Annotated in this window: 45 protein-coding genes (1 of these 45 running past the window's edge); 20 read left to right on the top strand and 25 right to left on the bottom strand. The window is 71.6% G+C overall.

Annotated elements, in window-relative coordinates:
- Positions 1-588: 588 nt before the first annotated feature.
- The gene (locus tag ACHBTE_RS06555) at positions 589-1,038 is read left to right on the top strand and encodes a PTS glucose transporter subunit IIA (RefSeq protein ID WP_394722490.1); all 450 of its coding nucleotides are present in this window, start codon (positions 589-591) and stop codon (positions 1,036-1,038) included.
- 82 nt (positions 1,039-1,120) lie between these two features.
- A complete protein-coding gene (gene ptsP / locus ACHBTE_RS06560) occupies positions 1,121-2,791 on the top strand; it encodes a phosphoenolpyruvate--protein phosphotransferase (protein ID WP_394722491.1) in 1,671 nt (556 codons plus the stop codon).
- 70 nt (positions 2,792-2,861) lie between these two features.
- Here ptsP and ACHBTE_RS06565 read toward each other — a convergent pair whose 3' ends face one another.
- Positions 2,862-3,755, bottom strand: a complete 894-nt coding sequence (locus tag ACHBTE_RS06565; protein ID WP_394722492.1) for a hypothetical protein — start codon at positions 3,753-3,755, stop codon at positions 2,862-2,864.
- Positions 3,756-3,876: 121 nt separating this feature from the next.
- On the bottom strand, positions 3,877-5,844 hold the full coding sequence (locus tag ACHBTE_RS06570; RefSeq protein WP_394722493.1) for an acetoacetate--CoA ligase: 1,968 nt from the start codon (positions 5,842-5,844) through the stop codon (positions 3,877-3,879).
- A 211-nt stretch (positions 5,845-6,055) separates the two neighbouring features.
- Between ACHBTE_RS06570 and ACHBTE_RS06575 the strand changes: the two genes are divergently transcribed.
- On the top strand, positions 6,056-8,434 hold the full coding sequence (locus ACHBTE_RS06575) for a TIM-barrel domain-containing protein (protein WP_394722494.1): 2,379 nt from the start codon (positions 6,056-6,058) through the stop codon (positions 8,432-8,434).
- Here the strand turns inward: ACHBTE_RS06575 and ACHBTE_RS06580 are convergent.
- Positions 8,425-8,961 carry an NUDIX domain-containing protein gene (locus tag ACHBTE_RS06580; protein WP_394722495.1) on the bottom strand — a complete coding sequence of 179 codons (537 nt, stop codon included), beginning with the start codon at positions 8,959-8,961 and terminating at the stop codon, positions 8,425-8,427. The genes ACHBTE_RS06575 and ACHBTE_RS06580 overlap by 10 nt on opposite strands.
- Positions 8,962-9,152: 191 nt before the next feature.
- Here ACHBTE_RS06580 and ACHBTE_RS06585 point away from each other — a divergent pair, with 191 nt between their 5' ends.
- From ACHBTE_RS06585 to glpK, 3 genes are all read left to right on the top strand, one after another.
- Positions 9,153-10,805, top strand: coding sequence for an EAL domain-containing protein (locus ACHBTE_RS06585; protein WP_394722496.1), 1,653 nt, complete (start codon positions 9,153-9,155; stop codon positions 10,803-10,805).
- Positions 10,806-11,311: 506 nt separating this feature from the next.
- A complete protein-coding gene (locus ACHBTE_RS06590; RefSeq protein WP_394722497.1) occupies positions 11,312-12,109 on the top strand; it encodes an MIP/aquaporin family protein in 798 nt (265 codons plus the stop codon).
- A gap of 21 nt (positions 12,110-12,130) precedes the next feature.
- Positions 12,131-13,651, top strand: coding sequence for a glycerol kinase GlpK (gene glpK / locus ACHBTE_RS06595; RefSeq protein WP_394722498.1), 1,521 nt, complete (start codon positions 12,131-12,133; stop codon positions 13,649-13,651).
- Positions 13,652-13,793: 142 nt separating this feature from the next.
- Here the strand turns inward: glpK and ACHBTE_RS06600 are convergent, their stop codons facing one another.
- From ACHBTE_RS06600 to ACHBTE_RS06620, 5 genes are read right to left on the bottom strand one after another with little or no spacing between them, the layout of a single operon-like run.
- Complete coding sequence (locus ACHBTE_RS06600) at positions 13,794-14,399, bottom strand: ATP/GTP-binding protein (RefSeq protein ID WP_394722499.1); 606 nt, start codon at positions 14,397-14,399, stop codon at positions 13,794-13,796.
- Complete coding sequence (locus ACHBTE_RS06605) at positions 14,380-18,033, bottom strand: hydantoinase B/oxoprolinase family protein (protein ID WP_394722500.1); 3,654 nt, start codon at positions 18,031-18,033, stop codon at positions 14,380-14,382. Before ACHBTE_RS06605 ends, ACHBTE_RS06600 begins: the two co-directional genes overlap by 20 nt.
- Before the next feature lie 24 nt (positions 18,034-18,057).
- A complete protein-coding gene (locus ACHBTE_RS06610; RefSeq protein ID WP_394722501.1) occupies positions 18,058-18,453 on the bottom strand; it encodes a DUF742 domain-containing protein in 396 nt (131 codons plus the stop codon).
- 9 nt (positions 18,454-18,462) lie between these two features.
- Positions 18,463-18,900 carry a roadblock/LC7 domain-containing protein gene (locus tag ACHBTE_RS06615; protein WP_394722502.1) on the bottom strand — a complete coding sequence of 146 codons (438 nt, stop codon included), beginning with the start codon at positions 18,898-18,900 and terminating at the stop codon, positions 18,463-18,465.
- The gene (locus ACHBTE_RS06620) at positions 18,897-21,764 is read right to left on the bottom strand and encodes a nitrate- and nitrite sensing domain-containing protein (RefSeq protein ID WP_394722503.1); all 2,868 of its coding nucleotides are present in this window, start codon (positions 21,762-21,764) and stop codon (positions 18,897-18,899) included. The genes ACHBTE_RS06615 and ACHBTE_RS06620 overlap by 4 nt, the downstream gene beginning before the upstream one ends.
- 403 nt (positions 21,765-22,167) lie before the next feature.
- Between ACHBTE_RS06620 and ACHBTE_RS06625 the strand changes: the two genes are divergently transcribed.
- A complete protein-coding gene (locus ACHBTE_RS06625) occupies positions 22,168-22,854 on the top strand; it encodes a hypothetical protein (protein WP_394722504.1) in 687 nt (228 codons plus the stop codon).
- Between the two features lie 134 nt (positions 22,855-22,988).
- Here ACHBTE_RS06625 and ACHBTE_RS06630 read toward each other — a convergent pair whose 3' ends face one another.
- From ACHBTE_RS06630 to ACHBTE_RS06645, 4 genes are all read right to left on the bottom strand, one after another.
- Complete coding sequence (locus tag ACHBTE_RS06630; RefSeq protein WP_394722505.1) at positions 22,989-27,671, bottom strand: hypothetical protein; 4,683 nt, start codon at positions 27,669-27,671, stop codon at positions 22,989-22,991.
- A 248-nt stretch (positions 27,672-27,919) separates the two neighbouring features.
- Positions 27,920-28,801, bottom strand: a complete 882-nt coding sequence (locus ACHBTE_RS06635; RefSeq protein WP_394722506.1) for a hypothetical protein — start codon at positions 28,799-28,801, stop codon at positions 27,920-27,922.
- A 73-nt stretch (positions 28,802-28,874) separates the two neighbouring features.
- Positions 28,875-30,401, bottom strand: a complete 1,527-nt coding sequence (locus ACHBTE_RS06640) for a hypothetical protein (RefSeq protein ID WP_394722507.1) — start codon at positions 30,399-30,401, stop codon at positions 28,875-28,877.
- 322 nt (positions 30,402-30,723) lie between these two features.
- Complete coding sequence (locus ACHBTE_RS06645; RefSeq protein ID WP_394722508.1) at positions 30,724-31,419, bottom strand: GntR family transcriptional regulator; 696 nt, start codon at positions 31,417-31,419, stop codon at positions 30,724-30,726.
- A 134-nt stretch (positions 31,420-31,553) separates the two neighbouring features.
- On the opposite strand from ACHBTE_RS06645, the gene ACHBTE_RS06650 reads away from it, so the two are divergent.
- The 5 genes from ACHBTE_RS06650 (at position 31,554) to ACHBTE_RS06670 (ending at position 36,097) form a co-directional block, all read left to right on the top strand.
- Positions 31,554-32,855: an MFS transporter gene (locus ACHBTE_RS06650; protein WP_394722509.1), complete on the top strand. Its 1,302-nt coding sequence runs from the start codon at positions 31,554-31,556 to the stop codon at positions 32,853-32,855.
- Positions 32,856-33,004: 149 nt separating this feature from the next.
- Entirely contained in the window at positions 33,005-33,823 is an 819-nt protein-coding gene (locus ACHBTE_RS06655; RefSeq protein WP_394722871.1) for a putative hydro-lyase, read from the top strand.
- 35 nt (positions 33,824-33,858) lie between these two features.
- Positions 33,859-34,617 (top strand): LamB/YcsF family protein, encoded by a 759-nt coding sequence (locus ACHBTE_RS06660; protein WP_394722510.1) that lies wholly within the window; start codon positions 33,859-33,861, stop codon positions 34,615-34,617.
- Positions 34,614-35,231 carry an allophanate hydrolase subunit 1 gene (locus ACHBTE_RS06665; protein ID WP_394722512.1) on the top strand — a complete coding sequence of 206 codons (618 nt, stop codon included), beginning with the start codon at positions 34,614-34,616 and terminating at the stop codon, positions 35,229-35,231. Before ACHBTE_RS06660 ends, ACHBTE_RS06665 begins: the two co-directional genes overlap by 4 nt.
- On the top strand, positions 35,228-36,097 hold the full coding sequence (locus tag ACHBTE_RS06670) for a biotin-dependent carboxyltransferase family protein (protein ID WP_394722513.1): 870 nt from the start codon (positions 35,228-35,230) through the stop codon (positions 36,095-36,097). Before ACHBTE_RS06665 ends, ACHBTE_RS06670 begins: the two co-directional genes overlap by 4 nt.
- A 124-nt stretch (positions 36,098-36,221) precedes the next feature.
- Here ACHBTE_RS06670 and ACHBTE_RS06675 read toward each other — a convergent pair whose 3' ends face one another.
- From ACHBTE_RS06675 to ACHBTE_RS06695, 5 genes are all read right to left on the bottom strand, one after another.
- Positions 36,222-37,079 (bottom strand): SGNH/GDSL hydrolase family protein, encoded by an 858-nt coding sequence (locus tag ACHBTE_RS06675; RefSeq protein WP_394722514.1) that lies wholly within the window; start codon positions 37,077-37,079, stop codon positions 36,222-36,224.
- Complete coding sequence (locus tag ACHBTE_RS06680) at positions 37,076-38,239, bottom strand: glycosyltransferase (protein WP_394722515.1); 1,164 nt, start codon at positions 38,237-38,239, stop codon at positions 37,076-37,078. Before ACHBTE_RS06680 ends, ACHBTE_RS06675 begins: the two co-directional genes overlap by 4 nt.
- A complete protein-coding gene (locus ACHBTE_RS06685; protein WP_394722518.1) occupies positions 38,236-39,363 on the bottom strand; it encodes a glycosyltransferase family 4 protein in 1,128 nt (375 codons plus the stop codon). The genes ACHBTE_RS06680 and ACHBTE_RS06685 overlap by 4 nt, the downstream gene beginning before the upstream one ends.
- Before the next feature lie 198 nt (positions 39,364-39,561).
- Positions 39,562-40,980: a HEAT repeat domain-containing protein gene (locus ACHBTE_RS06690; protein ID WP_394722520.1), complete on the bottom strand. Its 1,419-nt coding sequence runs from the start codon at positions 40,978-40,980 to the stop codon at positions 39,562-39,564.
- A gap of 300 nt (positions 40,981-41,280) precedes the next feature.
- Positions 41,281-41,673: an ankyrin repeat domain-containing protein gene (locus ACHBTE_RS06695; RefSeq protein ID WP_394722521.1), complete on the bottom strand. Its 393-nt coding sequence runs from the start codon at positions 41,671-41,673 to the stop codon at positions 41,281-41,283.
- 412 nt (positions 41,674-42,085) lie between these two features.
- Between ACHBTE_RS06695 and ACHBTE_RS06700 the strand changes: the two genes are divergently transcribed.
- Positions 42,086-42,280: a hypothetical protein gene (locus ACHBTE_RS06700; RefSeq protein ID WP_004002760.1), complete on the top strand. Its 195-nt coding sequence runs from the start codon at positions 42,086-42,088 to the stop codon at positions 42,278-42,280.
- A gap of 40 nt (positions 42,281-42,320) precedes the next feature.
- Positions 42,321-43,973, top strand: a complete 1,653-nt coding sequence (locus tag ACHBTE_RS06705; RefSeq protein WP_394722522.1) for a hypothetical protein — start codon at positions 42,321-42,323, stop codon at positions 43,971-43,973.
- A 131-nt stretch (positions 43,974-44,104) separates the two neighbouring features.
- On the opposite strand, the gene ACHBTE_RS06710 is transcribed toward ACHBTE_RS06705, so the two are convergent.
- On the bottom strand, positions 44,105-45,604 hold the full coding sequence (locus tag ACHBTE_RS06710) for a PLP-dependent aminotransferase family protein (protein WP_394722523.1): 1,500 nt from the start codon (positions 45,602-45,604) through the stop codon (positions 44,105-44,107).
- Positions 45,605-45,703: 99 nt separating this feature from the next.
- Between ACHBTE_RS06710 and ACHBTE_RS06715 the strand changes: the two genes are divergently transcribed.
- The 4 genes from ACHBTE_RS06715 to ACHBTE_RS06730 all read left to right on the top strand — a co-directional run bounded on the left by ACHBTE_RS06715 (position 45,704) and on the right by ACHBTE_RS06730 (position 49,222).
- Entirely contained in the window at positions 45,704-46,360 is a 657-nt protein-coding gene (locus ACHBTE_RS06715) for a YitT family protein (RefSeq protein ID WP_394722524.1), read from the top strand.
- Entirely contained in the window at positions 46,357-47,127 is a 771-nt protein-coding gene (locus ACHBTE_RS06720) for a glycerophosphodiester phosphodiesterase (RefSeq protein ID WP_394722525.1), read from the top strand. The genes ACHBTE_RS06715 and ACHBTE_RS06720 overlap by 4 nt, the downstream gene beginning before the upstream one ends.
- Before the next feature lie 56 nt (positions 47,128-47,183).
- Entirely contained in the window at positions 47,184-48,569 is a 1,386-nt protein-coding gene (locus ACHBTE_RS06725; protein WP_394722527.1) for an MFS transporter, read from the top strand.
- Positions 48,570-48,847: 278 nt separating this feature from the next.
- Positions 48,848-49,222, top strand: coding sequence for an RNA polymerase-binding protein RbpA (locus ACHBTE_RS06730; RefSeq protein ID WP_003977404.1), 375 nt, complete (start codon positions 48,848-48,850; stop codon positions 49,220-49,222).
- A 336-nt stretch (positions 49,223-49,558) separates the two neighbouring features.
- Here the strand turns inward: ACHBTE_RS06730 and fxsA are convergent, their stop codons facing one another.
- The 4 genes from fxsA to ACHBTE_RS06750 form a co-directional block, all read right to left on the bottom strand.
- Positions 49,559-50,116, bottom strand: a complete 558-nt coding sequence (fxsA, locus tag ACHBTE_RS06735; protein ID WP_394722529.1) for an FxsA family membrane protein — start codon at positions 50,114-50,116, stop codon at positions 49,559-49,561.
- Between the two features lie 75 nt (positions 50,117-50,191).
- A complete protein-coding gene (locus ACHBTE_RS06740) occupies positions 50,192-51,016 on the bottom strand; it encodes a polyprenol monophosphomannose synthase (RefSeq protein ID WP_394722530.1) in 825 nt (274 codons plus the stop codon).
- A 591-nt stretch (positions 51,017-51,607) separates the two neighbouring features.
- Entirely contained in the window at positions 51,608-53,209 is a 1,602-nt protein-coding gene (locus tag ACHBTE_RS06745; protein ID WP_394722532.1) for an amidohydrolase, read from the bottom strand.
- Between the two features lie 165 nt (positions 53,210-53,374).
- A complete protein-coding gene (locus tag ACHBTE_RS06750) occupies positions 53,375-53,815 on the bottom strand; it encodes an Lrp/AsnC family transcriptional regulator (RefSeq protein WP_016434164.1) in 441 nt (146 codons plus the stop codon).
- 268 nt (positions 53,816-54,083) lie between these two features.
- Between ACHBTE_RS06750 and ACHBTE_RS06755 the strand changes: the two genes are divergently transcribed.
- Positions 54,084-54,518: a hypothetical protein gene (locus ACHBTE_RS06755; RefSeq protein ID WP_394722533.1), complete on the top strand. Its 435-nt coding sequence runs from the start codon at positions 54,084-54,086 to the stop codon at positions 54,516-54,518.
- A gap of 61 nt (positions 54,519-54,579) precedes the next feature.
- Here the strand turns inward: ACHBTE_RS06755 and ACHBTE_RS06760 are convergent, their stop codons facing one another.
- Together ACHBTE_RS06760 and ACHBTE_RS06765 are read right to left on the bottom strand one after the other, a co-directional pair.
- Positions 54,580-55,677 carry a phosphotransferase family protein gene (locus ACHBTE_RS06760; RefSeq protein WP_394722534.1) on the bottom strand — a complete coding sequence of 366 codons (1,098 nt, stop codon included), beginning with the start codon at positions 55,675-55,677 and terminating at the stop codon, positions 54,580-54,582.
- A gap of 12 nt (positions 55,678-55,689) precedes the next feature.
- Positions 55,690-56,736: a hypothetical protein gene (locus ACHBTE_RS06765; protein WP_394722872.1), complete on the bottom strand. Its 1,047-nt coding sequence runs from the start codon at positions 56,734-56,736 to the stop codon at positions 55,690-55,692.
- Between the two features lie 203 nt (positions 56,737-56,939).
- Here ACHBTE_RS06765 and ACHBTE_RS06770 point away from each other — a divergent pair, with 203 nt between their 5' ends.
- The gene (locus tag ACHBTE_RS06770; protein ID WP_394722535.1) at positions 56,940-57,188 is read left to right on the top strand and encodes a hypothetical protein; all 249 of its coding nucleotides are present in this window, start codon (positions 56,940-56,942) and stop codon (positions 57,186-57,188) included.
- Here ACHBTE_RS06770 and ACHBTE_RS06775 read toward each other — a convergent pair.
- Positions 57,151-57,671, bottom strand: the 3' end of a protein-coding gene (locus ACHBTE_RS06775; RefSeq protein WP_394722536.1) for an acyl-CoA dehydrogenase family protein. Its footprint extends 652 nt past the window's final position; only the last 521 of its 1,173 coding nucleotides appear in the window; the start codon falls outside the window, past its right edge — the gene reads right to left on this strand; its stop codon occupies positions 57,151-57,153. The genes ACHBTE_RS06770 and ACHBTE_RS06775 overlap by 38 nt on opposite strands.

Here is a 57,671-nt window from a genome sequence, read left to right on the forward strand (position 1 = left end):
AGCGTTCGTCCTGAGCCAGGATCAAACTCTCCGTGAATGTTTACCCGTGATCGGGTGCAACACCACGAGAGCGGAACGGTCGAGCGGAATAGGCCCGACCGTTCACAGCGTCCTCGCTGTGTTTGTTTCAAAGGAACCTCGCCCCAGCAGATGCTGGAGACGGGGTATCAACATATCTGGCGTTGACTTTTGGCACGCTGTTGAGTTCTCAAGGAACGGGCGCTTCCTTTGTACTCACCCTCTCGGGCTTTCCTCCGGGCGCTTCCCTTCGGTGTTTCAAACTCTATCAGTGTTTTTCCGGCCCTCTGACCACCGTTCTGCGGGCATGCAGAAAGTGACCCAAAGATTAGGATCTGACTAGTTTGACGCTGCCCGGCGGGGACGCGCGTTCGCGTCACTCAGCCCCAAGCAGGAGTACGACTGTACACGCGGTCGCGGTGCCGGTGCAAATCGATTTGGGGTATGGTCTAGACCACTCCGGTTCGCTCACACGGAATCGGCACTTCAAGTGACATACCCTGCTGAACAGTGTGCCGTCCGGCACCGGCAGCGACGGCCATATTGATCTCCACTCCTGGGAGGCTTCCCATGACCACCGTGACGTCCCCGCTGGCAGGACGCGCCGTCGGACTGGCATCCGTGCCGGATCCTGTCTTCTCCGGGGCCATGGTCGGCCCGGGCACCGCGATCGACCCCGTGCGCGAACCCTCTGAGGCCGTGTCGCCCGTGGACGGGGTCATCGTCTCTCTCCATCCGCACGCCTTCGTGGTCGTCGACGACCAGGGACACGGCGTGCTCACTCATCTCGGTATCGACACCGTTCAGCTCAACGGCGCAGGCTTCGAGCTGCTCGTGAACAAGGGCGACACCGTGACCCGCGGCCAGGGAATCGTGCGCTGGGACCCGGCGGCCGTCGAGGCGGCCGGTAAGTCGCCGATGTGCCCGATCGTGGCGCTCGAGGCCACGGCTGAGGCCCTCTCCGAACTGCGTGACAACGGCGATGTGAAGGCCGGGGACAGTCTCTTTCTCTGGAAGTGACGAGGGCGCCGTCGCCAGACGGCAAGTAGGGACGACAACCACCGCGGCGGCGGGGCCCGCCGCACTATCGGAGACGGGTGAGATGGAGACAACGCTGCAAGGCGTCGGCGTGAGCCACGGTGTGGCGATCGGCGAGGTTCGGCACATGGGAACGGCGGTCCTGGAGCCGCCGGCCAAGCAGATTCCGGCCGAGGACGCGGAACGTGAACAGGGGCGCGCTCGCAAGGCCGTGGAGGCTGTGGCGGCCGATCTGATGGCGCGCGGCAATCTGGCGGGGGGCGAAGCTCAGGCAGTGCTCGAGGCGCAGGCCCTGATGGCCCAGGACCCTGAGCTGATTTCGGATGTGGACCGGCGTATCGCCGTGGGAAGCACGGCCGAGCGGGCTGTGTACGACGCCTTCGCCGCCTACCGTGAGCTGCTGGCCGGTGCCGGCGAGTACCTGGCCGGTCGGGTGGCCGACCTCGACGACGTGCGGAATCGTATAGTCGCCCGTTTGCTCGGGGTCCCGATGCCGGGTGTCCCGGACAGCGACGAGCCCTATGTCCTTGTCGCCCGTGATCTTGCTCCGGCCGATACGGCGCTGCTGGACCCGACTCTGGTCCTCGGCTTCGTCACCGAGGAAGGCGGGCCCACCAGCCACAGCGCGATCCTGGCGAGGGCCCTCGGGGTGCCGGCCGTGGTCGCGCTTCCTGGTGCCGGTGAACTTTCAGAGGGCACTGTCATCGCTGTCGACGGCAGCACGGGGGACATCTTCGTGAACCCGAGCGAGGCGAAGAAGGCGGAGCTCGAAGCCTCCGCCGCCGCGCGCAAGGCCGCGCTCGCGGCGTCCACCGGTCCGGGTGCGACCGCTGACGGCCACAGGGTGCCGCTGCTGGCCAATGTGGGCGGTCCCTCCGACGTCCCGGCTGCTGTCGAGGCGGGCGCCGAGGGTGTCGGCCTGTTCCGTACCGAGTTCCTCTTCCTGGACGACAGCATGAAGGCTCCATCGGAGGAGAAGCAGGTCGAGGCCTATCGGCAGGTTCTCGAGGCCTTCCCCGAGGGCCGTGTCGTGGTCCGTGTGCTCGACGCGGGCGCGGACAAACCGCTGGACTTCCTGACGCCGGCCGATGAGCCGAACCCGGCGCTGGGTGTGCGCGGTCTGCGGACGCTGCTCGACCACCCTGAGGTTCTGCGGACCCAGCTGACCGCACTCGCGAAGGCAGCCGAGGGATTGCCCGTCTATCTCGAGGTCATGGCCCCGATGGTGGCGGACCGTGCCGACGCCAGGGCGTTCGCTGACGCTTGCCGCGCGGCTGGGTTGCGGGCGAAGTTCGGGGCGATGGTGGAGATCCCGTCGGCCGCGCTGCGGGCGCGGTCGATCCTCCAGGAGGTCGAGTTCCTGTCGCTGGGGACCAACGACCTGGCGCAGTACACCTTCGCCGCGGACCGTCAGGTGGGGGCCGTCTCCCGGCTCCAGGATCCGTGGCAGCCCGCGCTGCTCGATCTGGTTGCGCTCTCCGCCGAGGCGGCGAAGGCCGAGGGCAAGAGCTGCGGCGTCTGTGGTGAGGCGGCGGCCGATCCGCTGCTGGCGTGTGTGCTGACCGGTCTGGGTGTCACCTCCTTGTCCATGGGCGCGGCGTCCATTCCTTATGTCCGGGCCACGCTGGCGAAGTACACGCTGGCCCAGTGTGAGCGTGCCGCTGCGGCGGCGCGGGCGGCGGACAGCGCCGAGGATGCGCGGCACGCCGCCCAGGCGGTGCTGTCCGGCGAGTAACCGCGCGGGACGGCAATCAGGCCCGGTCATGTGGGGCGCTCCACCTGTGGGTGGGGCGCCCCACGAGCTTTCAGTGGCGATGTCCCGGCGTTGCTTCGTCATCGCCCAGGTCCGGCGGTACGCAGTAGTCCACGCCGGATTCCGGGGAGATGAGGTCCCCGGATTCGATGTCGGTGCAGTACGCGTCGAACACTTCGCCTGCGGTGAGGGGTTCCAGGCGGTCGCCTCGCAGACGCCATCCGTAGATGCGGTCGGTTGTGGCGGGGGCGCTTGTTCGCATGACGAGGCCGCCGGGGCTCCGGGTGGCGAGGCCGAGGGCCAGGACGGTGGTGAACTCGAGAGCTTCGGCCTCATCCAGATGTGTGGCGCCCTGCTCGTCTTCGTCGGCGTGCAGCACGGAGACAAGTGGTTCCGGTGTTCCGGTGACGCTGCAGACGAGGTGTCGGTTTCCTGGGTGGGCCGTGTCCAGGATGCGGACGACGAGGTTCGAGGCGCGGGCGAAGGCGGCGCGGCCAATGTCCTCGCCGCAGGTGGGACAGGGGCCGAGTCGTGCGAGGAGTGTGGAGGCGTACTCCCAGGTGGCCTGACGGACGGCTTCGTCGACAAGGGCCGGGACGAGGTCGGCGAGTGGCCGGCCGTCGTAGGGGACAGTGGGTCCGCTGGCCGCGAGTTCGGCGGTGAAGCGTGTGCGGCTGGCCGGGATGTCGGGGTCGAGGCCGGTTGCGGCGCAGAAGTCGGCGTACTCCTGCGGGTCGAAGAGCGCGATCGTCGTATGGCTGCCCTGGGAGGCTCGTGCGCTGAGGAGGGCTTCCACCTGCTCCAGGTAGATCTTGTGGTCGTCGAAGGTGAAGCTGCGGTAGCGCCGCATGGTGCGGAAGTCGTGCTCGTCGGTCAGCAGGCCGATGGTGCCGGCGATTTCGCGGCGCAGGACGCGTCGCATCGTCTGGTGGTCGGTGTGCGTCATGGTTTCCCCCTGTGCTGTGCAGTCGATCAATGCTCACTCACAGTAATCGGGGGCACTGACAATGGGGGGCGGCCGGCCTTGCCGCTGCCGGGCTTCGGAGGGCAAGGCCGACATATCTCGGTCAGGCGCGTTTGCGGGCGAGTTCCTCGTAGAAGTGCAGGAGGTCGAGGTTGTCGATGGAGCCCGGGTTGACCGCTTTCTCGAGGGGTGTGCCTTGGAGGAGTCGTTTCACCGGGACCTCGATGCGCTTGCCGGTGAGGGTGTGGGGGACGCCGGGGACCTCGATGAACTCGTCGGGGATGTGGCGGGGCGAGAGTTGTTCGCGGATGGTCTGTTTGATGCGGTTCAGGAGGGCTTCGTCGAGCACGGCTCCGGGGACCAGGTGCACGAACAGGGGCATCCAGTAGCCGCCGTCGGGCTGTTCGATGCCGATGACGAGGGATTCCCTGATCTCGGGAAGGCGCTCCACGGCTTCGTAGATGTCGGCCGATCCCATGCGCACGCCTTGGCGGTTGAGCGTCGAGTCGGAGCGGCCGTGGATGACGACGGAGCCACGTGAGGTGACGGTGATCCAGTCGCCGTGGCGCCACACCCCGGGGTAGGTGTCGAAGTAGCTGTCGCGGTAGCGGCTGCCGTCGGGGTCGTTCCAGAAGTGGATCGGCATGGACGGCATGGGGTTCGTGACCACGAGTTCGCCCACCTCGTCGGTGAGCGGTTTGCCGCTGGGGTCCCAGGACTGGAGGTCGGTGCCCAGGCCGGGTGCCTGGAGCTCCCCGACGTATACGGGGAGCGTGGGTACGGCTCCGGCGAAGCAGGAGCACACGTCCGTGCCGCCGCTGACGGAGGCGATCCACAGGTCGTCGCGGACCTCGTCGTGCAGCCAGCGGAATCCGTCAGGTGGCAGGGGTGATCCGGTGGTGGCGACGCACCGCACCTCGGTGAGGTCGAAGTCCTGGGCGGGGCGTACGCCGGCCTTGCGGCAGGCCATCACGTACGCGGCCGAGGTGCCGTAGAGGGTGGCTTTGGTGCGTTCGGCGATGCGCCACTGGGCACCGGTGTCGGGATAGCCGGGGCTGCCGTCGTAGAGGACGATCGTGGTGCCGGTGAGGAGGCCGGAGACGAGGAAGTTCCACATCATCCAGCCCGTCGAGGTGTACCAGAAGAAGCGGTCCTCGGGGCCCAGGTCGCAGTGCAGCCCGAGTTGCTTGAGGTGCTCGACGAGGATGCCGCCCTGGGACTGGACGATGGCTTTGGGGAGGCCTGTGGTGCCGGAGGAGTAGAGCACCCAGAGGGGGTGGTCGAAGGGGACTTGCTCGAAGACGGGTTCCTGGTCGGCTGCGGTGAGGGCCGACCAGTCCAGGGCGCCTTCAGGAGCCTGGGTGCCGAGCAGCGGGATGTGGACGACGGCTCGCAGGGTGGGCAGTTCGCCGCGCAGTTCGGCCACGGTGTCGCGGCGGTCGTGTTCCTTGCCGCCGTAGCGGTAGCCGTCGACGGTGAACAGGACCACCGGTTCGACCTGCTGGAAGCGGTCGAGGACGCTGCGGGCGCCGAAGTCGGGGGCGCACGAGGTCCAGACGCCGCCGACGGCGGCCGTGGCGAGGAGGGCGACGACGGCCTGCGGGATGTTGGGGAGGTAGCCGCTGACGCGGTCCCCCGGGCGGACGCCGAGGGCGCGCAGTTCGGCGGCCAGGGAGCCGACCTGGCGGCGCAGTTCGGCCCAGGTCACGGGGTGGGGGTCATGGGTTTCGTCGACGTGGAGGAGGGCGGGTTCGTCGGCGCGGGTCGCGGCGGCGCGCAGGGCGTGCTCGGCGTAGTTCAGGGTCGCGCCGGGGAACCACTGGGCGCCGGGCATGGTGCGTTCGCCCAGCACGCGCGCGTAGGGGGTGGAGAAGCGTACGTCGAACCATTCGGTGACGGCTTTCCAGAAGGTGTCCAGTTCGTCGACCGACCAGCGGTGCAGGGCCGCGTAACCGCCCTGCGAGGGGGCACCGTGGTGTTCGGCGGCCCAGGCCTGGAACTTGGTGACTTGAGCCTGTGCGATGCGCTGCGGATCTGGCTGCCACAGCGGCTGGGGGTTCAAGATCGACATGGGGCGGCTCCCGGACTGTGCGCGTCGTGTGCGTCCTCCGCGCACGGCGGGGTGTGCGCGTGACGCGGATGACACGGACGATGCCATGTGATCGACTTCTGCACCAGGGCGCGCCCCACATAGTCCATGTCGTGAAGATGTGGTCCAGGCACGGGTGAACGGCAGTTGAACGGCACCCGCGCGTGGGGCGGGCGGTGGCAGGCTGAGCACCATGGACGGTCGTGACCTGGTGCGTTTGATAAAGGTGGTCGGTTCGGTGGGAACGGCCCAAGGGTTGCGTACCGTACGCGCGGCGTTGCGCAGAAGGCGCGCGGACGCCGAGGGGCTGCCGCCCCGGGGTGCCGAGCGCGCTCGGGTGCCCGGGCCCGTACAGGACGTGCAGCCGGGGCCGGGCGGCGGTGTCATCCGGTTCAGCCGGTCCGAGCTGAGCATCTGCGTGACCGTTCACGGTGCCGTCTTCTGGGGGTGGGACGGGGCGGCCCCCGAGCCGTCGTACGCGCTCGCGGGCCGCTGCCCGGAGCCCGATCCCCGGGCGGTGCTGGAGCCTGACAAGGATGGCGGCTGGCGGGTCGTGGCCGAACGGGTGACGGTGGTGATCTCGCGGCACGGTGCCGTGGAGGTTCAGACGCCCGGTGGCGTGACGCTGCGCCGAGACCTGCCGCCGCGCTGGTGGGAGCCCGTCGCCGGTGGACCCGCGCGGTGGATGCAGCGGTCGGAGGTGGCCGCGGACGCCCGGTTCTTCGGGCTCGGGGGGCGGGCTTCGGGGCCCCGGCTCAGGGACGGAACGTACCGGTTGTGGAACACCGATCCCGGCCGTGCGTTCGGCCCCGGTGTCGATCCGCTGTACATCACCATGCCGGTGCAGCTGGTGGTGGCCGACGCCGCCACGCACCTGGTGTTCCACGACAGCGCGTGGGACGGCACGGTGACGCTGCGGGAGGGCGAGGAGGGCGCCGGTTCCGGACATGACCGCGCGGGGACCAGCGAGCTGCGCATGGACGGCGGGCCGCTGCGTTGCTGGGTCGTGGTGGGCACCCCCGCGCGCGTGCTGCTCGTCTGGGCCTCTCTCACCGGTGCCGCCGCGCTGCCGCCCGCGTGGGCGCTGGGTCACCATCATGCGCGGTGGGGCTTCGGCAGCGAGCAGGAGGTGCGGCGGATCGTTTCGGGTTACCTGGAGCGCGATCTGCCGCTGGACGCGGTGCATCTGGACATCGACCACTACGACGAGCACCAGGTGTTCACGGTCGATCATGAGAGGTTTCCCAAGCTGCCGCAGCTCGCCGAGGACTTGCGGCGAGACGGGATCCGTCTGGTGTCGATCGTCGACCCGGCGGTCGGGGCTGCGCCGGGCAATGCCGTGTACGACAGCGGGGTGGCTGAGGACGCGTTCGTCAGGGATGCCTCCGGACGGCTTGTTAGGGGAGTGGCCTGGACCGGCGAGTCGGTCTACCCGGATTTCACGCACGCGCGCGTGCGTGACTGGTGGGGTGGCCATTACGAGGAGCGTCTGGCACAGGGGTTCTCGGGCTTCTGGCATGACATGAACGAGCCGACCGCGTTCGCCGCCTTCGGGGAGTCGACGCTGCCGCGTTCGGCGAGGCACTCCTTGGAGGGGCGTGGCGGGGACCACCGGGAGGCGCACAACGTCTACGGCCTGTGCATGGCCAGGGCGGCCTACGAGGGGGTGCGCCAGCTGCTGCCCGAGGAGCGGCCGTTCGTCTTCTCCCGCTCCGGATGGGCCGGCATGCAGCGCTACGGGGGGACGTGGTCCGGTGACGTGGCGACGGGCTGGCCCGGACTGCGGGCGTCCCTGTCACTGGTCATGGGCCTCGGGCTGTGCGGCGTTCCCTATTCGGGTCCGGACGTGGGCGGATTCGACGGGAGTCCTTCGCCGGAACTGTTTCTGCGCTGGTTCCAGCTGGCCGCGTATCTGCCGCTGTTCCGAACGCACGCAAGTCTGCCTGCGGGGCGCAGGGAGCCATGGGAGTTCGGCCCGGTGGTGCTGGAGCACGCGCGCGTGGCGCTTCTCGAGCGTCGGCGGCTGCTGCCGTATCTCGTGACGCTGGCGCATCTGGCCCGGCGTACGGGGGCGCCGTATGTGCGTCCGACCTGGTGGTCGGCGCCCGAGGACCGGGCGCTGCGCGACTGTGAGGATGCGTTTTTGCTGGGCGACTGTCTGCTGGTGGCGCCGGTGCTGGATCCGGGTGCCGACCGCCGTGCGGTGCAGCTGCCGCGAGGGCGCTGGTACGACACGGCTACGGAACGCGCATACGAAGGGCCGGGGCGGGTTCTCCTGGACGCGCCGTTGTCCCGGATTCCCGTGCTCGCGCGCGCGGGCGCCGTCTTGCCGGTCCGCGGGGACGACGGCGGGCTTGAACTGGAGGTATGGGCGCCCGCCCCGGGGCGCACCGGGGGCGGGCTGGTCGTGCCGGATGCGGGTGACGGCTGGGACGAACCGGAGATCGAGCGCTACGTCACCCGCCGACGGGGCCGGCAGGTGGTCGTCGAGCGGGAACTCGACGACGCGGTGACGGCATCGCCGTATCCCGTGCGTGTACGAGGGCTCGGCGAGCGTCGTTCTCAGACGTAGCGGCCTTCGAAGAAGGCGCGTACGGCGAGCGTGTGCAGCGGGAAGGCGAGTTCCTCCGCCTTGCGCAAGAGGTGCCAGCCTTCGGTCTCGTTCGTGGCTGCCGATGCCGGCAGCTGGCCGGCGGGCTGTTCCGGGAGCAGGCCGAACAGCAGCAGGTGCCCGTCGGGGGAGCTCATCGCGTCGGCGAGACGTACGTCGCGGCCGGCCGCGTCGATGCCGGTCTCTTCCTTGAGCTCGCGGACGACGGCCTGCCGCCAGTCCTCGCGGTGGTCGACGTAGCCGCCGGGGAGGGCGATACCTCCGCGCGCGGGGGCGACGGTGCGGGTGACGACGACCAGGGCGGTGCCCTTCGTGTCGTACACGGGCTGGAGCGCGACGGCTACCGGGAGCGGGTTGCGGTAGGCCACGGTGTTGCAGGCGGGGCAGGTGCGGGGCCAGCCGGAGACGCCCTCTCCGTAGGGCGCGCCGCAGCTCGAACAGTGGGAGTTCGCCGCGGAGTTGGGGGCGGAGGCTTGAGTTTCGGACACGCCGCGGACTGTATCCGATCGGTGGAGGGGCGTCTTCCGGGGGCCGGACATCAGTACCTCGTGAACACGTACGACCGCATCGAGGGGCGCCGCAGCGGCTGTCCGCCTACGCTGTGTGACCGACCAGGAAGCCTGCGTGAACGTCTCATGAACTGGGCTCGGGCGGGATTCGGCGCCGACATCATGCTCCCGTGAGCTCCTGGACGGATACTCTCCGCTTCGCCTTCCAACCGGTGGTCAATCTGACGACCGGCGGCGTCACGGGGCTGGAGATACTCGCCCGGCCGGAGACCGGCGACGTGCTGGCCGAGGCCCGCCGCGATCCCGAACTCGACGGCCGACTCGCGGTGTCGGCGTTCCGTTCCGCGGCTCGGAGAGAGACGTTGCTGCCTCTCTACGTCAATGTCTTCGCGGGGACCCTCGCCGACCTCGGCGGCCTCACGCCGTTGCGCGATGCCGTGCGCGCGGCGGGGCGGCTGCCGTGGGAGGTGACGATCGACATCTGCCCGCCGTACACGCATGTACCGCAGCAGGCCCTGCTGGAGGCTATCGGCTCCCTGCGGGGGCAGGGATTCCGGATCTGCGCGGACGGTGTCGGTGACGGGGATCTGCCGCTGCGGTTGCTCACCGACATGGCGCCGGGCCTGGTCAAACTCGACGCCTCGCTGCTGGCACGGCCTGCGGCGGTACGGGCCATGCGGACGCTGTGCGAGCAGTTGGAGGCGCTGCTGTGCGTCGAAGGGGTGGAGACGGAGCTTCAGTGCGCGTCCGCGCGGTCGGCCGGTGCGCAGCTCGCGCAAGGAGAGCTGTTCGCTCCCCCGGCCCGGCTGCCCGCGGCGGAGGTGTACGTTCCGTCCCGCTCGCCCGGGCCGCCGACGATGCCACGATCAGGCCCGTCGGTGCGGGACTTCGTGCGGCCGGCCGCGCTGCTGCCCGCCACCGCCTCCGCGGGCCAGGTGCGTGCGCTGCTGACGGGATCGCCGGATGTGTCAGGGGTGCTGCTGGTGGACGCGCACGGCGTTCCGGTGCGGTCGGTCCATCGTTCCCGCTTCCTGCTGTCGATGTCGGGCCGCTACGGCCACGCCCTGTACGCCGACCGGCCCGCGGCCAAGCTCGGCGATCCGCCGCGCACGGTGGGTGTCGACGCCACCGCGTGGGAGGTGCTGGACGTCGTCGCGGTCGGCGGGCGGGACCGCACCTCGGACGACGTGGCTGTCGTCGACCGGTACGGCCGGTGTGTGGGCGCCGTACGGCTCGCAGATCTCGTGCGGGCGCTCGCCGAGACCCGGGTCGAGGAGGCCGCAGGGCTCAATCCGCTGACCCGGCTGCCGGGTTCCGACGCGATCACCGGTGAGGTGGACCGGCGGATCGCGGACGGGCGGACCTTCGCGCTGAGCTGGCTGGATGTGGACCACTTCAAGCAGGTCAACGACGGGGCCGGGTTCGCGGCCGGCGATGAGCTGATCCGGTCGGTGGGACGGGCGCTGCAACATGCGGCAACGGACGGCACGCGCGTGGGGCACATCGGAGGCGACGACTTCCTGGTACTCGCCGATCCGGAGGGGCTCGGTCCGCTGGCCGCAGCCGTGCTGGACGCGCCCTGGTCGGCGGGTGGGCATGCGGTCACGCTGTCCCTGGCCACGGTGCTGTGCGAGCCCGGGAGCGTCACCGATCACCGTCAGGCGGCCTCGTGTCTGGCGCCCCTGAAGAAGGCCGCGAAGTCGCTGGACGGGGCGAGCTGGGTGCTGGGCCGTGCGGGGCTGCCCGGGCACGAGATCCTCCGCGGTTCCGAGGCGGCGCCGGGCCCGGCCGAATGCGCGGTGGCGGAGCCGGGAAGGGGGTGAGACGCTGTTCCCACCAAGGTCGCCGGGGACCGAAAGGTGCCCGCGCGACCGAAGAACAGCCTCCATGCCTTCGCCCCTGCCGGGTCCGACAGACACTGGCCTACCGTACCGGCCCCAGCAGGGACTCATGTCCGTCCCACCCCGAACGGGCCTTCCGAAAGCCCGGTCGGCGACCACCCTGCAACCCGTCGGCGCGCCATCAACCGTTGGCGTCGGCGACCTTGACGCCCCCTGGACGCCGGTGAACACTTCCCGGTGTCGGTCGACATCGCCGTACATTCTCGGCGTATCCACGCACTGCGCCGCGCGGTTCCGCCTGGAACACCGGGAGCAAGGACCGTTCCCCGCAGGCGAGTCGACTGGGACGGCACGCTCGTCACGGACGCCGGGCGGGGCGCGGGACTTTCCCTGCCTTCGGCTGACGTAGCCGGCTGAAGTAGCCATGGGAAACGCACCCTGCACGGAGGCCCCGGGTCGATCGCCCGGGCCACGGCCAAGGAGCCGCCATGACCAACGGAGACATATTCGTCGGCGAGATGATCGGTACGGCGATCCTGATTCTGTTCGGCGCCGGCGTCTGCGCCGCCGTCACTCTGAGATTCTCCAAGGCGCGAGCCTCGGGCTGGATCGTCATCGCGTTCGGCTGGGGATTCGGAGTCCTGGCAGGCGCGTACACAGCGGCGCCGCTGTCGGGCGGGCAGATCAACCCCGCGGTCACACTGGCCTTGGCCGTCGACACAGGCGTGTGGGACAAGGTCTGGATCTACCTGCTCGGACAGCTCGTGGGCGCCATGCTGGGCGCCGTCCTGGCCTACCTGATCTACTTCGCCCAGTTCCAGGCGAACGTACGGCAGACAGGCACCACGGACGGCACCGTGGACGAGCCCGTCCCGACGCTGGGCATCTTCTCCACCATTCCGGAGATCCGGAACCCGGTCGCCAACCTGATCACGGAGATCCTCGCGACCATCGCCTTGGTGCTGCCCATTCTCGCCCTCGTGGGTGACAACAAGGTCGTGGAAGGCGTCGGCATCGGCCAGGTCCCGGGCGAAGCGGCGGGGATCTACGGCTCCGGCATCTCGATCCTGCTGGTCTCCTTGCTGGTCGTCGGCATCGGCCTCTCACTCGGCGGGCCCACTGGCTACGCGATCAACCCGGCGCGTGACCTCGGTCCGCGCATCGTGCACCAGTTCCTCCCGATCCCCAACAAGGGAACGACTGACTGGGGGTACGCCTGGGTGCCGGTGGCAGGTCCGGCGGTCGGCGGAATTCTCGGGGCGCTCATCTACAACGCAGCCTTCTGACCAAGCGATCAAGGGGTAGCCATGCCGGACAACGCCGAGAAGTACGTCGCCGCAATCGACCAGGGCACCACCTCGAGCCGCTGCATCATCTTCGACCGGAACGGCGCGATCGTGGCGGTCGACCAGCGCGAACACCGCCAGATCTTCCCGAAACCGGGCTGGGTCGAGCACGACGCCACGGAGATCTGGTCCAAGGTGCAGGCGGTCGTGGCCGGCGCGGTCGCCAAGGCGGGGCTGCGCCCGGACCAGCTCAGCGCACTCGGCATCACCAACCAGCGCGAGACAACCGTCCTGTGGGACCGCGCGACGGGCAAGCCGGTGCACAACGCGATCGTCTGGCAGGACACGCGTACGGCGGCCCTGTGCAACCAACTCGGGGGCTCGGACGGGCAGGATCGTTTCCGTGAGCAGACCGGACTGCCGCTGGCCAGCTACTTCTCCGGCCCCAAGGCGGCCTGGCTGCTGGACAACGTGCCCGGTCTCAGGGACCGCGCCGAACGCGGCGAGATCGCCTTCGGCACCATCGACTCCTGGCTGATCTGGAACCTCACGGGCGGCACGGACGGCGGTCACCACGTCACCGACGTGACGAACGCCGGCCGCACCATGCTCATGAATCTGGAGACCCTCCAGTGGGACTCCTCGATCCTCTCCGCCATGAATGTGCCGGAGGCGATCCTGCCGGAGATCAAGTCCTCCGCCGAGGTGTACGGAACCGCCGTCGGACAGCTGGCCGGAGTGCCGGTCGCCTCGGCTCTGGGCGACCAGCAGGCGGCCGTGTTCGGGCAGGCCTGCTACGACGTGGGTACGGCGAAGAACACCTACGGCACGGGCAGCTTCCTGCTGCTCAACACGGGGAACCGGCCGGTGCCGTCCAAGAGCGGGCTGTTGACGACCATGGGCTACAAGATCGGCAGTGAGGCGCCGGTCTACTGCCTGGAGGGGGCGATAGCCATAACGGGCGCGCTCGTCCAATGGTTCCGCGACCAGCTCGGCATCATCCGCACTGCCGACGAGATCGAGCCACTGGCTGAGAGCGTCGAGGACAACGGCGGCGCGTACATCGTGCCGGCCTTCTCCGGTCTGTTCGCGCCCTACTGGCGTTCCGACGCGCGCGGGGTCGTCACGGGACTGACCCGGTACGTCACCAAGGCGCACCTCGCGCGTGCCGTGCTGGAGGCGACGAGCTGGCAGACGCGCGAGGTCGTGGACGCCATGTACCAGGACTCCGGGGTGCAGATCACGAGCCTGAAGGTCGACGGCGGCATGACGAAGAACAACCTCCTCATGCAGCACCAGGCCGATGTGCTCGACGTGCCGGTGATCCGGCCCAAGATCTCCGAGACGACCTGTCTGGGCGCCGCGTACGCCGCGGGACTGGCCACCGGGGTGTGGAACGACCTGGACGAACTCAAGGCGCACTGGTCGAAGGACGCCGAGTGGACGCCGTCCATGTCCGCCGACGCGCGTGACCGCGAGTACCACAACTGGCGCAAGGCGGTGGAGAAGAGCTTCGGGTGGGAGGAGGACGGCGAGAGCTGAGGCAGGCGTAGCGCCTCGCAACGCCGCACGCGCGCGTGACTTGCTCTCGAGCCGCGGTCCGTACCCCTGTCGGCGGGGGTACGGGCCATGTGGGGTGTCGGCCGGGGTACGAGCAGTGTGCGTGCGTGCGGGCGGCGCGGCCTCAAGTGCTCACGGTCTCGCGGCGGTCGGCCTGAGAGGCCATCGCGTGCTGGACGACGCCGATGAGGACCTCCTTGACGGACTCCCGGTCGCGGGCGTCGCACAGCAGCAGCGGTACGTCCTCGTCGAGGTCGAGGGCCTGCCGGATGTCCTGCGCCGGGTAACGGACGGACCCTTCGAAGCAGTTGACGCCCACGAGGAAGGGTATGGAGCGCCGTTCGAAGTAGTCGACGGCGGCGAAGCAGTCCTCCAGGCGCCGGGTGTCGGCGAGGACCACGGCGCCGAGCGCGCCCTCCGAGAGCTCGTCCCACATGAACCAGAATCGCTCCTGGCCGGGCGTGCCGAAGAGATACAGCACGAGGTCCTCGCGCAGCGTGATGCGCCCGAAGTCCATGGCCACGGTGGTGGTCCGCTTGCCCTCGACACCACTGGTGTCGTCGACCGGCCGTCCGGCCTCGGTGAGCAGTTCCTCGGTGCGCAACGGCCTGATCTCGCTGACCGCGCCGACGAGGGTGGTCTTGCCCACGCCGAAGCCGCCGGCCACCAGGATCTTGAGCGTGACGGGCTCGACCGGAGGCTTCCCGCGCTCAGAACGCCCGAAGATCATCGATCTCTTCTCCTGCTTGAAGGGGGTCGCGCGGCGGAGGGCCGTAGCCCCCGCCGCCGGGGGTTTCGATGACAAGTACGTCGCCGGGTCCGACGTCCGCGGAGTCGCTGCCGGCGAGTGCCGTGACCGTGCCGTCCGCGCGTTCGACGCGGTTGGCTCCCAGGGCTCCCGGTTCACCGCCGGCCAGGCCGTACGGCGGGACCCTGCGATGCTGGGAGAGGGTGGAGACGGTCATGGGCTCCTGGAACCGGATGCGGCGCACTGCACCGTCCCCGCCGCGCCAACGCCCCGCGCCGCCGCTGCCGCGTCGTACCGCGAACTCGTCGAGCTGGACCGGGAGTCGCCACTCCAGCACCTCGGGGTCGGTGAGCCGCGAGTTGGTCATATGGGTCTGGACGACGGGCGCGCCGGGGAACCCGTCGCCGGCGCCGGACCCGGAGGCCACGGTCTCGTAGTACTGGTGGCGGGCGTTGCCGAAGGTGACGTTGTTCATGGTGCCGGAGCCCTCGGCCTGGACGCCGAGTGCCGCATAGAGGGCGCCCGTGATGGCCTGCGAGGTCTCCACGTTGCCGGCGACCACGGCGGCGGGGGGCTCGGGCGCCAGCATGGAGCCGGGCGGCACGATGATCTTCAGCGGTCGCAGACAGCCGTCGTTGAGCGGGATGTCGTCGGCGACCAGAGTGCGGAAGACGTAGAGGACCGCCGCGTTGACGACCGAGAAGGGCGCGTTGAAGTTGGTTTCCAGCTGCGGTGAGGTGCCGGTGAAGTCGACGGTGGCCGAGCGGTCCTCGCGGTCGACACACACCCGGACGCGGATGACGGCGCCGGAATCGGTCTCGTAGGCGTACTCGCCGTCGTCGAGGGCGTCGATGACCCGGCGGACCGCCTCCTCGGCGTTGTCCTGGACATGTTTCATGTAGGCCTGGACGACGTCGAGTCCGAAGTTCTCGATCATGCGGGCGACTTCATCGACGCCCTTCCGGTTGGCCGCGATCTGGGCGCGCAGGTCGGCGAGGTTGGTCTGCGGATTGCGAGAGGGGTACGGCGCCTCGGTGAGCAGGCGGAGGGTCTCCTCGTCGCGGAAGCGGCCGTGCTCGGCGAGCAACCAGTTGTCGAAGAGGATTCCTTCCTCCTCGATGGTGCGGCTGTCGGCGGGCATGGAGCCGGGGGCGATGCCGCCGATCTCGGCGTGGTGGCCGCGGGAGGCGACGTAGAAGAGGATCTTCTGCTCACCCTCCGTGTCCGCCGGGCTTTCCGCGTCGAACACCGGGGTGATCACGGTGACGTCGGGCAGGTGAGTCCCGCCGTGGTACGGGTCGTTGACGGCGTAGGTGTCGCCGGGGCGCATCGCGGAGCCTCTGCGACGGATGACCTCTTTGACGCTCGTGCCCATCGAGCCCAGGTGGACCGGGATGTGCGGGGCGTTGGCCACCAGGTTTCCGTCCGGGTCGAAGAGGGCGCAGGAGAAGTCCAGGCGTTCCTTGATGTTGACGGACTGGGCCGTGGACTCCAGTCGGGCACCCATCTGCTCGGCGATGGACATGAACAGGTTGTTGAAGACCTCGAGAAGAACCGGATCGGCTTTCGTGTCCACGCCGGAACTCTGCGTAGTCGCCACGCGTTCCATGACCAGATGCCCGTCGTCGGATGTCGCGGCTTGCCAGCCGTCGTCGACGACGGTCGTCGCACTGGCCTCGGTGATGATCGCCGGGCCGGTGACGGTCTCGCCGGGGGGCAGATCCTCCCGGCGTCGAAGGGGTACGTCGCGCCAGGTGCCGCCCGTGTGGAGGGGGACGGTTTCCGGGCCGTCGGCCGGGCTGCCTGCCGAGGTGGCCCGGTAAGGGGAGAGCGCGAACAGATCGGGGGGTTCGGTGATGCCGGTGGCTTCGACGGAGAGGGCTTCGACGACGATCGGGCGGTCGAGGGTGAAGGAGTACGTGGCGCGATGACGTTCTTCGAAAGCGCGCCTCATGGCGTCGGGGGCGGTGAGTTCGACGGTGAGGGTGGTGTCGGTGCCGTCGTAGCGGAGCTGGGCGCGGCGGCTGACCCTGATGCGGTCCTCGGGGACGTCCTCGTCGAGGAGTTCGGTGCGCGTGGCCGTTTCGAGGTCGCCGGCCGTCTTGCGGACACCGGGCATCGCAGCGGGTTCCAGGGGAGCCTCGACGGACTGTTCGCGCATGGCCGTGGTGTCGGCCAGCCCGATGCCGAGCGCGGACAGTACACCGGCCATGGGCGGCACGAGGACGGTACGGATGCCGAGCGAGTCGGCGACCATGCACGCGTGCTGTCCCCCCGCACCGCCGAAGGTGGTGAGGGCGTAGCGGGTGACGTCATGGCCCTTCTGGACGGAGATCCGCTTCACGGCGTTGGCGATGTTGGCGACCGCGATCTGCAAGTAGCCTTCCGCCACTTGCTCCGGGGTGCGGTCGTCGCCGGTTCGGGCACGGATCTCGTGAGCGAGGGCGGCGAAGCGGTCACGGACGAGGGCGTCGTCGAGCGGCTGGTCGCCGTCGGGGCCGAACACCCTCGGGAAGTGGGCGGGTTGGATGCGGCCGAGCATCACGTTGGCGTCGGTGACGGCGAGCGGGCCGCCGCCCCGGTAGCAGGCGGGCCCGGGGTCCGCGCCCGCCGAGTCCGGCCCTACGCGGTAGCGGGAGCCGTCGAAATGGAGGACCGAGCCGCCCCCGGCCGCGACGGTGTGGATGTCCAGCATCGGGGCGCGCAGCCGGACACCGGCGATCTGGGTGGTGAAGACACGCTCGTACTCGCCGGCGAAGTGCGAGACGTCGGTGGAGGTGCCGCCCATGTCAAAGCCGATGACGCGGTCGAAGCCGGCGAGCTGGGACATGCGAGCCATGCCGACGATGCCACCGGCGGGGCCGGAGAGGATTGCGTCCTTGCCGCGGAACTGTCCGGCTTCGGCGAGACCGCCGTTGGACTGCATGAACATCAACCGCACGCCGTGCAGTTCGTCGGCGACGTGCCGGACGTACCGGCGCAGCACGGGCGAGAGGTAGGCGTCCACCACGGCGGTGTCCCCGCGCGGGACGAGCTTCATCAAGGGGCTGACCTCGCTGGACAGCGAGATCTGCGGGAAGCCGATGTCGGCGGCGAGCTGTCCGACGGCCTGCTCGTGGGCGGGGTGGAGGTGGCTGTGCAGGCACACCACGGCGACGGCACGGATTCCTTCGTCGTACGCCTCCTGGAGAGGGCCGGCGAGGGTGTCGAGGTCGGGGACGTGCAGGACGGTGCCGTCGGCGGCGATGCGCTCGTCGATCTCGACGACCCGTTCGTACAGCAGCTCGGGGAGTTCGATGCGGCGGGCGAAGATGCGGGGGCGATTCTGGTAGGCGATGCGCAGGGCGTCGCGGAAGCCGCGGGTGATGACCAGCAGGGTCCGTTCGCCCTTGCGTTCGAGCAGGGCGTTCGTGGCGACGGTCGTACCCATGCGGACCGCCTCGACGGGGTCCTGGGAGCCGTTCAGCAGTTCACGAACTCCGGCGACGGCGGCGTCGGAGTAGCGTGCCGGGTTCTCGGACAGAAGCTTGTGGGTGAGCAGGCTGCCGTCCGGGCGTCGCGCGACGATGTCCGTGAAGGTGCCGCCTCGGTCCACCCAGAACTGCCAGCCGGTCACGTCACTACCCCGCTTCCACGCCGCTCACAGCGCCCGCAGGCCGTTGATCACGTCGCGCAGAATACTCTCGTCCACCAGCTCGGCGGGCGGTACGGGCCGGTTCACATGGACGAATTCGCCGTCCACGAGATCGCCGATGAGTACGCGTACGACCCCGATGGGCAGGTCGAGCTCGGCGGAGAGTTCGGCCACGGACTGCGGGGCGTCCTGGCACAGCTCGACGATGTCCACATGCTCCGGGGACAGCGACGAGTCGGCTTCCGGATCGTCCGCGTGCGGTTCGGCCACGACCACCGCGATCAGGTCGAGGCGGTGCTGGGCCGCGCTGCTCGTGCGGCCCCGAGTCATGGCGTAGGGGCGGACGACCGGTCCGGCCTCGTCGTCGAACCAGTGGCTTCTTCCCTGACCCTCAGCGCTCATGCCATCCCACTACCCGCCCGAAGGCAGATCGGTGCGCGGAGCGGTTCCCAGATGCACTCCGACCCGCTTGACCAGGAGCGTCATCTCGTACGCGACCAAGCCCACGTCCGAATCCGCGTCCGAGAGCACCGCGAGGCAGCTGCCGTCGCCGGCGGCCGTCACGAACAGGAAGGCGTCATCGAGCTCGACGACGGTCTGTCGAACGTTGCCCGCCTCGAAATGGCGGCCCACTCCCTTGGCGAGGCTGTGGAACCCGGACGCGACGGCGGCGAGGTGCTCGCTGTCCTCGCGGGTCAGGTCCTTGGAGACTCCCGTCGGCAGGCCGTCGCCGGAGAGCACGAGGGCTTTACGGATGCTGGCGACGCGGTCCACCAGGTCGTCGAGGAGCCAGTTGAGCTCGCCGGACTGGGTGGTCGCGATGCGGTCGGTCGCCTTCGGTGCGGTCATCGACCGTCCCCCTTAGTCGTTCCTCGTGGTGCTGTGCCGCTGTGGGCGTCGTCGCCCGCGGCGTTCTCCTGGCGGCCACGCTGCCAGCCGCGCTGGAGCGAGGCCATGCGGCTGCGGACCTCGTCCGCGTCCCGCTCGACGGGCTCCGTGCGCTCCTCGGCGCGCCGGGCGGGGCCCTGCTTGAGCTGCGGGGCCAGGCTGGCCTGTCGTACGCGCCGGGGCAGCTCCGCCGTGCCGGGGGTGGTCTCCTGCTGCACGGGGCCCATGGTCGGGCCGGGGTCCTCGGGGCCGGCCGAGGCGATCGCGGGGCGTCGTGTGCGGCGCGGCAGTGCCGCGGGCTCGCCGGGCTCACCCCGACGCGGTCCGTCGGCGGGTGCGGTGTCGGCTCGGTCACCGGTGCGGTCCGGGGCACCGGACAGCCGGCCGCGTGAACCGCTGCTGCGTCGGCGGGTCGGGAGCGGGGCGAGGCTGTTCGGCTCGGGCCGGGACGGGCCGGTCGAGGACTCGGCGTCCGTCTCCGCCCGGACGTCATGCTCCTCCCGCCGGGTGCGTTGGTCGCTGACCGGGCGTCCATGGGAGCTGACCAGCTTGGGCGTCCTGCGGCGGGGCAGCGGGACCGGGGCACTGACGTCGTCGTCCGGGGTGGCCTGGTCCGGTCCGTCGTGGATGCCGGAGACCGGGTGTGCGCCGAGAGTGCCCTTGGTCTCGTTCTTCGCAGGGGCGAAGGTGCGGCGCGGGCGGAAGATACCGCCGCTGTCGCCGTCCTCCTCGTCGAGCGTGTCGGGGAAGTCGCCGAGAGCGTCGAGGTCGACGGGGGCCTCCAGCTCGACCGGCCCGTCCAGCAGGGCGGGCGGCAGGCCGGGCAGGCGTGCCGGGACCCCGGCGAGGGCCGCGCGGCGTGCCTCCTCCAGCTCGGCCTCCTTGGAGGGCGCGGGCCGGTCGAGACGGAAGCCGATGCCGTTGGTGTCCGGGACGTCGTCGGTGAGCAGCGGGTCGGGGATGAAGACGACGGCGGTGGTGCCGCCGTACGGCGACGGTTGCAGCGAGACGCGGACGTTCTGCCGCTGGGCTAGCCGGCTGACCACGAAGAGGCCGAGCCGGTCGGTGTCGGACAGTTCGAACTCGGGGGTCTCGGCGAGTCGGAGGTTGGCGTCCAACAGAGCGTCGGCAGCCATGCCCAGGCCACGGTCGTGGATCTCCAGCGTGAAGCCGTTGGCGACGCGCTCACCGAGCACCTGTACGGCGGTGTGGGGAGGGGAGAACACCGTGGCGTTCTCCAGGAGTTCGGCCACGAGGTGGGTGATGTCCGCGACGGCAGGGCCGGTGACGGCGACCCGGGGCAGACGCCTGACCTCGATGCGCTCGTAGTCCTCCACCTCGGCGACCGCGGCGCGCACGACGTCCATGAGCTGCACGGGTTTGCGCCACTGCCGGGACGGGGCGGCGCCGGAGAGGATCACCAGGCCTTCGGCGTGCCGGCGCATACGGGTGGTCAGGTGGTCGAGCCGGAACAGGTCGGCGAGTTCGTCGGTGTCCTCGGTCCGGCGTTCCATGGTGTCGAGGAGGGTGAGCTGCTTGTGGAGGAGGACCTGGCTGCGGCGGGCGAGGTTGACGAAGACCTCGGAGACGCCGGAGCGCAGTTCGGCCTGTTTGACGGCGGCCTCGACGGCTGCCCGCTGAAGGGTGTTGAGGGCTTGGCCGACCTCGCCGATCTCGTTCTTGTCGTACTCCAGGCGCGGCACCTCGGTCTCTACGTCGACCTGTTCGCCGGCGGAGAGACGGCGCATCACGCTGGGCAGCCGAACGCCGGAGGCCTCGTGTGCCTCCAGCCGCAGCTGGCGCAGATCGCGGACGAGGCCGCGGCCGATGCGCACGGACAGGACGAGGGAGAACAGCAGGGCCAGGAGGCCGAGGACTCCGGCGATGGCGGCCTTCAGGATGACGCCCATCGCGACGGGGTTGGCTCGCTCCTGATAGCGGGCGCCGGCGTCGTCGTTGAGTTTACTGAGCTCGTCGAGGACGCTTTTGGCGGCGGTGTCCCAGCTCTTGGCGTCGACCGCGCTGGGTCTGCCCGGCGGGGAGGAGATGACGGCCTGTTCGGCGACGTGCAGCGGAGCCGTGGAGGCGTTCTTCCAGAAGCGTTCGTAGCGGGCGCGTTCCGACGAGGGCAGGTCCGCAAGGCTGATCTCGTACATGAGGGTGCGCTGGGCGACCAGGTCGGAGACTTGGCGTATCTCGTCGCGGGAGAGCTTGCCGACGACGAGGGCGGAGCTGAGCAACGCGTCCTCGCGGGAGAGCAGTTCGCGGGCACGGGTGACGTTGAGCAGGGCGCGGGCCTGCTTGTCCATGGCCACGCTGTCGATCCCGTCGAGGGAGCTGAGCAGGGCGTAACAGGGGTCGACGAGCCGGTTGTAGAGGTCCAGGGCCTTGGCGCGGGTGACCGTGCCGTCCTCGACGCTGCCGCGCAGGGGGCTGATGCCGTCGAAGGCGTCCAGGACCGCGGTCAGGCGCTCGCTGTCGCCCTGGTCCAATCCGTCGCGGACGTCGGGATCCTTGGCGTTCTTGCGGATCTCGGCGACGGCGGCGTCGGTGGCGTTCCGGGTGGCCCGCAGGGCGGACAGCGCGTCGGCGGCCCGGCGGTCGGCGAGGTAGACCAGTGCTTGGCGGCGTTCCTGCTGGAGGACCCGGACGGCGTCCTCGGTGGAGTACCCGATCTTCTCGACGAGGGACGAGACCGTGAACAGCTGGGCCACACCTCGCCCGGTGAGTACCGTGGCGAAACCCCAGATGGCGGTCAGGGACACCAGCGGCACGAGAAGCAGCGCCACCATCTTCCGGCGGATCGACTTCCCGCGAAAGTGCATGGCCTCCCCCAGCTCAAACCCCCCGCGGTCAGGGGGCACACCTGTGCGTCAACAATTGGGCGCGAGCCTACTACCGACGCACAAGTAACTCGAAGAGGCATCCGGAATCTGAACTTCCGCACCGGTGGCGAGACATGGCGAGTTGTCCGGGCATTGCGGGAGATTGCCTCCTGGGAACCGACGACGTGGCGGAGGACGGATCCGGCCGGTAGGTCAGGCCAGTTGGCCGGAAATTTATGTTCCTTGGGAATCTTCTGGGTGACTCGATCGTCCTTCTCTATGGGAAATGGAGGCGGATTGGGCCACAGGAGCCGTATCCCGTCCCTGGGCGGCGTAAAACAGCGCAAGCCGGGCAACCGCCTTGGAGCTGAGTCTTCGGATGCGGGCGAGTGGTGTGCCGGCGGTGGGGAGTGACACGGTGATGGGCACGGCGGAGCGAATCGAGGCGCCTGAGGACGGCGAGACCGCGCCTGCGGAGGCGCGGCACGGTCTCGAAGCGTCGGATCGCGACATTCCGGCGGACGACAGCCGGGCGACGGGCGACCGTGACCGTCCGGGGAGTGCGAGCTCGGTGACGGCGGACGAGCGCGGCGTTTCCGTCGGAGCCGGTGGCCAGGCGGCGCCGGAGCGCAGTGCGGTAGAGGACGTCGACGGGTACGAGGCCACGGAAGGTGGCGGCGCGGCCCAAGAGCGTTCGGCGCACGGGGCGTTGTGGGTGGAGGAGCCTTCCCGGCGGCGCCGGATGCCGGATCCGGTGCGGACGGCGGCGGTGCGGGCAGTGCTGATCATCGCGGTGACCCTGATTCAGGCCATGGTGGCCTTCCTGTGCACCCTCGCGGGATCGTGGCTCGCCTTCCCGATGGTGATCAGCAGCGTGGCGAGCACCGTGGTGGCCACCTGGGGCGCCCTCGACGTCTGGGTGACCCGACAGGTCTGGAACCAGCGCCACGGTGTGGTTTCGACCCCGAGCAGCACGGCCCGCGCCCTGCGACGCGAGCGGCGCCGAGCGCGGCAGCAGGCACGGGAGACCGAGCGCGCCCAGAAGCGAATACACCGCCGGAGCGGAGCCGGGCAGTTGTCGCACTCCTGAGCAGGCCAACGGTTCCTCGGGCCCCTGAGCAGCGGGACGGTTCTTCTTGCCTCTGAGCGCCGGCCTCCCAACCCTGAGGCTGAGGGGCAGTCGTCCGGCCCCTGAGCAGACGCCTGACAGGATCCGGCTCGGCTTCAGCTTGTCGTCGGCGCGGGTCGCTTGAACATCCGGGTGGCCGTGATCTCGCTGTGTACCGCTTCCCCGGCCGAGGGCTGCTGGGGCAGTCCGGGGCGCAGGTGTTCCTCGACGCTGATGTACTTCAGGCCCGCCCTGAGGTCGGCGTCATTGCGCAGCCGGATGACCAGTGGGAACTCCGCCAGGGCGGTCGTGTCGAACAGGCCGGTGGTGTACAGGAGCTGGACGCCCAGGGCATCGGACACGGCACGCTGGAGCTCCAGCAAATACGTCGCGTTGGCGCGCCCGATCGGGTTGTCCAGGAACAGTGTGCCGGCGTGACGGTGCCTGTCCCGGCCGCGGTCGTTGGACCGCAGCGCGGCCATCGTGCAGTACAGCGCGATGGCGGCCGTGAGCAGCTGGCCACCGGAGAAGACGTCGCCCATCTGACCGACGGGTACTCGCTCCGCGCGCAGTACGGCGTCCGGCTTGAGGATCTCGACGGCGACGCCCTTGGGCTGAAGAGCGGCGGCGACGCCTCGGAGCAGCAGGGACATGCCGTCCCGGCGCAGGTCGGAGTTCTTCTTGACCGCCGCCCGTGTGGCCTCGTCGATGACCTCGCCCAGCCGTTCGGTGAGTGTGGCCTGGTCGGGCTCCTCGAAGCGGATGCGCAGGAACTCCTGCCCCGACCACTCGCCGAGCCCCTCGGGAAGCCGGGACAGCCGCTGAGCGGACCGCAGGGTCGTCAGGGCGGACTCGACCAGGCCCCGCAGCCGGTCCACGATCGAGTCGCGGTTGCGCTCCAGCTGAGCCAACTCGTCGGTGAGGACACGGAGCCGAGGGGCGAAGGCGTCCGCCCACTTCTGTGCGTGCTCGGGCAGCGCGGAGGCGGGAAGTTCCCGGATCTGCTGGCGAGCGGGGGTGCGGACCTGTTCGTAGCGCGTGGAGTTGGCGTGCCGTACGAGGACGTCGCTCGCCTCGCGCACCGCGCCCTCGGCGGCGGACAGGTCGGCGGCACAGCCGCGCAGCGACCGACGGGCCTCGGCGGCGGACTGCCGGGCCTCTTCGAGGCTGCCCGGGTAGGCCTCGGCCTCCTCCGGTTCCTCGTCGGGGGTGTGTTCCCGCAGCAGGTCGCGCAGCATCGCGGCGATCTCGTCGAAGCCGCCCGCCGCGTCCTCGGCGGCGCGGTGGGCGTCGAGGAGCTCCGCATGCGCGTCCCGGGCTTGCGTCAACGCCTCGGTGCGGGAGGCGAGTTCGGCGGTCGCGGTGCGCAGCAGGGCCTGGGCGTGCTCGGCGTCGCGCGGCTGGAGTTCCTCCGACAGCTCGGTGTGGGTCTCGCCGTCCTCGGGCGCGTGTCGCTCGGCCTCGCCGCGCAGCCGGCCCAGTTGCTCGCTGGCACTGGACATCCGGGTCTCCAGGAGCTGAACCAGCTCCTCCGCACGTGCGGCGGCTGCCTGCCTTGAGGGGCCGTCGGAGCCGTCGGGTGACTCGAGGAGTTGCTCGGCGCGGGTGCGGACCTTGTTGCTCAAGCGGTCCAGCTCCGCGCGCGCCGCGCTCTCGTCGCTCTCCGCGCGGGCCTGCTCGGCACGCAGATCGGCGCCGACACCCACCTTCTCGTACACCTGCGAGGCGGCCCGGTACGCCTCGCGCAGTGCCGGCAGGGACGTCTTCGGGGCATCCGCTTCGGTGTGCGGGACGTCGTCCGGCGCGCCCGCGATCTCCGAGCGCTCGGCACGCAGGGCGCGGGCGGTACGGCGCGCGTCGTCGGCGGCACGCTGGGCGGCGCGGCGGTCCTCGTCGGCGGCGCGGGCGCGTTCCAGGCAGGTCCGGGCGCGGGCCTCGGACTCGCTGGCCTCGTCGGCGAGTTCACGCAGCTTGACCTGCCAGCCCGCCCGCTCACGCAGCCGGAAGGCGAGGCCGGCCAGGGCGTCCGCGGCGCGCCGGGCCTTCTGCGCGGCTTCCTGTCGCTCGTCGCGGACCTGGGCGGCCTCGGCGGCGGCTTCGTCGGCCTCGGCCCGTACGGTCCGCGCCTCGGACAGCTCGGCCTCGGACTCCTCGGCGAACGCCCTGGTGTCGCGGGCGGCCTGCGCCAGCTCGACCAGTCGGCCGGCGGGGCAGCCGGTGCGCCAGGAGGCGAGCCGTGCGGCCAGTTCCCGGTCCTTGCCGAGCCGCGCGGCCAGCGACCGGATCTCGTCGTCCCGCTCGGTCGCCCGGGCACGCAGGGCCTGGCGCTCCTCGTCGGCGGCGTGCTCGTCGTGCATGGCGGGGTTCGGCGGTACGAGGAAGACGTCACCGCTCCGCGAGTCGGGGGCCGGGGTCGGGGCGAGCAGGGCAGCCGCCGTGCCCACCGCGACGGCCGACCGGGGCAGCAGGGCGGCGTCGCCGAGCACCTCGCGGGCCCGCGCGTGCGTGTCGGGGTCGGTGATGATGACGCCGTCGACCAGTTCCGGTCGGGCTGCGAGCACGCGTGCGTGGTCGGCGGGATCGACGGCCTGGGCGAGATAACGCCAGCCCGGCAGGGCTGGGATGCCCTGCTCGCCGAGGAACTCCACGGTGGCCAGCACGTCCGGGCCGGGCGGCAGCAGCCCTCCGTCGCCGAGCGCGCCGAGGATCCGGGAGTCGTCGGCAGCCGCCGTACGCAGCTCGAAGAGCTGTCGCTCGGCGCCCGAGACGGCGTCGTCGAGCAGTTCGCGCAACTCGTCGGCGAAGCGGTCCAGGTCCTCCGGGGTGAGGGCGCCCGCAGAAGGGGCGCTTGGGACGGCCGCTTCCACGGCATCGTGGGTGGCGGTGCTGCCTTGGCTGCCGTCGCCGGCCGACCGGGGCGCCGGCACGGAGGACCCGCGTCGGGGGCCGGGGTCGCCGGCCAGCCCGAGCAGTTCGGCGAGCCTCTCCTCCGCCGCCAAGGCCTCGGCGAGACGGCGTTCGGCTTCGTAGGACCGCTCTGCCGCCGTCGCGGCGTCCGCCGCGCGGGCCGCCGTCAGCTCGGCCCGGGACTCGGTCGAGGCTGCCTCGCGCGCGTGCTCCGAGGCTCGCCGTGAGGTGTCGCGGGCGGTGTCCCAAGCGGCGACGGCCGTCTTCTCGGCGTCGCTGGCGGCGAGGGCCGCGCGGGCCGGGTCGGCGTCGGGCGCGCTGTCGTCCAGCCACCCGGCGCGCACGGCCTCGGCGGTCTCCTGCTCGACCTCGGACAGCCGCTGCCGCAGATGCCCGACCTCGCTGCGGGCGCGCTGCGCCTCGGTGGCGGCGGCGGTGGAGTCGCTGTACGCGGACTCGCTGACCTCCTGGAGTGCGGCGGACCGCTCCTCCTGTTCGTTGGCAAGGGTCTCGGCGTTCTCCGCGGCCGAGTGCAGGGCCCGTACGAGATCGACGGCGGCCTTGGCGCGGGCGGCCAGCGCCGGGGCGGCGTCCCGCTCGGCCTCCTGGATCGCGACGGCCACGCGGGCGACACGGTCGGCGGCGGCGCGGTGGCGCAGCACGGCCTCGGCGGCCTGCCAGGCGGAGTGCAGGGTGCGGGCGTCTGCGAGTTCGCGCCTCTGGGCAGCCGCCGACTTCTCGGCGGCGGCGAGCGCCAACGAGGCGTGCCGGTAAGCCAGTTCGGCCGCGATCAGCGCGCTGCGCTCCCGCGCCGCCTCCGAGTGCGTAACGGCGTAGGCGGCGGCGGTGACCCGCTGTGCGAGGTCGGCGGCGCGCACCCGCTCCTGGGCGCCCCGCGCCGACAGGCGCCGAGCGAGGGTCCGGGTCCGCCGCTCGGCACCGGTGTGGATGTCACGCGCGCGTGCACGCGTACCGGTGGCCTCGACGATCCGTCCGAGCAGATCGACCGATCCCGCGGTGAAGTCCCGTTCGGCGATCAGCTCGGCGCGCCGGCCCAGCTTGTTGCCGAAGCCGCTGACCAGGTCGGCGAGCCCGTCGGTGTCCCGGGTGTCCGTCACGGCCCGCAGCAGCAGGTCGGTGAAGTCGGAGTCCTTCTTGACCGCGAAGAGGCCGGCGGCTTCGCCCTCGTCGGCGTTCATCTCCCGCTGGTAGCGGAAGAGTTCGGGGTCGAGGCCGAGGTCGCCGAGGTGCTCGATCCAGCGGTCGTGGATCTCCTCCCAGTGCACCTCCAGATGCGGATACGCCTTGCCCGCCTCGGTGATGGCGTCCCGGAAGCCCTTCATGGTGCGGCGGCGGCCCTGGGCGCCCGACTGACCCTCGACGGGCCGTCGTACGGCGGTGGACTCGGCCACCGGGAGGTTGTCCAGGCTGAGCCCGGGGCCCGGCCGGAAGGAGTACCAGGCCTCGGCGAACTTCCTCGGGTCGTTGGACACCTGGCGCCCGCGCCACTCGCTGACCTTGCCGACCACGACGCACTCGCCGGTCAGCGTGTGCTGCCACTCCAGCGCGACATGGCCGCAGTCGTCGGCGAGCAGGAACTTGCGCAGCACACCGGAGCTGGCGCCGCCGAGGGTGTTGCGGTGTCCGGGCAGCATCACGGAGAAGATCAGCTTGAGCAGGACCGACTTGCCGCCGCCGTTCTCCAGGAAGAGCACTCCGGCGGGCGCCGGGCGACGCGGCGGCCCGACGGGCTCCTCCTCGAAGAACTCCGCCTGCGTCGGCGCGGGGTCGGGCACGGGCTCACCGACACCGCGCAGGTCAAGCACGGTGTCGGCGTAGCGCGCACCGGCCGGTCCGATGGAGTAGAGACGGACCCGGGACAGCTCGTACATGGCGGACTCTCGTAAGTCTTCGGCAGATCAGGAAAGTTCGGTGAAGCGTGTGCTTCGGACGGACGTGGAGGCCGTGGGCCTCGGGGGGCTGAAGCCGGGGGCTTCGTGCGGCCATGAAACCCGTGGGCTTCGAGCCGCCATGAAACCCGTGGGCTTCGAGCGGATACGAGCCCTGGGCCTCGAGGGGATGTGAGCCGCTGGGCTTGAAGCGGATCCCTGGGCTTCGGCGGTCATGAAACCCGTGGTCCTCAGCCGGAGTGGAACGGCAGTCCGGCGTCGGCCGCCAGTTCCAGGTCGTCTGAGTCCTCGGGTGGCAGCAGGGTCGGTGATCCGTCGGTGACCGGCACCACTCCCAGTTCCAGCAGCTCGGTCATGGCGGCGCTGCCCGCCATGTCCCGCACCTGGAGCTGGTAGCGGGCGGTCGTCCGGTAGGTACCGCCGTTGTCGTCACCCGTGCGCTGGAGGAATCCGGAGTCGGTGAGGAAGGCCGCGGCCTTGCCGACGATGCCGGTCGTCGAACCGGCGAGCCGACGCGCGTCCTTGGTGGCGCCGGTGGCGCTGCGTCTCACCCAGATCCGCCAGGCCGCCTCCAGACCGGGCGCGTCCGTGGCGGGGTCGGTGTTCTCCCCCTGCTCATCGGCGCGCTCCTCCAGTCGGCGGCAGGCCTGCCGGACGAAGGCGTCGACGCCGTTGACGGTGACCCGGCCGATGTAGCCGTCGTCGGCGAGGTCCTCGGGGCGCGGGAACGCCATGGCGGCCACGGCGAGATGCGCCAGCCCGTGCAGGAACCGGTCCCCGCCGTCGGCCGACGTCCGGCGCGCGTAGTCCCCCATGCGCACGGCGAACACGGAGTCCTCGGCGGCGGTCACCGCCATGCCCGCGCGTGGCGAGACCTCCAGCACGACCAGCCCGAGTCCGGCGGCCACGGCGTCGGCGAGGCGCGCGAACGGCGGGTCCTCGCGGTAGCGCCGCAGCAGCTCGGTGTACTCCTGGTCACGCGCGGGCTGCAGCTTCGGCTGCAACCCGAAGGCGACGAGCCGCGCCGCGTCGGCGGCGTCGGCTGGGGTGACCGCGGCGATCGCCGACGGGGCGGGGGCCTCCGCGTCGCTCCACTCCATGTGCTCGCTCACGGTTGGGGCTCCTTGCTGCGCTGCTGCGTGCGCTGTCGCACACTCATGCACTCACTTCTGCGCTGTTTCTCACTCACGCTGCTTCCGTCCTGTCCGCGGCCATCCCCGCCGCGTCCAACAACGCCGTCCCCACGATCAGGTCGGCGCCGCCGAACTCGGGGTCGTCCAGCTCGGTCCCGTCATCCACGGCGAACAGCAGCTTCTCCTCGCCCTGCCGGTAGGCGGTGCCCACAGGCGGGCTGGCCGCGTGGACGGCCAACAGGGCCACCAGATACGGCAGATCGGGGTCCTGCCGCCGGGCCTGCGCCAGGAGTCCCGACAGCCGTCGGGGCGCGTCGGCCGGCAGATCCAGCAGCTCCATGGCGGCCCCCAGCTGCTCCTCGCTGAAGCGGCTGTCGTCCGGGGTCGCGATCAGGTCGGGCTCGGGCATCTCCGCACCCAGGTGCTCGCGCTCCACGGGCGGCGTCAGCAGTATGTCGACGAGATCACCCACACGCACCGACACCGGCGTGCGCAGGCCGGTCCCGCGTGCGAAGTAGGCGTCCGTGACCCTGACGGCCTGCTCCAGCGGCAGTGGGAGGACGGGCGCGACCAGATGTCCGTAGAGGTCTATGCCCGACGTCGTCATCGGCGTCGCGAAGGCCTGCCGGTCCTGTTCGGCGCGGAAGAGCGGCCCGGCCTCCAGCAGGCGCGACTGAAGTTGCGTATGGCGCCGGATGCAGTCCTTGACGATGTCGACGAGCTCGGCGGCTCGCCGTTTGTGCTCGGTGTCCTCGGTCTCGTCGCGGGCCTTGCGGATGTTGGTGAGGATCGCGTTCTCGTGGCGATACCGGTCGGCGACGTGGTCGAGCGCCTCGGCGATCATGTCCGGTACGGAGTTCAGCCAGTCCACCGCGCGGACGTTGCGGCGGGTCGCCTCCAGGGCTCGGCGGAGCGTCTCCGAATACTGCACGGTGCGGTACCGGGCCTGCTCGGCGGCCAGCTGCGCGTCGGCGAGTCGGCCGCGGTTGATCAAGACCTCCAGCTTGACCTCGGCGGCGATCTGCGCGCTGGTGACGTCGGTGTCGAGGGCGCCGACGAGAACGTTGACCGCCTCGTCCGTCGTCCGCAGATACACCGTGCCGCCCGGGCCCGGCACCTCCTCGATCAGCTTGAAGTCGTAGTCGCGCCGGACATAGCTGCCGTCCGGCGCGAACGTGCCGTACACCGCCCGGAAGCCGCGGTCCACGCTGCCGACGTTGATCAGGTTCTCCAGGACCCAGCGGGCCACCCGCTCGTGCTCGGCGACGGGGCGCCGAGGGGCCTGGGCGGCGATGCGCGGGATGAGCCGGGCGACGATCTGGTCGTGGTCGGCGCCCGTGTCGAAGTCCATGTTCAGCGTGACCAGGTCGATGGCGGCGAGCGCCACCTCCGCCATGCCGTAGACCGAATACTCGCCCGCGAGATTGGCCTTGCGCGCGTCGAGGTCGTGCAGCGGGGCCGTGCAGGCGAGCGCGCGCAACCGCCGCGCCAGCCCCTCGTCGGCGGCCGGGCCCGGAGCTGGGCGCGGCCCCGCGCTGAGCTGGGGCGGAACACGGTCCGTCGATGCAGGCGAAGTCACGGTGCACAGACTAGGTCCTCGGTCTGACAACGACCCAAACGACGGTGCTCCGCCGGGTGGGCCGGGAACCGCAGGTCATCTTGTCGGTGCGGGCGGTCGACGGCCGCCCACGCGCCCGGCTGCCGAACCGCACGCGCCGGCCGGCTGCACGCCCGCGGCGTGCTCCTGGCCCACGTCCGCTGCCGGGCGCGCTCATCAGCCGACCGGGACGGACGTCCGGCTGCCCTCACCGCCCGGCGGGCCGAGCCGCCGACCCGCGCCCTCAGCCTTCCACGCACCGCCGGAACCCACTGGCCGGCCGCCCCCGGACGAACCCCCGCCCCTACGACGTACTGGTCACCCGCCGCCGATACACCTCCACCACCCGCTCTAGCGAGTCGTCGAGATACACGGCGAGCAGCTTCTCGGCCTCGGCCCTGTCCCCCGCCTCCAGCGCCTGGAGGATCTGTCGGTTGCGGGCGAGATAGGGTTCGTGCAGCCGCTTCGGGTCGTCCACCACGTGGAACGCCAGCCGCAGCTCCGCGAAGACGCTGCGCATCACCTCGTCCGTGCGGGCGCTCCCGGCGAGGGAGACAAGCTCCCGGTGGAAGTGGATGTTGGCGGTACCCACACCTTTCCAGTCACCTTCGTGGGCAGCGCGCCGGCCTTCCTCGACCGCCCCGGCGAGCGCCTCGAGGCCGTAGGGAGGCTCACCGAGCCCTCGTACGACCGCACACTCGACGAGTCCGCGGGTGCGGTAGATGTCCTCTACGTCCTCCACCGTCAGGACCCGGACGAACACGCCCCGGTTCAGCTCGTGCACGAGCAGGCGTTCATGGGTGAGCAGCCGGAACGCCTCGCGCAGCGTGTTGCGGGAGACGCCGAGCGCGCCGCCGATGCTGTCCTCCGACAGCCGGGTGCCGGGCGGGAAGAACCCTTCGGCGATGCGGCTCCTGAGGATGTCCGAGACCCGCTCCGCCGTGCTCGTGCGGCCCAGCAGGGCACGATCCTCGGAGAGGGATGTCAGCTGCTCGTCCATGCCGGAATTCAATCGCAGATCACAAGAACGAACCAACATGGGTATTGAGGGATCGTTGAACAATCCTCTACGGTGCTTCGAACCGGCACGGCTCACTCGTCACGCACCCTCCGTCCCCTCACTGCGAGGTGCCCATGAGCACAACCCCTCCACCGCAGGCCCCGAGCACCGACGAACGCCCCGTCCCGATCGAACGCACCGCAGACGACGGGGCGTTCGCCTGGCTGCGTGCGCTCGGGCCGCGGGGCCGCCGCGCCTTCGCGGGCGCCTTCGGCGGCTATGCCCTGGACTCGTACGACTACTTCACGCTGCCGCTGAGCATGGTCGCGCTGGCTGCGTACTTCGGCCTGGACAGCGGCCAGACCGGTCTGTTCACCACCGTCACGCTCGTGGTGTCCGCGATCGGCGGTGCCCTCGCGGGGGTGTTGGCCGACCGGATCGGCCGGGTCAAGGCACTGATGATCACGGTCATCACCTACGCGGTCTTCACCGTCGCCTGTGGCTTCGCCCCCAACTACGAGTGGCTGCTGGTCTTCCGCGCCCTTCAGGGCCTCGGCTTCGGCGGTGAGTGGGCGGTCGGCGCGATCCTCGTCGCCGAGTACGCGAGCGCCAAGCACCGGGGCCGCACCCTGGGTGCGATCCAGAGCTCGTGGGCCGTCGGCTGGGCCCTTGCCGCGATCATGTACACCGTGGTCTTCTCACTCGTCGACGACGACCTGGCCTGGCGCGTGATGTTCTGGACCGGCGCGCTGCCCGCGCTGCTCGTCATCTGGATGCGCCGCCGGGTGCACGACGCCCCCGAGGCGGTGGCCGTGCGTGAACAGAGCGCCGAGAAGGGCTCGTTCGCGGCGATCTTCAAGCCGGGCCTGCTGCGAGTGACGATCTTCGCGGGACTGCTCTCCACCGGCGTCCAGGGCGGCTACTACACCCTCGCCACCTGGGTGCCGACCTATCTGAAAACCGAGCGCGAGCTGTCGGTCGTCGGCACCGGCGGCTATCTGACGTTCCTGATCTCCGGCGCCTTCATCGGCTATCTGACCGGCGGTTACCTCACCGACCGGCTGGGCCGCCGGCGCAACATCTGGCTGTTCGCCCTGCTGTCGGCGATCTGCATCCTGGCGTACGCGAACATCCCGAGCGGGGCCAACACCCTGCTCCTGGTACTCGGTTTCCCCCTCGGTTTCTGCATGTCGGCGATCTTCAGCGGCTTCGGTTCGTACCTGAGCGAGCTGTACCCGACGGCGGTGCGCGGCACGGGACAGGGCTTCACGTACAACACCGGCCGCGCGGTGGGCGCCGTCTTCCCCACCATGGTGGGCTTCCTGGCCGACAGCTGGGGCGTGGGCGGCGCGCTGGTCTTCGGCGCGATCGGCTACGGCATCGCGGCGCTGGCGCTGCTCGGGCTGCCGGAGACGCGCGGGAAGGAGCTGGCGTGAGCCGCACAGAGGACCGCTCGCTCAGGGCTGTGCCCGCCGATCGCGCACCCAACCCGACCGACAAGCACGCACCCACCCCGACCGGCACGCGTGCACCCACCACGGCCGACAAGCGCGCACCCGCCCCCACCGCCGATCGCCGACTCGCCCTGACCGGCGACCGCCCTCTCACCGTCGTCGACGAGCACGCGCGCGCGTGGAGCCCGCAAGCGGCACGCGCCCGCTTCCGGGAGGGCCTCACGGGACCCACGGCCGGAGTCGCGGCGGGCCACACGCAGGTCAATCTGATCTCGGTGCCGGCCGACTGGGCGTACGAGATGCTGCTGTTCTGCCAGCGCAATCCGAAGCCCTGCCCGGTACTCGACGTCACGGACGCCGGTTCCTGGTCGACCGTTCTCGCCCCCGGCGCCGACCTGCGCACCGATCTGCCGCGCTACCGGGTGTGGCAGGACGGTGAGTTGGTGGCCGAGCCGACGGACGTGCGCGCGCACTGGCGAGGCGACCTCGTGTCGTTCCTGATCGGATGCAGCTTCACCTTCGAGTGGGCGCTGTCCTCGGCCGGGGTGCCGATCCGCCACGTCGAGCAGGGCCGCAACGTCCCGATGTACCTCACCGGCCGGCACTGCCGTCCGGCGGGACGGCTGCGCGGCCCGATGGTGGTGTCCATGCGCCCGGTACCGCCGCAGCACGTGGCGACGGCGCTGCGGGAGACCGGTCTGCTCCCGGCGGTGCACGGCGCTCCCGTGCACTGCGGTGACCCGGCGGCGCTGGGCATCGCGGACCTGGGCCGCCCGGACTTCGGTGATCCGGTGGACGTGGAGCCGGACGACATCCCGATGTTCTGGGCCTGCGGTGTGACCCCGCAGGCCGCGGTGATGGCTTCGCGCCCGCCGTTCGCCATCACCCACGCGCCGGGCCAGATGTTCCTGACCGACGCCCGCGACGAGCAGTACCGCATCGTCGCCTGACCGGGGAACCGAAGAACCGAGGAAACGACGCACGTATGACCTTCATCGATCTCAACGCCGACCTCGGCGAGGGCTTCGGCCGCTGGCAGCTCACCGACGACGAACAGCTGCTGTCCGTCGTCACGAGTGCCAACGTGGCCTGCGGCTTCCACGCGGGGGACGCCGCCACCATGCGGCGGGTGTGCGAGCAGGCCGCCGAACGCGGGGTACGGGTCGGCGCCCAGGTCTCCTACCGGGACCTCGCGGGGTTCGGGCGGCGCGCCATGGACGTGCCGTCCGCCGAGCTGACGGCCGAAGTGGCCTACCAGATCGGCGCCCTGGAGGTCTTCGCGCGAGCGGCGGGCACGCGCGTGTCGTACGTCAAGCCGCACGGCGCCCTCTACAACCGCGTCGTGCACGACGAGGAGCAGGCCGGTGCGGTCGTCGACGGCGTGCTCCTCGCGGACGCCACGCTGCCCGTACTCGGCCTGCCCGGCTCGCGGCTGCTGGACCTGGCCGCCAAGGCCGGGCTGCCTGCCGTCACGGAGGCGTTCGCGGACCGCGCGTACACCGAGCAGGCCACGCTCGTGCCACGTGGCCGGGACGGCGCCGTGGTCACCGACCCGGAGGCTGTCGTGGAACGCTCGCTGGGCATCGCCCGCTCCGGCGTGGTCACCGCGCACACCGGGGCCCCCGTCGAGGTACGCGCGCGTTCCCTGTGCCTGCACGGGGACACGCCGGGCGCCGTCGAGCTGGCCCGGCGGGTGCGGGCCCGGCTGGAGGAGTCCGGCGTCCGGGTGGAGGCCTTCGTATGAGGGCGCTGCCCGTCGGCGACGACGCCCTGCTCGTCGAGGTGTCCTCGGGCGAGGAGGCCCGGGCGCTGCACGCCGAGCTGCTCCGGCGGCGCGCCGAGGGCTCGCTGTCGGTCCGCGAGATCGTCCCGGCGGCCCGGACGGTCCTGCTCGACGGCCTCGCCGAACCGGCCCGCCTGGCCCGTGAACTCACCGCGTCCGACGTGCCGCCCGCTCCCCCGCGCTCCGGCGATGTCGTCGAACTCCCGGTGCGTTACGACGGTCCGGACCTGGCCGAGGTCGCCGCCCACTGGGGCGTGTCCGGAGCCGAGGCGGCCCGCATCCACGCGGACACCGAATTCAGCGTCGCCTTCTGCGGTTTCGCCCCCGGATTCGGCTATCTCACCGGCCTGCCGCCCCGCTACGACGTCCCTCGCCGCGCCACCCCTCGCACGGCCGTACCGGCGGGCTCGGTCGCGCTGGCGGGGCCGTACACGGGTGTGTACCCGCGTTCGTCGCCGGGTGGCTGGCAGCTGATCGGTACCACGGACAGCGTGCTGTGGGACCACGCGCGCGTGCCGGCCGCGTTGCTGTCGCCGGGCACGCGCGTGCGCTTCGTTCCGGTGGGGAGCTCATGACCGACCGCGCGCTGGCCGTCGTACGTGCCGGAGCGCTCACCACCGTGCAGGACCTGGGCCGTCCCGGCCATGCCCACCTCGGCGTGCCGCGTTCGGGTGCGCTGGACGGGCCGACCGCGGCGCTGGTCAACCGCCTGGTCGGCAATGCCCCCGGGGCGGCCGTACTGGAGACGACCCTCAACGGCTGTGCACTGCGGCCTCGTTCGGCGGTCACCGTGGCGGTCGGCGGGGCGCCCTGCCGGGTCACGGTGGGCGGTCGGGCGGCTGCCTGGGGCGCTGCGGTGCGGGTGCCCGCCGGTGCGCTCCTGGAGGTCGGCCCTGCCGTCCGCGGCGTCCGCAGCTATGTGGCCGTCTCCGGCGGCATCGCCGTGGAGCCGGTCCTGGGCAGCCGCTCCACGGACCTCCTGTCCGGCCTCGGCCCCCCTCCCCTCACCGACGGCACAGTGCTGCCCCTGGGCCGCCCGACGCCCCTGTACGCGCGCGTGGAGGCCGCCCCGCAGCCCGGGCCTCCCGCCGAACTGGTCCTGCGCGTGACTCTGGGGCCCCGCGACGACTGGTTCACTCCGCGGGCGGTGCGGCTCTTCACATCAGCCGCGTTCAGCGTCTCTCCGGCGAGCAACCGCATCGGCCTGCGCACGGAGGGACCCGCCCTGGAACGGGCCGTCACGAGTGAACTCCCGAGCGAAGGCATGGTTCTGGGCGCCGTCCAGGTCCCGCCTGACGGCAGGCCCGTCGTGTTCCTGGCGGACCATCCGACGACGGGCGGTTATCCGGTGATCGCGGTCGTCCGCGCGGCCGACCTCCCGGCCGTTGCCCAGTCGGTGCCGGGCACCCCGGTTCGCTTCCTGGCCGTGCGCAGGCGCTGACGCGCTCCACAGGGCGGCCTCAACCGCCCGACCCGGCCCACCCACCCCACCGATCCGCCGCGGACGATGCAGCGGCCTCCACCACGAAGCGTCGGCGGACGATGCAGCGGCCCTCCGCGAGGTGTCACGCAACGTCCGCCTGCATCGGCGGCTCCGCCACCGCCAGCGCCGCCAGCGCGGCCGACACCGCGTGCGCGGCCCCGAGATCGAGGCGCGCACTGGTGCCCCGTGCCCGGTGCCGCATCTCGTCGGCCGCGAGGCGCAGCAGCTGGGGCAGCAGGTCGTTGCAGCGCCGGACCACCCAGGCGGTGCCCGCGGTCGCCAGCCACAGCAGGCTCGCCGACCTGGGCGGCGGGGCGAACTCGGGCTCTGGCGAGGGCGGGACGCCCATCGCGGCTCCCGTCTGCGTCAGCAGCCCGTGGAACCGCACCGCGAGCTGTCGGTGCCCGCGCTCACCGGGGTGCAGCCGGTCCGCGCTCCACATCGCCCGGTCGGTGAGCCACGCCTCGTCGGCCGCGTGCAGATGCACCGCCCCGTACCGCTCGGACAGGGCGTGGACGACCGTGTTGACCGCCCGCTGCCGACGGGCCAGCGGGCGAGCCAGGGCGCCCGGCAGGCCGAGCATCCGGCCGGGGTCCGGCAGACAGGCCGTGAGCAGCACCGTGCGCCGCTCGGTGAAGGCTGCGTACACCTTGTCGAGTCGCGCGGCGATCGCGTGGATGTCGAAGGTGCGGCGCAGCGTGTCGTTGACGCCGATGAGGACGGACACGACGTCCGGCCGCAGCTCCAGCCCGGCGGGCAGCTGCCGTTCCAGCACGTCGTGTGTCTGGGCCCCGCTCACCGCGAGGTTGGTGAAGTCCACAGCCCCCTCGCGGAGCCCGCCGGCGAGCAGCGCGGCCCAGCCACGCCACCCGTCGGCGACGGGGTCGCCCACGCCTTCGGTGAGCGAGTCGCCCAGGGCCACGAAACGTACCGGTCTCATGCTGCACCCTCCGGCAGGAACGCACGGCTTCGGTCCGGCACCCTGGCGTCGTGCGCGGCGAGGAAGGCGTCCACCGCCGTGGTCCAGCCGAAGCACTCGGCACGCGCGCGTGCCGTTTCCCGGCGCTCCGCCTCGGGGCGTTCCAGCAGCATGTCCACGGCGTCCGCGAAGGCCCCGCCGTCGTCCGCGGCGACCGCCCCGGCGGAGCCGACGACTTCAGGCAGCGCGGACGACGTGCTCACCGCGACGGGCGTCCCGCACGCCATCGCCTCCAGCGCGGCCAGCCCGAAGGTCTCGGCGGGCCCGGGTGCCAGGCACACGTCGGCCGAGGCCTGGAGCGAGCCCAGCAGGTCCCGGTCGGTGACGTGCCCGAGGAAGGTCACCGGCAACTCCCGCTCGCGTGCCCGCTGTTCGAGACGTGCGCGCAGTGGGCCGTCCCCGGCGACCACCAGCACCGCCTTCCGGCCGCGCCGCAGCAGCGCCTCCAGGGCGTCCAGTCCGGTAATGGGCCGCTTCTCGACCGACAGACGGGTGCACATCACGAGCAGCAGCTCGTCCACGCGCGCGTGCCGGCCCCGCAGCCCGCGGTCGTGCAGCGCGGGGTGCCGCGCCACGAGGTCGACGCCCAGTGGGGCGCGTACGACATTGCGCGCGCCGATGCGCACGAACTCCCGCTCGGCGAACTCGGTGGTGCACACCACGCGCGCGTAGGTGTGCGCGGTACGGACGTTGAGCGCGTCGGCCGTCCGCCGGGCGGCCCCCTCGGGCAGGCCCCAGGTGCGCAGGACACCGTCGGCGGTCTCGTGGGAGACCATCACGGCGGGCACCCGGGCGCGCCGCGCCCATTTGCCGGTCCACCGCAGGGTCGTGCGGTCCGAGACCTCCAGGCGGTCGGGGGCCAGTTCCTCCAGGAGCCGGGCCACCCGCCGCTTGTCGGTGAGCACGCGGTAGCCCCCGGTGCCGGGCAGCAGCGGGCCCGGCATGGTGATCACGCGGCCCTGTTCGGTCTCGCGGTCGCTCACGCGGTCACCGGGCACGATGAGCACCGGCTCGTGTCCGGCCTCCCTGAAGCCCTTGCCGAGCTCGCGCAGGGCGGTACGCAGTCCGCCGGAGGCGGGGGCGACGAAGTTCGCGAGCCGGACGATGCGCAGGCCGTTCATGCCGCCATCACCGCCCGACGCGCGACGACCACGTCCTCGTAGTGACCGATCAGCTGGTCGCCGACGGCCGCCCAGGTGCGCCCCTCGACCGTCGCCCGCCCGGCCAGGCCGTACGCCGCCCGGAGCGCGGGGTCGGCGGCCAGGGACCGTACGGCGTCCCGTACGGCGTCGGCGTCGTGCGGCGGCACGAGGAGCCCGGTGCGGCCGTGGTCGACCAGGTCCAGCGGGCCGCCCGCGGCGGGCGCGACGACGGGCACGCCGCTGGCCATGGCCTCCTGCACGGTCTGGCAGAACGTCTCGAACGGGCCGGTGTGGGCGAAGACGTCGAGCGAGGCGAAGATCCGGGCGAGGTCGCTCCCCTCGCGCCGGCCGAGGAAGACCGCCCCGGGCAGCGCCTCGTCGAGACCGGGCCGGCTCGGCCCGTCGCCGACGATCACGAGCCGCACGCCCGGCATGGCGTTCACGCCGGACAGCAGTTCGATGTGCTTCTCGGGGGCGAGCCGCCCGACATAGCCGACGATCACCTCGCCGTTCGGGGCGAGTTCGCGGCGCAGTGCCTCGTCCCGCAGCTCGGGGCGGAAGCGGGCGGTGTCCACGCCGCGCCGCCAGAGGTGCACCCGGGGCACTCCGTGGGCCTCCAGATCGTTCTGGGATGCGGTGGACGGGGCGAGGGTGCGGTCGGCGGCGGAGTGGACGGAGCGTATGCGGCGCCAGGCGGCGGCCTCTCCGGCGCCCATGTAGGTGCGGGCGTAGCCGGCCAGGTCAGTCTGGTAGACGGCGACGGCGGGGACGCCGAGCCGGGCGGCGGCGGCCATGCCGCGGACGCCGAGGACGAAGGGGCTGGCCAGGTGCACGAGGTCGGCGCGGTGCTCGATGATCGCCGCGGCGAGGCGGCGGCTGGGCAGGGCGACGCGGACCTGGGGATAGCCCGGGAGCGGGAGGGAGGGGACATGGACGAGGGGGCACGGCGCCGACGAGCCGAGCTTGTTGCCGGGCGCCGGGGCGGGTGCGACGACGAGGGGGGCGTGACCGCGATCGACGAGGTGCCGGGCGGTCTGGAGCGCGCAGTGGGCCACGCCGTTCACATCGGGGGGAAAGGATTCGGTCACGATGACGACACGCATACCGGTGTTGTCGCCGTGCCGGACGTGGCCGCGTCAACGTGGATCTTTCCGAACAGGGAACGTCCCATGAGCGTTCCGCGGCGCACCCGGGCGGGCCAGGACACGTCCATGCGTGCCTGACCCGCAGGTCACCCCGCGTTCACCCGGCGCCCGGATCTCCTCGCCGTGCGCCGCGTGGACACCTGTCCGGCCCGATGCTCAGCCGGCGGTCGCGTCGGGTCCGATCCTGCTGCGTACGGCCGTCTGGACCTCGGCCTCCTCGGCCGGGTCGGCGGCGAGCCTGCGCAGCCGCTCCACGACACGGGTGTCACCGGTCTCGGCGTGCCGGGCGGCGATCTCGCGGGTGGTCTCCTCGCAGTCCCAGAGGCACTCGACGGCGAATCCGGAGGCGAAGGAGGGGTCGGTGGCGGCCAGGGCGCGGGCGGTGCGGCCTCGTAGGTGGGAGGAGGCGGTCTCGCGGTAGATGTGGCGCAGGACGGGGGCGGCGCAGGCGATGCCGAGCCGTCCGGTGCCGTCGACGAGGGCCCACAGGGTGGGCGCGTCGGGGCCTTCGCCGCGGACGGCCTCTCGTAGGGCCGCGAGGACGAGGTCCTTGTCCTCGGCGCCGCCCCGGCAGGCCAGCATGCGTCCGGCCGCGGCGCCCAGCGGGTCGGGCCGGTGGGCCCAGCCACGCGCGCGGTCGACGGCGGTGACGCTGCGCATGCGCTCGAAGGCGTCGACGGCGGCCTCCACGACCAGCGGTGAGCCGGTGACCACGGCTGCCTCGATCAGGTCGAGGGCGTCCGGATCGTTGCTGTCGGCCAGGTAGCGCAGCGCCGTACAGCGGGCTCCTTCGGTGCCGTCCTGGGCCGCGGCGACGATCTCGGGCCGGTCCTCGGGGCCCGCGACGGCGACGAGGCACCGCGCGGCGGGCACATGGAGCGCGGCACCGCGCTCGACGCCCTGCTGGGCCCACTCGAAGACCGCCTGCACGCTCCACCCCGGGCGGGGCCCGGTAGGCCGCATCTGCCGCTGCCAGCGGTCGAAACAGCCGGCCTCCTGGGCGGCACGCACGCGCGTGGCGATCGACTCGCGCGGATCCTCGGCCCACAGCCGCCACGGCCGTGGCTCGAAAGCGTCGCGTACGGCGGTGGCCAGTTCGGCCTCGCCCTCCGGATCGGCCGGGAAACGCGCCAGCACGGGAGCGGCCAGGGCACGCAGCCCGGCGTCGTTGTCCCTGAGCGCCAGTTCGTCCAGGGCCCAGGCCCAGTTGGAGCCCGAGGCGGCGTACCTGCGCAGCAGTTCGAGGGCGTCCCGCCTGCCGTAGGAGGCGAGGTGACCGAGGACGGCGAGGGCCAGCCCGGTGCGTGCCTCGTCGGCGTCGAAGGTGTCCTCGACGTCGAAGAGGTGGGCCTCGATGTCGTCCAGCTCGCCGTTCAGGTCGAGGTAGAGACGGGCGTAGTACAGGGAGCGGTTCTCCACCTGCCAGTCGTGGCGGGGGTCCCGCAGCACACAGTGGTTCAGGGCCGCGAGCGCCTCGGCTCGCGGGGCGGTGAGCGCGTGCAGTGTGCCGTCGCCACGGCCCCTCTGGAGCAGGCCGAGCAGCGTACCGCTGGGCGCTATGACCGGTTCGAACATGGGAAACAGCCTCACATCAAGCGTCGACGCAACCGGGGTTCTTGCTTCACCTGGCCGCGTGACAACACGTCGGGGCGCCCGCCGTTTCCTGCTTGCTGTAGACCATCTTCCTCTGCCTCTCGTAGGTGGCCCGTGCGGACCGATCACGGCCCGCGCGGTGCGGCAACACCTGCCCAGCCATCGCGTCCGTGAATCACGACGTCATGATGACTCGGCACTTCCGTCTGCCGCGACCGAAATTTCGGCGGCCCTGTACCGCCTCCCCCGTTTTCCGTGTTTTCGCTGGTCAGATCTGTCGGATCAGTGTGCGTCGAACAGTTCGACCAGTTCCGTCTTTCCGAACATACGAGCGGTGTCGACGGCCGACGGGGTGCCCGCGGCCGGGTCGGCACCGCTTTCGAGCAGAACCTTGATCACTTCCGTCTCGCCCTTGAATACGGCACCGGCGAGGGGGGTCTGGCCCCGGTCGTTGACGCGGTCGGCCTCGGCGCCCCGCTCGAGCAGGGCCCGGACCGCGTCGGCGTGGCCGTGGTAGGCGGCGAGCATGACGAGGGAGTCACCGCGGTCGTTGGTGAGGTTGGCCGGAACACCCGCGTCGACATACGCCACGAGCGGCTCGGTCTGCCCCTGCCGGGCCAGATCGAAGATCTTGGTCGCCAGCTCCACGACCTCGGGGTCGGGGGCATCAGTCATCGGCCGGACCGCCTCTCACTACGAACACGGGGACTGCGGGGAACTACTGGTACTGCTGGAACCATTGGCACTGCTGGGTACTGCTGGAACTTCTGGAACCGCTGGGCACTACTGGGACCGCTGGAACCACCGAGCACCGCGGGGAGCACAGGCACGGCCGGCGAGCGGTGCTCGGCCGTACGAGTGATTCGCCAGGGTACTGGCTCGCGCGGCACATGACCCGATGCGCCCGAGGCAAAGATCATCGCAGACACGGGCGGACGCGAGTCCCAAGCTCATCCGCCTCAAGACACTCCGCCACCCGGAGGAAATCTGCCGAATTTCACCCAGTTGCACCTTTTATCGTATGGATACATCCTGTGAGCCTGGAAGTACTCATGGTGACTGTCCCCACCCAACCAGGAGCACTCACATGATCCTCTCCATCTCAGGCGTCGTCCTGCTCGGCATCGTCGTCTTCATCTTCTTCCGCAAGGACGGACTGAAGGCGTCCCACGCCCTGATCTCGGCCCTGTTCGGCTTCTACCTGGCGAGCACGGCGATCGCCCCGAGCATCAAGGCCGGTGGCGAGAGCCTGGCGAGCCTCCTCGGCGGCATCCAGTTCTGACGCCGCACCTCCCGCCCGTACGCACCTGTAGGAGACAGCAGTGGCCCGCCGCCCCCTCCCCCGCATCCTGAGCACAGGCACCGAGCAGCTCGCCCGGAGCCGGGAGCTGGCTCGGACGCAGTTCGCCCGAAGCCGGGAGCTGGCCCGGACGGCGGGCGACAGCGCCTCTGACGTCCTCCACCCGCTGATCACGATCACCCGCGGTCTGCGCCGGCTGGCCTCGGCCGGGCGGCGCAAGTGGGCCGAGACGCCCAAGGACCGGCGTGGGCCACTGCTGTTCATGGTGGCCTCGGTGATCTTGGTCGTGGCGCTCGTGCCGTACGGCCCGCTGCTCGCCGTCATCACGCTGATGGCGGCGGCAGCCTGGCACGGCCGGGACCGTAAGCCGACGGCTCCCGAGGGCCCCGACGAGTCCCAGACCGAGCGGCTGAGATCCCTGTACGAGGCGCTCGTGCCGTACTTCTCCGCCGCCGACGACCCGGCGCCGCTGTTCACCCACGCCGGGGACTGGGACAAGGCGTTCCCCGAGTACGAATTCGACGGCACGGGACGCATCAGCGCCCTCGTGGTCCGCTACCCCGCCTACTTCACCGACGGCGAGCCCCAGGCACGCGCGCGTATCGAGCACCTGCTGGCCGCCAAGTCCGGCCGTGGCCGGGAGTACCACTTCGCCTGGGACGAGGAAGGCAACGAGCTCACGGTCACCGCCCTCGCGCCGCTGCCCCTCGACATCGCCGCCCAGCGCTTCGTCACGACCCCGGGCGAAACGGTTCTGGGCTTCACCGACCCCACCCAGGTCCAGCGCACGCTCCCCCTCACCCACGGCGAGGAGCAGCGCGACGTACCGCCGGTCGTCTGGCGCACCGGCATCCGCTCCACCGAGCCGCATCTGCTGGTCATCGGCCAGCCCGGCAGCGGCACCTCCACACTGCTGCGCTCCGTCGCCCTCCAGGCCCTGCAGTACGGCGACGTCGTCATCGTCGAGGGTGGCAGCACCGGCGAGTACGCCTGCCTGACAGGGCGCGACGGCGTCCTCGCGGTCGAGTGCGGGCTGGCCGGGGCGCTGGCGAGCCTGGAGTGGGCCGCGACGGAGACGGAGCGGCGCCTGATCGCGATCAACCGGGCCCGCCAGGCCGGCAACCCCCCGCCGGACGACACCAAGCGCCCGCTGTGGATCCTCCTGGACCGGCCGACGGCGTTCTCCCACCTCGCCGCGGCGGACGACCGCAAGGACCCCCAGTCACTGCTCCAGGTCCCGCTCCGGCACGGCCGCGCCGCCGGGGTGACGGTCGTCGTGGCCGATCAGTGGGACGCCATGGACGCCCTGAGCGACGCCGTCCGACAGCACACCCGCGCGCGTGTCGTGCTCGGCCCGGCGACGAAGGGGCAACTGGAGATGGTTCTGGGCGCCCTGCCGCACACCACTCCGGTCACCGACGTCCCGCCCGGCCGCGGTTACGCCCGCCTGGGCAGCGGCCCGGTCCACCGCCTTCAGGTCCCGGCCACCCCGGACCCGTACGACGACGCGACGAGCGAAGCGCACCGGCAGGCAGTGCTGGACCTGTTGCCGCCCCGGACGACACCGGTGGAGGAGGACACGCTCCCCAAGCTGAACCTGGAGAAGGCAGCACAGAACCGGGAGCCGGAACCGGAGCCGGTACCGGCGGAGGCAGTGGTGGCCGAGACGTCGTAGGACTGGCGAGGCGGGCACCCCTGACCGCGAGGCGGGCGCCCCTGACCCGACACCACCCCGCCCGCGCCGCGACCTCGACACCGCCCACGCCACGAACGGCCTCGACACCGCCCACGCCACGAACGGCCGTGTCACGCCACGAACGGCCGCACCGCGTCGTTCCCGCCACTGACCCCGCTCTCCACCAGCCGCGCCGCCGCAGCCAGCCGTACCGCGGCCTCCTCGGCCACCGCACCCCCGACGGTGAACGGCAACCGCACATACCCCTCGAAGGCCCCGTCCACGCCGAACCGGGGCCCGGACGGCACCCGTACGCCCACTCGCTCTCCGGCCTCCGCGAGCCGTGACCCGGACAGACCGCCCGTGCGCACCCACAGCGTGAGTCCGCCCCGCGGCACCTCGAACTCCCACTCGGGCAGCTCGCGCCGCACCGCCGTGACGAGCGCGTCCCGGTTCTCCCGTGCCTGGCCGCGCCGCACCTCGACGGCCTGCTCCCAACCTCCCGTGCTGAACAGCCAGTTCACGCCCAGCTGCTCCAGCACGGGCGTCCCCAGATCTGCGTAGGCGCGCGCGGCCACGAGACTGCGGATCACATCGGGGGCCGCCCGCACCCATCCGATCCGCATCCCCGCCCAGAAAGCCTTGCTGGCCGAACCGACCGTGACGACGGTCGACCCCGCGGGGTCGAAGGCGCACACCGGTCGCGGCATCTCCAGCTCCGGATCGAGCCACAGCTCGCTCATCGTCTCGTCGGCGACGAGCACGGTCCCCGCCGACCGCGCCGCGTCCACCAGCCGCCGCCGCTGGTCGTCGTCGGCCAGCGCGCCGGTGGGGTTGTGGAAGTCGGCGACGACATAGGCGATGCGGGGCGCGGCGTCCCGCAGCACCTGACGCCAGCGGTCCATGTCCCACCCTGTCAGCCCCTCCGCCATGGCGACCGGCACCAGCCGGGCGCCCGCCTCCCGCATCAGCTGGAGGATGTTGGCGTAGGAAGGCGACTCGACCGCGATCCGCTCCCCGCGCCCCGCGAAGAGGTGGCAGATCGCGTCGATCGCGCCCATCGCCCCGGTCGTCACCATGATCTGCTCGGGCATGGTCGGGATCCCGCGAGCGGTGTACCGCTCGGCGATCATGGACCGGAGCGCCGGCAGCCCCGCCGGATAGTCGCCATGGGTGTGGGCGTACGGAGGCAGCTCCTCCAGGGCGCCCTGGACGGCACGGGTCAGCCATGGCTCGGGGGCGGGCAGGGCCGCACAGCCGAGGTCGATCATCGAGCCGAGCGCCTCGGGCGGCAACGGCTCCAGTCCGCGCGCGGGCAGCGGGTTCCCCGCCGGGACGGCCGTCCAGCTCCCGGCGCCGCGCCGCGACTCCAGAAAACCCTCGGTGCGCAGCGCCTCGTACGCGGCGGCCACGGTCGTACGGCTGACGGACAGCGCGAGGGCCAGCTCACGCTCGGCGGGCAGCCGCGCGGCGACCGGGACACGGCCCTCCAGGACGAGCAGCCGGACGCCGTCGGCGAGGGCCCGGTAGGCGGGCGGACGCTTGCTGCCGGGGCCGGCGGGGCGGTCCTGCTGGGAGGTGAGAAGCCGGGCGAGTTGCGTGGCACCCACCGCGGAAGTCCACTGCGCCATGATTTCCAGTCCACCTTCCCCGAATTGGCCATGGAGGCCGCCGCCTCCCAAGCCACAGGGTGTCATGCATCAGGCCACTTCCACCACAGGGGGCACGTCTTGTCCACGCAGGGGCACCTCGTACGGCGACTGTCACAGCTCTACGTCGGGCTCGCGCTCTACGGCGCGAGCTCCGCGCTGCTCGTCGAGGCGGGCCTGGGCCTGGAGCCGTGGGGTGTGCTGCATCAAGGGCTCGCCGCACGCACGGGCCTGACGATCGGTGTGGTCTCGATCGTCGTCGGAGCCGTGGTGCTGCTCCTGTGGATCCCCTTGCGCCAGCGCCCCGGTCTGGGCACCGTCTCCAACGTCTTCGTCGTGGGCATCGCCATGGACGGCACCCTCGCCGCCGTCCCCGACGCCCACTCACTGGCTGTCCGCATCCCGCTTCTCGTCGCCGGCATCCTGCTCAACGGCGTGGCCACCGGCCTCTACATCGCCGCCCGTTTCGGGCCGGGCCCCCGCGACGGCCTGATGACCGGTCTGCACCGGCGCACCGGCCGCTCGATCCGGCTGATGCGTACGGCCGTCGAGATCGCGGTCGTCGCGACCGGCTTCGCACTGGGCGGCACCGTCGGTGTCGGCACCGTCCTGTACGCACTGTCCATCGGCCCGCTCGCCCAGCTGTTCCTGCGCGTGTTCGCCGTACCCCCCCCGGCATCCGACGGCAGCACGGTCGTTGCCACCGGGCAACCCCGAGGAGCGATACTGCGTCCGTGAGCACCACGCGGATACGCCACCCCTATCTCGATCACCCCGGCCCCATCGCCTTCGCCCATCGGGGCGGGGCCGCGGACGGCCTGGAGAACACCACGCTCCAGTTCCGGCGCGCGGTCGAGATGGGCTACCGGTACATCGAGACCGACGTCCACACCACGCGCGACGGCAAGCTCGTCGCCTTCCACGACGCGACGCTGGACCGGGTGACGGACGGAGCCGGCCGGATCGCGGACCTGCCCTGGGACGACGTACGGCACGCGCGCGTGGCGGGCAGGGAGCCGGTACCCCTCTTCGAGGAGCTCCTGGAGACCTTCCCCGAGGTGCGCTGGAACGTCGACCTCAAGGCGGAGCCCGCGCTCCTGCCCTTCCTGGAGCTGATCGAGCGCACCGGTGCCTGGGACCGTGTCTGCGTGGGCTCCTTCTCCGAGGCGAGGGTCGTGCGCGCCCAGCGCCTGGCCGGTCCGCGCCTGGCCACGTCGTACGGCACCCGGGGGGTGCTCAATCTGCGGCTGCGCTCCTGGGGGGTGCCGGCCGCGCTGCGCCGCTCGGCCGTCGCCGCCCAGGTTCCTCAGGCCCAGTCCGGGATCCAGGTGGTGGACCACCGCTTCGTCCGGGCCGCCCACGCGCGCGGGCTTCAGGTGCACGTGTGGACGATCAATGATCCCGCGTCGATGCACCGGCTCCTGGACCTGGGGGTCGATGGCATCATGACCGATCACATCGACACACTGCGCAAGGTGATGGAGGACCGGGGCGACTGGAGCTGACCCGGCCGCGGTCCCGAGCCCTCGCGCGGGATCACCACGGGGAAGCGAGGGCACGGGTGGGTACCGATACCGTGCGGACGGACGCGGCCGACGACGCCGCAGGGCGACGGCGCGAGCAGCGCGGCTGGTACTTCTACGACTGGGCGTGCTCCGTCTACTCGACGAGCGTGCTCACCGTGTTCCTGGGCCCGTATCTGACGTCGGTCGCCGAGGCGGCGGCGGACGCGGACGGCTTCGTCCATCCCCTGGGCATTCCGGTGCGCGCGGGCTCGTTCTTCGCGTACTCGGTGTCCCTGTCGGTCATCGTGGCCGTCCTTGTGATGCCCCTGGTCGGCGCAGCCGCCGACCGCACCGGCCGCAAGAAGCCCCTCCTCGCGACGGCCGCCTACACGGGGGCCGCGGCGACCATGGCCATGTTCTTCCTCGACGGCGACCGCTATCTGCTCGGTGGCCTCCTGCTGATCGTCGCGAACGCGGCGCAGTCGGTCGCGATGATGCTCTACAACTCCTATCTGCCGCAGATCGCCCCGCCCGAGGAGCGCGACGCGGTCTCCTCCAGGGGCTGGGCCTTCGGCTACGCGTCGGGCTCCCTGATGCTGGTCATGAATCTGGTCCTGTACCTGGCGCACGACTCCTTCGGGGTCTCCGAGGGCACGGCCGTCCGGATCTGTCTGGCCTCGGCCGGCCTGTGGTGGGGCGTCTTCGCTGTCATCCCGCTGCGCCGGCTGCGCGACCGCCGCCGCGGCGGCGAGCCGGCCTCGCCGGGCGGCGCGAGCGGGAAGGCGTCCGCGGGTCCGACGGCCGCCGGCTTCCGGCAGCTCGCCGCGACCATCCGCGACATGCGCCGCCACCCGCTGACGCTCGCGTTCCTCCTCGCCTATCTCGTCTACAACGACGGCATCCAGACGGTGATCTCCCAGGCGTCGGTCTACGGCTCGAAGGAACTCGGCCTCGGACAGTCCACGCTCATCGGCGCCGTCCTGCTGGTTCAGGTGCTGGCGGTGGTGGGGGCGCTCACGATGGGGCGTCTGGCGCGGATCTACGGAGCGAAGCGGACGATCCTCGGCTCGCTGGTCGCCTGGACGGTGACCCTGGCCGCCGGGTACTTCCTGCCGGCTGGGGCGCCGGTGTGGTTCTTCGTGCTGGCGGCCGGCATCGGGCTGGTCCTCGGCGGCAGCCAGGCCCTGTCCCGGTCCTTGTTCTCCCATCTCGTCCCGCCGGGCAAGGAGGCCGAATACTTCTCCGCCTACGAGATGAGCGACCGCGGGATGAGCTGGCTCGGTCCGCTGCTGTTCGGGCTCACCTACCAGCTGACCGGAAGTTATCGGGACGCGATCATCTCCCTGGTGGCCTTCTTCGTCATCGGGTTCGCCCTGCTCGCGAGGGTTCCGGTGCGACGTGCGATCAGCGACGCGGGCAATCAGGTCCCGACAAGGATTTAGCGTTCCCAGTGAAAGGGCGGTAGTGTACGCGTTTGGCCTGCCAGGCGTACCGTTACTGCGCGTCAAAGATGCCGAAACGCTGTGTGACATCTGCTAGCAGATGTGACAAACCGGGCGCCGGTGGGTACGACATTGGTCAGCAAGGCTGCGGCTACGACGGCGACGCACGACCCGGAACGTGACGCGGAACGGGAATCTTTACCGCCGACCGGACGTTGACCGGATGACGACGACAGCGACACCTGTCCTGTGGGCGACAAGCCCGGGAGGCACGATTCATGAGTGAGCGAGCTCTTCGCGGCACGCGCCTCGTGGTGACCAGCTACGAGACGGACCGCGGCATCGACCTGGCCCCGCGCCAGGCCGTGGAGTACGCATGCGAGAAGGGGCACCGGTTCGAGATGCCCTTCTCGGTCGAGGCGGAGATCCCGCCGGAGTGGGAGTGCAAGGTCTGCGGGGCCCAGGCACTCCTCGTGGACGGCGACGGCCCTGAGGAGAAGAAGGCCAAGCCCGCGCGTACGCATTGGGACATGTTGATGGAGCGGCGTACCCGCGAGGAACTCGAAGAGGTCCTCGAGGAGCGACTGGCCGTTCTGCGCTCCGGGGCGATGAACATCGCGGTTCATCCCCGGGACAGCCGCAAGTCCGCGTAGTCCCTGCGGGGCCTGGCCCGGATTACCAGCAACGCGTGAAACCGCGGGTGCCGTACGTGAAAGTGACGTACGGCACCCGCGGTTTCGTGTGCGCGCGGTGGGTGATGGGCTCGGTCCGCGATGCGCGCGGTTGACTCGCGGGTGCGCGGTTGCTTCGTGGGGTGTGCGCGGCTTCGTGGGTGTGCGCGCTTCGCAGGTGCGCGGTTGTTTCGTGGGTATGCCCGGCTTCGCGGATGCGCGCGGATTCGCGGATGCGGCCAGGGGGCTCGCGCCTCCGCGTGGCGGGCAGGCCAGCGGGCCGGCGGGCCGGGTCCGGCCCCGCCTCGGCCGAACGGCTCAGCCGGTCAGCGGGGGCCGCGGCTCCTGCCGGGCGGCGTCCCCCGGCTCGTCCCTGATGACCTCGCCCTGGACGACCTTGCCGTCAGGGCGATGGATACGGGCCTGCTGGAATGCCTCGCCGAAGGAACCCGACGACGCCTCGCGCAGCTTCCGCTCGAACGTGCGCTCCGCCCGGCGGCTGACCAGCTTCTGCACCGGCGGGATCAGCAGGACCAGGCCCACCACGTCCGAGACCAGACCCGGCAGCATGATCAGCACGCCGCCCAGCATCTGCAGGCCGTTCCCACCGCCGCGCTCCGGTGTGCCGCCCCGCTGGAGCGCTTCGTTCAGGGCCTCGAAGGCGCGACGGCCGGCCCGCTTGATCACCACCGAGCCGAGCACCAGCCCGGCGAGCAGCAGCAGGAACACCGCGAGCCCGCCCGCCACGTCCGCGACCACGGTCAGCAGCCAGATCTCCAGCACCAGCCACGCGGCGATGCCCAGCGGCAGGAAGGTGCGCAGCCGGGAGCGCCGGGGCCGGGCGGGATAGGTGGGAGTCGGTGCGCCAGTCGTCATGCGTCCAGTGTGCCTGGGCTCGGCTCAGAGTGGGATAAGCGGGACGCGGCCGACGGCCGGCCGACGGTCCCGGACCTATGCCTTCGGGCGCTGCCGCGGTGCGGGCGACGACGGCTTCGGGCGGCTCAGCAGCTTGCCCACCCGCTCCCGCGCTCCCCAGGACGTGACCCGCCACAGCGCCTCGACCAGGATGTCGCGGCTCATCTTCGAGTCACCGAGCTCCCGCTCGACGAAGGTGATCGGCACCTCGACGACATGGAAGCCGGCCTTGACCGCGCGGCGGGCGAGGTCGACCTGGAAGCAGTAGCCCTGGGAGGCGACGTCGTCGAGGCCGAGGCCCTCGAGGGTCTCGCGGCGGAAGGCGCGGTAGCCGCCGGTGATGTCGCGCAGGGGCAGGTCCAGCGCGAGCCGGGAGTAGAGGCTGCCGCCGCGGGAGATGAACTCGCGGGACTTGGGCCAGTTGACGACCCGGCCGCCGGGGACCCAGCGGGAGCCGAGGACCAGGTCGGCGCCCTTGAGGGCGGTCAGCAGGCGGGGCAGTTCCTCGGGCTGGTGGGAGCCGTCGGCGTCCATCTCGATCAGGACGCCGTAGCCGTTGTCCATGCCCCAGCGGAAGCCCGCGAGGTAGGCGGCGCCCAGGCCCTCCTTGCCCTTGCGGTGCAGGACCTGGACGTGGTCGTGCTCGGCGGCGAGTTCGTCGGCGAGCTTGCCGGTGCCGTCGGGGCTGTTGTCGTCGGCCACGAGCACATGCGCGTCGGGGACCGCCTTGCGGACCCGGCCGACGATGCCCTTGATGTTCTCCGCCTCGTTGTAGGTCGGGATGATCACCAGCGCCGTGCCGAGCGGCCCGAACTGCCTCCCCCGGTCCTGTGCCGTGAGGGTCCCGTCGCCGTCGTTCACTGCTGCCCCTTCATGTCCGTACGCAGACATCCACCATAGTGGGCGCGGCCTGCACTGACGTGACAGCACGTTCGTACGGTGGTGTCGAATCCGCAAGAGCAGGGAAAGGCTGGGTTTCTGAGGTCCGGTACGCCGGTTTCGCGACTGCGGCGGTTCGGCGACTGCGCCGGTTTCGCGACTGCGGCGGATGGGGGCCCGGCGCCCTTCGGGCCGACCTGGGGCCCGCTGGCTGCGGGTCGACCGAAAGCCGTTGTCTACTGAGCGCCCGGGCCCCACCCGGGTCACACCTCCCCGACCGGCCGGAACGTTCCGTCGTCGCCGCGCGGGCGCTGAGCCTGGCTCCCAGTGGCGGTGCCCCGTGCGGCACACCGTCCCTGACCCAGCGGCGTTGCGACGGGTTCCCGGAAGTTCCGCGGTTGCCCGGTCGGGCGTCCGGTGGTGGACGCGGCCGAACCTACCGGCCTCGGACCTCCGCCTGTCAACAGTCGTCTGACCTGGGGGTTTTCCTTCAAATCCCTGGTCAGGGCAGAGGATGCGCAGGTCGCGCGACGGGGCGGCGCGCAGCTATCGGGTTCGCGCCACCCCGGGAGATCACTCGCCCGGCCGTACGAAGACCGTTCGTCCGCCCACCACCGTGCGCAGACAGACCGGGAGTTCGCGGCCCGGGGTCAGGTCGGGCAGGCCGGGGGTGCCGGAGCGGGGGTCGGTGGACCAGCGCGCGACCCGGTCGTCGGGGGCCTGGACCACCAGTTCCTCGGTGCGCCACACGGCGTAGTCGGCGGGTGCGCCGGGCACCAGGACGCCCGCGTCGTCGCGGCCGATCGCCCGCCAGCCGCCCCGCGTGTGCGCCGTGAACGCGGCGCGCACGGAGACCTGGTGCTCGGGCGTGTGATGGAAGGCCGCCGCGCGGACCGTGCCCCACGGGTCGAGCGGCGTGACCGGGCTGTCGGATCCGAAGGCGAGCGGAACGCCGGCGCGCAGCAGGGCCGCGAAGGGGTTCAGGGTGCGGGCGCGTTCGGCGCCGAGGCGCTGGGCGTACATGCCGTCCTCGCCGCCCCACAGCGCGTCGAAGGCGGGCTGCACGGAGGCGGTCAGGCCCAGCTCGGCGAAGGCCGCGACGGTGTCCGGCGTGAGCATCTCGGCGTGCTCGACACGGTGCCGGGCGGCCCGCACCCGGGCGAGGCCGACCTTCTCGGCGGCGGCCCGCACGCCGTCCACCACGGCGGTCACGGCGGCGTCGCCGATCGCGTGGAAGCCCGCCTGGAGGCCGGCCTCGGTGCAGGCGACGACGTGGGCGGCGACGGCGGCCGTGTCCAGGTAGGCGGCACCGGTGTGGCCGGCGTCGGCGTACGGCTGGTGCAGACAGGCGGTGTGCGAGCCGAGGGCACCGTCGACGAAGAGGTCGCCGGCCGCGCCGATCGCGCCCAGCTCGCGCGCCTTGCGCACGTCCTGCTCGGCCCAGTAACCGACGACGCGCGGGCCGGGTTCCAGCGCGGCCAGCCGCAGCAGTCCGGTGAAGTCGTCCTCGGAGGAGATGTCCGGCCCGGCGCACTCGTGGACGGTGCCGATGCCGAGGGAGGCGGCCCGGGCCAGGGCGGCGCGCTGGGCCTCCGCTCGCTGCGCGGGTGTGATCGCGGCCAGCGCGGTGGCGCGTACGGCATGATGGGCGTCGGCGACGAGCGGGCCGTCGGTCGCGTCGACGCCGGGCGTCAGGTCCAGCAGGGCGGTGGTGACGACCGCCGAGTGGACGTCGATGCGGGAAAGGTAGAGCGGGCGTGCGCCGGTGGCCTCGTCGAGCTCGGCGCGCGTCGGCGGGCGACCGCCGGGCCAGCGCGAGGCGTCCCAGCCGTGGCCGAGCAGGACGCGGTCGTGCGGGCGGGCGGCGGCGAAGGCACGCACGAGCGCGAGGGCCGCCTCCAGGGAGGGCACGCCGGACAGGTCGAGGCCGGTCAGGGCGAGCCCGGTGGCGGTGGTGTGCACATGAGCGTCGGTGAACGCCGGGGTGACGAGGGCGCCGTCGAGGTCGACCACCTCGTCGACGCCGTCCGCGAAGGCGTCCGCGGCCCCTTCCGAGCCGACCCAGGCGACCTGTCCCCGCTCCACGACCATCGCGGTGGCGAAGGGGTCGGCGGGGCTGTGCACTTCTCCTCGGCGGAGAAGGACGGTCTTCGGCTGCGGGCTGCGCTCACTCATGGGGACAGTCTCGCGCCTCCCCCTGACGTGCTCCGGCCAGGGGTGGCCTGCGACGCCCTGCGACGCCCTCGCAAGGGGCGGATTCCGCGGCGTGGGCACGACCGGCCGCGAGGGACGCGCGGCCGGCGGGCACAAAGTCAGCGCTGCGGCGGCCCCCGGCGGTGTTCAGACCCGCGGCGGCCGAGCCTCGTAAGGCGTCGACAACACCACCGTCGTCCGCGTGGACACCCCCGCCAGCGAACGGAGCCGGGCGAGCAGCTCCTCCAGCTCGTGCGGCGTGGCCACCCGTACCTTGAGGATGTAGTTCTCGTCGCCCGCGACACTGTGGCAGGCCTCGATCTCGGGCACCCCGGCCAGCCGGTCCGCGATGTCGTCGGGGGCACTGGGGTCGAACGGCTTCACCGAGATGAACGCGGTCATCGGCAGCCCCACCGCCTCGGGGTCCACCACCGCGGCATAGCCGCGGATGACGCCACGCTGCTCCAGCCGCCGCACCCGCTGGTGCACGGCCGAGGTGGACAGGCCCGTGGCCTTGCCCAGGTCGGTGTAGCTCATCCGCCCGTCCTTGACGAGCAGCTGCACGATCTGTCGATCCAGCTCCTCCATGGCGCAAGAACCTACAGTGCCGCTGATCTCCTGGGATACCTGAGCAGCCCAGGTCATGGCCGGTTTGTGATGTGACCGCCGGGAGGAGTTGAGCCGGCCGGGGGACAAACCGGCCGCCCGGGGCACCTGCGGGCGGCATGTGACGAACGCCACAGGTCTCGAACAGGCTCCGTGATGTTCTCGTGATTACCGCCGAGACCGGACGGGAAGTGCTTGCTGTGGTCGAGGCCGCAGCGCCTTCACGGCCCAGCCCGAGGGGGAGAACCAAATGCAGAGTCTTAAGCGCCCTGGTCGTACCGCACCCAAGCGCCTCCAGCCGGTCGCCGAGCCCGAGCCGGAGGGCGTCGAACCCGACGCCTACGACGACGAGCTCGACACCTACGACACCTACGAGATGTACCGGGTGATCTGCCCGGACTGCGCGCAGCCCATCGCGCTGCTCGCGGACGAGGAGGTCCTGCCGGAGCACGCGCTGTGCGCCTCACCGTGGAACCCGTTCGGCCTCACCGTCTGTGCCGGCACGGGCCGCCGGGCCACCGAGGCTGCGTGCGCGGACGAGTCCCTGGAGCCCCAGGAGCAGGACACCGCCCTTCTGTTGACGCTCCCTCAGGGGCTCGACTGGCGGACGCAGCCCTTCTCGCACGTCGGCGGCCCGGGCTCGCGCCCATTGCGAGTCCCGGTGATGCGGCGCGAGGCCGCCTGAGCGCACCCGGCGGCGTACGCCGGCTCGCCCGGCGTCCCGCACCCGAGGCCGTCGGCGTCGCTCAATCCCAGTAGCTGCCCTGCACCATGGCTCGCAGGCTGCCGTGGTGCAGGATCAGTGTGTCCGGGTCCGCCGGGACGGCCACTTCGCCGAAGTGGACCTGGCGGTAGGCGACTCGGAGCATGACCACGGCGTGCCGCAGGGCGGCGTAGAGCGTGTAGAAGTCCATGTCGCGCGGGATGTGACCGGTGAGTTGGGCGTAGCGTGCCTCGACCCGGTCGCGGCGCAGGAAGTGCGGCAGCCCGCGCTGTCCGAAGGCGACCGTGAGGTCCTGGAAGAAGCGGTGCAGATAGACCGTCCAGCCGAGGTCGACCTCGCGCGGGGCGAGTGCCGCCATCTCCCAGTCGAGGACGGCCGCGGGTTCGAACCCGTCGTAGACGACGTTCCCGATGCGGGCGTCGCCCCAGTTCAGCACGGGCGGGCCTGGATCGCGGGGCCAGAGATCCTCCAGCCGGTCGAACGCCTCCTCGATGAGGGGTGAGCGGGCGCGTCCGTCAACCACCCATGAGTAGTACGCCCGTTGCGCCATGACGTGCCGCCGCAGCTCGTCCCCCTCGCCAGGGAGAGCGAGGAACTCGGCCTCTTTCGCCGGTACTTGGTCGTGCAGCGCGGCCAGCAGCCCGATCGTCGCCGCCTCCAGCCGGGCGCGCTCCTCGTCGCTCGCCGCGTGCAGCCAGTTGCCCTCATAGGTGTACGGCATGACGTCCGGTGGCACGCGCCCCTGGACGCGCTCCATGACGAAGAAGGGCGCGCCCAGCGGGCCGGGGTCCTCCTCCAGCCACAGCACCTTCGGCACGGGGATGCCGGAGCGCTCGGCGACCAGCCGCATGGTGCGGTACTGCCGAGGCATGTCGTAGTCGGGGAACACCGTGTACGCGGCCGGATCCGCCGCCAGCCGCAACGCGCAGTCGCGGAACGACGGTTCGGGGTGCTCGATGGCGAACAGCAGGGTCTCGCTGGACATGCCGTTCGACTCGGGGACGGTAAGGTCGACCGCCTTCGCGCCGGGCAGCCGGGTGGCGAGCCAGGCGGTGAGCCGGCGGCTGACCTCCTCCGGGTCGCGGGTGCTGGTGCGGGGCCGGGGTGCTGTGGCTGCCATGACGCAAACCCCCTACGGTGCGACCGATGTGAAGTCCGCGAACCCGCTCGGGTCGTGCCGCCCGAACGAGCCGTGCTCGAAGATGCCGTGGCCGACCCGGCCTTCCAGCCGGAAGCGCGCGGCGTGGTCGGTGACGCCGTACGCGGCGAGCGGGTGGGCGGCTGCGTCGGAGAGGTCGAAGACGGCGCTGTCGGTCCAGCCGCGCCCTCGCCAGGTGCCGTGCTGCCAGTCGCCGGCGGGCGGATAGCCGGCGCCGACGGCGAGCGGGGACGAGGTGAGGACCTCCACCTCCAACTCCTGCGGCTTGCGTATGTCGCCCAGGTGGACGAGGGCGCGTTCGGGGTGGCGGGTACCGGGACGGTAGGTGATCTCGGCCTGGGGCCAGCCGAGTTGGCGATCGCGGTGGCCGGGGCGGACGAGGGTGGCGTCGCTCAGCGAGCGGTGTCCGTCGGCGTCCTCCTGGACGATCACCATCAGGAACCGGTCCTCGAAGCGCACGGGGCACCAGATCCAGTGGAAGCCCTCGGTCGGGTGCTCCTCGGCGAACCGGCCGCCCTCCTCCCCGGGGACGGGTCGCACACCCCAGCTGCGGTCGCGGGTACCGGTCCACCCGGCCGGTGTGACGGCGAACTCGGCCGCGCCCGCGCGCACGACGCCCGCCACCCCGCCCGCCTGGACGAAGCGGCGCCCCTCGAGGGTGAGCCGGTCGCCGCGGCGCTGGAGATGGTGGGGTTCCCACAGGGCGGGGTACTCGGCGGTCCAGGTGATGTCGTAGGACAACGCGGCGTCTTCGCAGATCAGGCGCAGTCGGCGCAGGGGTTCGGACACCTCGATCCGCAGCGGTCCGACGGCCAGGCGCATGCGGTCCTCGCCGAGGGCGTCCGAGGCCCGCACCGCGTGCAGCGTGTCCCCCACGCGCAGGGTGGCGTAGGCGTCGATGACCCCGAGATTGGGGTAGACGCCCAGGCCGGCGATCAGCAGGGCGTGTCCCTCGTGGTCGAGGACGTGGAAGATGCAGCGGTCGTAGGCGTTGCGGTCGCTGGTGGCGACGTACTTCATGGACAGGGGAACCTGGTGCACCGGGTACTCGTCGAGCGGCACGGGGCGATCGTCGTCGGCCACGGCAAACCTCCCTGGAGGCGGCTGGGCTGACGGTACGTCAGGCAGTGCGAGGTGGCCAGAGCGGGAGCCGTACCTCCCGCGAACTCACGCCCGATTCCGGCGGACGGTGACTTGTCCCCCCACCTCCGCGTTGCCCCGGTATGCCCTCCACCTATTCGACGACCGGACCCCAGCGCCGCATCTTCGTGCCGCGGCCCGCGGGCACGCTTCCGCCGGCCCCTCCGCAGCAGCCGGACCCGCCGATCTACCGCGAGTTGATGCGCACCTGGGCCGACCGCGGTCGCACCCTGCCCGGGCACCACGACCCGGAGTGGATCCGGCTCGCGGCGCCGCAGGTCAAGCGGGGTCAGTTCAGCGTCCCTCGGGACCTGCTAGGTGACGGGCGATGACCATCCGCTGAATCTGGTTCGTGCCCTCGACGATCTGGAGCACCTTGGCCTCGCGCATGTACCGCTCGGCCGGGAAGTCCGCGGTGTAGCCGTAACCGCCGAGGATCTGGACGGCGTCGGTGGTGACTTTCATCGCGGTGTCGGTGCAGTGCAGCTTGGCCATCGCCGCCTGCTTGGCGAAGGGACGGCCGGCGTCGCGCAGCCGCGCCGCGGCAAGGTACAGCGCGCGGCCCGCCTCGATCTGGGTCGCCATGTCGGCGAGCATGAAGCGCAGCCCCTGGAAGTCGGCGATGGGCTTGCCGAACTGCCGGCGCTCGGTCGCGTACGCCACCGCCTCGTCGAGCGCCGCCTGCGCCACGCCGATCGCGCAGGCCGCGATGCCGAGCCGGCCGGAGTCGAGCGCGGACAGGGCGATCGCGAAGCCCTGGCCCTCCTCGCCGAGGCGCCGCTCGTCGGAGACCCGGACGCCGTCGAAGTGGACCT

Origin of the sequence: Streptomyces sp. M41, from assembly GCF_043673425.1 — a bacterium.
Classification (GTDB): Bacteria; Actinomycetota; Actinomycetes; order Streptomycetales; family Streptomycetaceae; genus Streptomyces.

Coding starts and splice junctions, on each gene's coding strand:
- ACHBTE_RS06750 (WP_016434164.1), bottom strand. CDS start 53,815: ATGGAGGAGCTGGATCGACAGATCGTGCAGCTGCTCGTCAAGGACGGG.
- fxsA (WP_394722529.1), bottom strand. CDS start 50,116: ATGACGACTGGCGCACCGACTCCCACCTATCCCGCCCGGCCCCGGCGC.
- ACHBTE_RS06650 (WP_394722509.1), top strand. CDS start 31,554: ATGAGCACAACCCCTCCACCGCAGGCCCCGAGCACCGACGAACGCCCC.
- ACHBTE_RS06645 (WP_394722508.1), bottom strand. CDS start 31,419: ATGGACGAGCAGCTGACATCCCTCTCCGAGGATCGTGCCCTGCTGGGC.
- ACHBTE_RS06760 (WP_394722534.1), bottom strand. CDS start 55,677: ATGGCAGCCACAGCACCCCGGCCCCGCACCAGCACCCGCGACCCGGAG.
- ACHBTE_RS06575 (WP_394722494.1), top strand. CDS start 6,056: ATGGACGGTCGTGACCTGGTGCGTTTGATAAAGGTGGTCGGTTCGGTG.
- ACHBTE_RS06680 (WP_394722515.1), bottom strand. CDS start 38,239: ATGAACGGCCTGCGCATCGTCCGGCTCGCGAACTTCGTCGCCCCCGCC.
- ACHBTE_RS06610 (WP_394722501.1), bottom strand. CDS start 18,453: ATGAGCGCTGAGGGTCAGGGAAGAAGCCACTGGTTCGACGACGAGGCC.
- ACHBTE_RS06730 (WP_003977404.1), top strand. CDS start 48,848: ATGAGTGAGCGAGCTCTTCGCGGCACGCGCCTCGTGGTGACCAGCTAC.
- ACHBTE_RS06745 (WP_394722532.1), bottom strand. CDS start 53,209: ATGAGTGAGCGCAGCCCGCAGCCGAAGACCGTCCTTCTCCGCCGAGGA.
- ACHBTE_RS06755 (WP_394722533.1), top strand. CDS start 54,084: ATGCAGAGTCTTAAGCGCCCTGGTCGTACCGCACCCAAGCGCCTCCAG.
- ACHBTE_RS06770 (WP_394722535.1), top strand. CDS start 56,940: ATGCCCTCCACCTATTCGACGACCGGACCCCAGCGCCGCATCTTCGTG.
- ACHBTE_RS06700 (WP_004002760.1), top strand. CDS start 42,086: ATGATCCTCTCCATCTCAGGCGTCGTCCTGCTCGGCATCGTCGTCTTC.
- ACHBTE_RS06765 (WP_394722872.1), bottom strand. CDS start 56,736: ATGAAGTACGTCGCCACCAGCGACCGCAACGCCTACGACCGCTGCATC.
- ACHBTE_RS06600 (WP_394722499.1), bottom strand. CDS start 14,399: ATGATCTTCGGGCGTTCTGAGCGCGGGAAGCCTCCGGTCGAGCCCGTC.
- ptsP (WP_394722491.1), top strand. CDS start 1,121: ATGGAGACAACGCTGCAAGGCGTCGGCGTGAGCCACGGTGTGGCGATC.
- ACHBTE_RS06665 (WP_394722512.1), top strand. CDS start 34,614: ATGAGGGCGCTGCCCGTCGGCGACGACGCCCTGCTCGTCGAGGTGTCC.
- ACHBTE_RS06690 (WP_394722520.1), bottom strand. CDS start 40,980: ATGTTCGAACCGGTCATAGCGCCCAGCGGTACGCTGCTCGGCCTGCTC.
- ACHBTE_RS06660 (WP_394722510.1), top strand. CDS start 33,859: ATGACCTTCATCGATCTCAACGCCGACCTCGGCGAGGGCTTCGGCCGC.
- ACHBTE_RS06570 (WP_394722493.1), bottom strand. CDS start 5,844: ATGTCGATCTTGAACCCCCAGCCGCTGTGGCAGCCAGATCCGCAGCGC.
- ACHBTE_RS06565 (WP_394722492.1), bottom strand. CDS start 3,755: ATGACGCACACCGACCACCAGACGATGCGACGCGTCCTGCGCCGCGAA.
- ACHBTE_RS06675 (WP_394722514.1), bottom strand. CDS start 37,079: ATGAGACCGGTACGTTTCGTGGCCCTGGGCGACTCGCTCACCGAAGGC.
- ACHBTE_RS06555 (WP_394722490.1), top strand. CDS start 589: ATGACCACCGTGACGTCCCCGCTGGCAGGACGCGCCGTCGGACTGGCA.
- glpK (WP_394722498.1), top strand. CDS start 12,131: ATGCCGGACAACGCCGAGAAGTACGTCGCCGCAATCGACCAGGGCACC.
- ACHBTE_RS06710 (WP_394722523.1), bottom strand. CDS start 45,604: ATGGCGCAGTGGACTTCCGCGGTGGGTGCCACGCAACTCGCCCGGCTT.
- ACHBTE_RS06590 (WP_394722497.1), top strand. CDS start 11,312: ATGACCAACGGAGACATATTCGTCGGCGAGATGATCGGTACGGCGATC.
- ACHBTE_RS06615 (WP_394722502.1), bottom strand. CDS start 18,900: ATGACCGCACCGAAGGCGACCGACCGCATCGCGACCACCCAGTCCGGC.
- ACHBTE_RS06630 (WP_394722505.1), bottom strand. CDS start 27,671: ATGTACGAGCTGTCCCGGGTCCGTCTCTACTCCATCGGACCGGCCGGT.
- ACHBTE_RS06670 (WP_394722513.1), top strand. CDS start 35,228: ATGACCGACCGCGCGCTGGCCGTCGTACGTGCCGGAGCGCTCACCACC.
- ACHBTE_RS06685 (WP_394722518.1), bottom strand. CDS start 39,363: ATGCGTGTCGTCATCGTGACCGAATCCTTTCCCCCCGATGTGAACGGC.
- ACHBTE_RS06695 (WP_394722521.1), bottom strand. CDS start 41,673: ATGACTGATGCCCCCGACCCCGAGGTCGTGGAGCTGGCGACCAAGATC.
- ACHBTE_RS06620 (WP_394722503.1), bottom strand. CDS start 21,764: ATGCACTTTCGCGGGAAGTCGATCCGCCGGAAGATGGTGGCGCTGCTT.